This window comes from Flagellimonas ochracea (assembly GCF_009903685.1).
Taxonomy (GTDB): domain Bacteria; phylum Bacteroidota; class Bacteroidia; order Flavobacteriales; family Flavobacteriaceae; genus Flagellimonas; species Flagellimonas ochracea.
The window spans coordinates 57,672-115,342 of sequence record NZ_JAAABI010000003.1 but is presented as its reverse complement, the minus strand read 5'-3'; the positions used below and the strand labels follow the sequence as shown (position 1 = coordinate 115,342).

The 57,671-nt window shown below is 41.3% G+C and carries 46 protein-coding genes and 2 riboswitches (2 of these 48 cut by a window edge); of the genes, 12 read left to right on the top strand and 34 right to left on the bottom strand.

All coding sequences use genetic code 11. The annotated features are described in order from the left end of the window. The 7 genes from queA to rsgA all read right to left on the bottom strand — a co-directional run. Positions 1-678: the 5' portion of a tRNA preQ1(34) S-adenosylmethionine ribosyltransferase-isomerase QueA gene (gene queA, locus GTQ34_RS10555; protein ID WP_166523777.1), read on the bottom strand. The gene continues 372 nt to the left of window position 1, outside the view; 678 of the gene's 1,050 nt are visible here — the first part of the coding sequence; it begins with the start codon at positions 676-678; its stop codon lies beyond the left edge, outside the window. 86 nt (positions 679-764) lie between these two features. Beyond that, entirely contained in the window at positions 765-1,994 is a 1,230-nt protein-coding gene (locus GTQ34_RS10550) for a 3-phosphoshikimate 1-carboxyvinyltransferase (protein ID WP_166523776.1), read from the bottom strand. Positions 1,995-2,063: 69 nt separating this feature from the next. Beyond that, positions 2,064-2,390, bottom strand: coding sequence for a nucleotide pyrophosphohydrolase (locus GTQ34_RS10545; RefSeq protein ID WP_166523775.1), 327 nt, complete (start codon positions 2,388-2,390; stop codon positions 2,064-2,066). 5 nt (positions 2,391-2,395) lie between these two features. After that, a complete protein-coding gene (locus GTQ34_RS10540) occupies positions 2,396-4,345 on the bottom strand; it encodes a DUF3857 domain-containing protein (protein WP_166523774.1) in 1,950 nt (649 codons plus the stop codon). A 3-nt stretch (positions 4,346-4,348) separates the two neighbouring features. Next, positions 4,349-6,250, bottom strand: coding sequence for a DUF3857 domain-containing protein (locus GTQ34_RS10535; protein ID WP_166523773.1), 1,902 nt, complete (start codon positions 6,248-6,250; stop codon positions 4,349-4,351). A gap of 80 nt (positions 6,251-6,330) precedes the next feature. After that, positions 6,331-6,783 carry a D-aminoacyl-tRNA deacylase gene (dtd, locus tag GTQ34_RS10530; protein WP_166523772.1) on the bottom strand — a complete coding sequence of 151 codons (453 nt, stop codon included), beginning with the start codon at positions 6,781-6,783 and terminating at the stop codon, positions 6,331-6,333. Beyond that, a complete protein-coding gene (gene rsgA, locus GTQ34_RS10525; protein ID WP_166523771.1) occupies positions 6,780-7,721 on the bottom strand; it encodes a ribosome small subunit-dependent GTPase A in 942 nt (313 codons plus the stop codon). The genes dtd and rsgA overlap by 4 nt, the downstream gene beginning before the upstream one ends. Positions 7,722-7,815: 94 nt before the next feature. Here rsgA and GTQ34_RS10520 point away from each other — a divergent pair, with 94 nt between their 5' ends. Further along, positions 7,816-8,256, top strand: a complete 441-nt coding sequence (locus GTQ34_RS10520) for a hypothetical protein (protein WP_166523770.1) — start codon at positions 7,816-7,818, stop codon at positions 8,254-8,256. A 67-nt stretch (positions 8,257-8,323) separates the two neighbouring features. Here the strand turns inward: GTQ34_RS10520 and GTQ34_RS10515 are convergent, their stop codons facing one another. The 5 genes from GTQ34_RS10515 to GTQ34_RS10495 form a co-directional block, all read right to left on the bottom strand. Then, on the bottom strand, positions 8,324-8,998 hold the full coding sequence (locus GTQ34_RS10515) for a head GIN domain-containing protein (protein WP_166523769.1): 675 nt from the start codon (positions 8,996-8,998) through the stop codon (positions 8,324-8,326). A gap of 123 nt (positions 8,999-9,121) precedes the next feature. Next, complete coding sequence (locus tag GTQ34_RS10510; protein ID WP_166523768.1) at positions 9,122-10,204, bottom strand: bifunctional 3-deoxy-7-phosphoheptulonate synthase/chorismate mutase type II; 1,083 nt, start codon at positions 10,202-10,204, stop codon at positions 9,122-9,124. An 8-nt stretch (positions 10,205-10,212) separates the two neighbouring features. Beyond that, positions 10,213-11,073: a prephenate dehydrogenase gene (locus GTQ34_RS10505; protein WP_166523767.1), complete on the bottom strand. Its 861-nt coding sequence runs from the start codon at positions 11,071-11,073 to the stop codon at positions 10,213-10,215. A gap of 2 nt (positions 11,074-11,075) precedes the next feature. Then, positions 11,076-12,218, bottom strand: a complete 1,143-nt coding sequence (locus tag GTQ34_RS10500; RefSeq protein ID WP_166523766.1) for a pyridoxal phosphate-dependent aminotransferase — start codon at positions 12,216-12,218, stop codon at positions 11,076-11,078. Continuing rightward, positions 12,215-13,045, bottom strand: a complete 831-nt coding sequence (locus GTQ34_RS10495; RefSeq protein WP_166523765.1) for a prephenate dehydratase — start codon at positions 13,043-13,045, stop codon at positions 12,215-12,217. Before GTQ34_RS10495 ends, GTQ34_RS10500 begins: the two co-directional genes overlap by 4 nt. A gap of 447 nt (positions 13,046-13,492) precedes the next feature. On the opposite strand from GTQ34_RS10495, the gene gldA reads away from it, so the two are divergent. Together gldA and GTQ34_RS10485 are read left to right on the top strand one after the other, a co-directional pair. Continuing rightward, positions 13,493-14,386, top strand: a complete 894-nt coding sequence (gene gldA, locus GTQ34_RS10490) for a gliding motility-associated ABC transporter ATP-binding subunit GldA (protein ID WP_166523764.1) — start codon at positions 13,493-13,495, stop codon at positions 14,384-14,386. A gap of 67 nt (positions 14,387-14,453) precedes the next feature. Next, positions 14,454-15,905: a pyridoxal phosphate-dependent decarboxylase family protein gene (locus GTQ34_RS10485; RefSeq protein ID WP_166523763.1), complete on the top strand. Its 1,452-nt coding sequence runs from the start codon at positions 14,454-14,456 to the stop codon at positions 15,903-15,905. Here GTQ34_RS10485 and GTQ34_RS10480 read toward each other — a convergent pair. The 18 genes from GTQ34_RS10480 to metK all read right to left on the bottom strand — a co-directional run bounded on the left by GTQ34_RS10480 (position 15,879) and on the right by metK (position 43,065). Then, positions 15,879-19,199: a glycosyltransferase family 117 protein gene (locus GTQ34_RS10480; RefSeq protein WP_166523762.1), complete on the bottom strand. Its 3,321-nt coding sequence runs from the start codon at positions 19,197-19,199 to the stop codon at positions 15,879-15,881. The two genes, GTQ34_RS10485 and GTQ34_RS10480, sit on opposite strands and share 27 nt — an antisense overlap. A 67-nt stretch (positions 19,200-19,266) precedes the next feature. Further along, entirely contained in the window at positions 19,267-19,944 is a 678-nt protein-coding gene (locus GTQ34_RS16945; protein ID WP_166523761.1) for a helix-turn-helix transcriptional regulator, read from the bottom strand. A 76-nt stretch (positions 19,945-20,020) separates the two neighbouring features. Further along, complete coding sequence (locus tag GTQ34_RS10470) at positions 20,021-21,109, bottom strand: serine hydrolase domain-containing protein (protein ID WP_313790440.1); 1,089 nt, start codon at positions 21,107-21,109, stop codon at positions 20,021-20,023. A 78-nt stretch (positions 21,110-21,187) separates the two neighbouring features. Continuing rightward, positions 21,188-21,958: a head GIN domain-containing protein gene (locus GTQ34_RS10465; RefSeq protein WP_235915021.1), complete on the bottom strand. Its 771-nt coding sequence runs from the start codon at positions 21,956-21,958 to the stop codon at positions 21,188-21,190. Between the two features lie 29 nt (positions 21,959-21,987). After that, positions 21,988-23,088 (bottom strand): acyloxyacyl hydrolase, encoded by a 1,101-nt coding sequence (locus tag GTQ34_RS10460; RefSeq protein ID WP_166523758.1) that lies wholly within the window; start codon positions 23,086-23,088, stop codon positions 21,988-21,990. Between the two features lie 19 nt (positions 23,089-23,107). Further along, positions 23,108-24,061 carry a methylenetetrahydrofolate reductase [NAD(P)H] gene (gene metF / locus GTQ34_RS10455; RefSeq protein WP_166523757.1) on the bottom strand — a complete coding sequence of 318 codons (954 nt, stop codon included), beginning with the start codon at positions 24,059-24,061 and terminating at the stop codon, positions 23,108-23,110. A 139-nt stretch (positions 24,062-24,200) separates the two neighbouring features. Continuing rightward, a complete protein-coding gene (metH, locus tag GTQ34_RS10450) occupies positions 24,201-26,957 on the bottom strand; it encodes a methionine synthase (RefSeq protein WP_166523756.1) in 2,757 nt (918 codons plus the stop codon). Between the two features lie 4 nt (positions 26,958-26,961). After that, a complete protein-coding gene (locus GTQ34_RS10445; RefSeq protein ID WP_166523755.1) occupies positions 26,962-27,966 on the bottom strand; it encodes a homocysteine S-methyltransferase family protein in 1,005 nt (334 codons plus the stop codon). A gap of 101 nt (positions 27,967-28,067) precedes the next feature. Next, a riboswitch (SAM riboswitch) is annotated at positions 28,068-28,209 on the bottom strand. 115 nt (positions 28,210-28,324) lie between these two features. Then, complete coding sequence (locus GTQ34_RS10440) at positions 28,325-29,650, bottom strand: DUF6242 domain-containing protein (RefSeq protein WP_166523754.1); 1,326 nt, start codon at positions 29,648-29,650, stop codon at positions 28,325-28,327. Positions 29,651-29,768: 118 nt separating this feature from the next. Further along, positions 29,769-30,830: an NAD(P)/FAD-dependent oxidoreductase gene (locus GTQ34_RS10435; protein ID WP_166523753.1), complete on the bottom strand. Its 1,062-nt coding sequence runs from the start codon at positions 30,828-30,830 to the stop codon at positions 29,769-29,771. 67 nt (positions 30,831-30,897) lie between these two features. Then, on the bottom strand, positions 30,898-31,674 hold the full coding sequence (cobA, locus tag GTQ34_RS10430) for a uroporphyrinogen-III C-methyltransferase (protein WP_166523752.1): 777 nt from the start codon (positions 31,672-31,674) through the stop codon (positions 30,898-30,900). Next, on the bottom strand, positions 31,667-33,757 hold the full coding sequence (locus GTQ34_RS10425; RefSeq protein ID WP_166523751.1) for a HEPN domain-containing protein: 2,091 nt from the start codon (positions 33,755-33,757) through the stop codon (positions 31,667-31,669). Before GTQ34_RS10425 ends, cobA begins: the two co-directional genes overlap by 8 nt. 103 nt (positions 33,758-33,860) lie before the next feature. Beyond that, positions 33,861-34,484, bottom strand: coding sequence for a phosphoadenosine phosphosulfate reductase domain-containing protein (locus tag GTQ34_RS10420; RefSeq protein WP_166523750.1), 624 nt, complete (start codon positions 34,482-34,484; stop codon positions 33,861-33,863). A gap of 168 nt (positions 34,485-34,652) precedes the next feature. Next, the gene (locus GTQ34_RS10415; protein ID WP_166523749.1) at positions 34,653-35,063 is read right to left on the bottom strand and encodes an RrF2 family transcriptional regulator; all 411 of its coding nucleotides are present in this window, start codon (positions 35,061-35,063) and stop codon (positions 34,653-34,655) included. Positions 35,064-35,121: 58 nt separating this feature from the next. Further along, positions 35,122-36,288 carry a trans-sulfuration enzyme family protein gene (locus GTQ34_RS10410; RefSeq protein ID WP_166523748.1) on the bottom strand — a complete coding sequence of 389 codons (1,167 nt, stop codon included), beginning with the start codon at positions 36,286-36,288 and terminating at the stop codon, positions 35,122-35,124. A 512-nt stretch (positions 36,289-36,800) separates the two neighbouring features. After that, complete coding sequence (thrA, locus tag GTQ34_RS10405) at positions 36,801-40,187, bottom strand: bifunctional aspartate kinase/homoserine dehydrogenase I (RefSeq protein WP_166523747.1); 3,387 nt, start codon at positions 40,185-40,187, stop codon at positions 36,801-36,803. A 24-nt stretch (positions 40,188-40,211) separates the two neighbouring features. Continuing rightward, positions 40,212-41,510, bottom strand: a complete 1,299-nt coding sequence (locus tag GTQ34_RS10400; RefSeq protein ID WP_166523746.1) for an O-acetylhomoserine aminocarboxypropyltransferase/cysteine synthase family protein — start codon at positions 41,508-41,510, stop codon at positions 40,212-40,214. Between the two features lie 116 nt (positions 41,511-41,626). Beyond that, a riboswitch (SAM riboswitch) is annotated at positions 41,627-41,737 on the bottom strand. 74 nt (positions 41,738-41,811) lie between these two features. Further along, positions 41,812-43,065 (bottom strand): methionine adenosyltransferase, encoded by a 1,254-nt coding sequence (metK, locus tag GTQ34_RS10395; RefSeq protein WP_166523745.1) that lies wholly within the window; start codon positions 43,063-43,065, stop codon positions 41,812-41,814. 288 nt (positions 43,066-43,353) lie between these two features. Between metK and GTQ34_RS10390 the strand changes: the two genes are divergently transcribed. From GTQ34_RS10390 to GTQ34_RS10380, 3 genes are all read left to right on the top strand, one after another. Continuing rightward, a complete protein-coding gene (locus tag GTQ34_RS10390; protein WP_166523744.1) occupies positions 43,354-43,968 on the top strand; it encodes a deoxynucleoside kinase in 615 nt (204 codons plus the stop codon). A 99-nt stretch (positions 43,969-44,067) separates the two neighbouring features. Then, complete coding sequence (locus GTQ34_RS10385; RefSeq protein ID WP_166523743.1) at positions 44,068-44,457, top strand: hypothetical protein; 390 nt, start codon at positions 44,068-44,070, stop codon at positions 44,455-44,457. A 168-nt stretch (positions 44,458-44,625) separates the two neighbouring features. Next, positions 44,626-45,330 (top strand): energy transducer TonB, encoded by a 705-nt coding sequence (locus GTQ34_RS10380; protein WP_166523742.1) that lies wholly within the window; start codon positions 44,626-44,628, stop codon positions 45,328-45,330. A gap of 134 nt (positions 45,331-45,464) precedes the next feature. Here the strand turns inward: GTQ34_RS10380 and GTQ34_RS10375 are convergent, their stop codons facing one another. The 4 genes from GTQ34_RS10375 to GTQ34_RS10360 all read right to left on the bottom strand — a co-directional run bounded on the left by GTQ34_RS10375 (position 45,465) and on the right by GTQ34_RS10360 (position 52,211). Continuing rightward, positions 45,465-47,867 carry a sodium-translocating pyrophosphatase gene (locus GTQ34_RS10375; protein WP_166523741.1) on the bottom strand — a complete coding sequence of 801 codons (2,403 nt, stop codon included), beginning with the start codon at positions 47,865-47,867 and terminating at the stop codon, positions 45,465-45,467. 111 nt (positions 47,868-47,978) lie between these two features. Further along, positions 47,979-48,506: an inorganic diphosphatase gene (locus GTQ34_RS10370; RefSeq protein ID WP_166523740.1), complete on the bottom strand. Its 528-nt coding sequence runs from the start codon at positions 48,504-48,506 to the stop codon at positions 47,979-47,981. Between the two features lie 75 nt (positions 48,507-48,581). Next, positions 48,582-51,077, bottom strand: coding sequence for a DUF5686 and carboxypeptidase-like regulatory domain-containing protein (locus GTQ34_RS10365; RefSeq protein ID WP_166523739.1), 2,496 nt, complete (start codon positions 51,075-51,077; stop codon positions 48,582-48,584). 156 nt (positions 51,078-51,233) lie between these two features. After that, a complete protein-coding gene (locus tag GTQ34_RS10360) occupies positions 51,234-52,211 on the bottom strand; it encodes a pyruvate dehydrogenase complex E1 component subunit beta (protein ID WP_166523738.1) in 978 nt (325 codons plus the stop codon). 169 nt (positions 52,212-52,380) lie between these two features. On the opposite strand from GTQ34_RS10360, the gene GTQ34_RS10355 reads away from it, so the two are divergent. The 6 genes from GTQ34_RS10355 to GTQ34_RS10330 all read left to right on the top strand — a co-directional run. After that, positions 52,381-53,127 carry an electron transfer flavoprotein subunit beta/FixA family protein gene (locus tag GTQ34_RS10355; RefSeq protein ID WP_166523737.1) on the top strand — a complete coding sequence of 249 codons (747 nt, stop codon included), beginning with the start codon at positions 52,381-52,383 and terminating at the stop codon, positions 53,125-53,127. A 77-nt stretch (positions 53,128-53,204) separates the two neighbouring features. Beyond that, positions 53,205-54,173, top strand: coding sequence for an electron transfer flavoprotein subunit alpha/FixB family protein (locus tag GTQ34_RS10350; protein WP_166523736.1), 969 nt, complete (start codon positions 53,205-53,207; stop codon positions 54,171-54,173). A gap of 90 nt (positions 54,174-54,263) precedes the next feature. Next, positions 54,264-54,896 carry a bifunctional nuclease family protein gene (locus GTQ34_RS10345; protein ID WP_166523735.1) on the top strand — a complete coding sequence of 211 codons (633 nt, stop codon included), beginning with the start codon at positions 54,264-54,266 and terminating at the stop codon, positions 54,894-54,896. Between the two features lie 10 nt (positions 54,897-54,906). Then, positions 54,907-56,373, top strand: a complete 1,467-nt coding sequence (locus GTQ34_RS10340; RefSeq protein ID WP_166523734.1) for a NupC/NupG family nucleoside CNT transporter — start codon at positions 54,907-54,909, stop codon at positions 56,371-56,373. A gap of 96 nt (positions 56,374-56,469) precedes the next feature. Beyond that, positions 56,470-56,691, top strand: a complete 222-nt coding sequence (locus GTQ34_RS10335) for a four helix bundle protein (protein ID WP_166523733.1) — start codon at positions 56,470-56,472, stop codon at positions 56,689-56,691. A gap of 238 nt (positions 56,692-56,929) precedes the next feature. Next, positions 56,930-57,671 carry the 5' portion of a thymidylate synthase gene (locus GTQ34_RS10330; protein WP_166523732.1) on the top strand. The gene runs 83 nt beyond the window's last position, so the window shows 742 of its 825 coding nt (coding positions 1-742); it begins with the start codon at positions 56,930-56,932; its stop codon lies beyond the right edge, outside the window.

Genomic DNA, 57,671 nt, shown 5'->3' with positions numbered 1-57,671 from the left:
ATCTTCCACTTCCACAGGATTGAAGGTTCCCAAACCAACGTGCAAAGTGAGTTCAGCAAAATTAATTCCTTTTATTTCCAAACGTTTCAGCAAGTGTTTGGAGAAATGCAAACCAGCTGTGGGCGCTGCAACGGCACCTTCATATTTTGCGTAAATGGTCTGGTACCTTACCTCATCTTCAGGTTCTACTTCACGCTTGATATATTTGGGCAGCGGCGTTTGCCCAAGCTCACGAAGTTTTCTTCTGAAATCGGTATAAGAACCGTCATATAAAAATCGAAGTGTCCTCCCTCTTGAGGTAGTATTGTCAATGACCTCGGCCACCAAATTTTCATCTTCCCCAAAGTAGAGTTTGTTCCCTATCCTGATTTTTCGGGCCGGGTCTACCAAAACATCCCAAAGACGCTGTTCTTGATTCAGTTCACGTAACAAAAAAACTTCAATCCGTGCTCCTGTTTTTTCCTTATTCCCATATAGCCTTGCTGGAAATACCTTTGTATTGTTCAAGACAAGAACATCGCCCTCATCGAAATAATCGATAAGGTCCTTGAACATTTTATGTTCAATTTTTCCGGTATCGCGGTGTACTACCATGAGTTTGGACTCATCCCGGTTTTCCGAAGGGTATTCGGCCAACAATTCTTTAGGTAATTCAAAACTGAAGTTCGATAATTTCATTAAGGCGTATTTTGGTTTTTTTCAAAGACCGCAAATATACAACCTCGGCAAGGGGGATGTCAAGTAATTTGATGATTAAATGTCTGTTAGACTTCCTTAATTTCAAAACCAAGGGTTTTAAGATCCTTCCAAAAATCGGGATACGACTTGGATACTACCTCGGCTTCATTGATGAGCAGATTTACTTTGATGGCCAATGGAGCAAAGGCCATGGCCATCCTGTGATCATTATAGGTATCTATCGACACATTGGGCTTAGGTTTGGAAGCAGGTTCCAGCGTCAAACTTTCATCATCAATGGAGACGTTTGCTCCCAGTTTGCTCAGCTCAGTTTGCAATGCTGCCAAGCGATCGGTTTCTTTTATGGGAAGGGTATGTAATCCCGTGAGATGGCAGCCCATACCCAAGCCTAAACAGGTAATAGCGAGAGTTTGGGCTATATCCGGTGCATTGGAAAGATTATAGTTGACCTCAGACAATGGACTGTCTTTTGTTTTTTTAAGCGTCATGCTGGTCCCGGAGAATATAGTCTCCACTCCAAAGTCTTCATAGATTTCTTTTAAAACACTGTCTCCCTGCAGCGAGTCTTTCTTGTAAGACGACAATTGAATTTGAGTCCCAACTTCACAAAGCGCTGCAATACTGTAAAAATAGCTGGCAGAACTCCAATCCGATTCCACAACCAAAGTAGTTTCCTTAACTTTTTGGATTGGGTTCACCTTTATCTGATTTTCTTCAAACCTAGTCTCCACACCAATCTGATTTAGCAGGGCCAAAGTCATCTTTAGGTAAGGAACGGATGTTATTTTTCCGATAAGTTCCAATTCTAGGCCACGTTCTAGACTGGGTGCAACCAACAACAATGCAGAAATGTATTGACTGCTAATATTCGCAGGCAGGGACACCTTGCTTTTGATCAGTTTTTTTCCTGAGATTTTTAAGGGGGGATAGCCTTCATTTTTTTCATATGCTATATCCGCCCCTAATGTTCTCAATGCCTCTACCAAAACAGCGATTGGCCTTTCCTGCATTCGATGCGAGCCGGTCAATGTCACATTTTTACCTTCTTGAGAAGCAAAATAAGCAGTCAAAAATCGCATGGCCGTACCAGCATGGTGAATATCGACCACCCCAGAACCGGTTTGAAGGCCCTTTTGCATCACTCGGGCGTCGTCTGAATTGGACGGATTCTCAATTTGAATGTTGGGAAAAAGAGCTTGAATCAATAACAAGCGATTGGTCTCACTTTTTGAGCCTGTGATCTGTATTGTTTTTTTTAATGATTTTTCGGTAGGTGCGGAAAGCTTGATTTTCAAGAATGAATTCGTTTAATTGAACTTCAAAACTAGAAAAAACGTGCTGAAAGTCACTTCTAGGACCTAACTTTATTTGAGCTTTTTGTTATTTTGATGCCGGTCGTGGTCCCGTTTTGCCTTAAGCTCCAATTTTTTGTCAAACGCTGTTTGAAGATCCACACCTGTTTGATTGGCCAAACAGAGTACTACGAACAGCACATCGGCCAGTTCCTCGCCCAAATCTTTGTTTTTATCGGATTCCTTTTCACTTTGTTCCCCATACCGACGGGCAATGATTCGTGCCACTTCGCCCACTTCTTCGGTTAGCTGGGCCATATTGGTCAATTCGTTAAAATAGCGGACCCCATGGTTGTTGATCCATTCATCAACGGCTTTTTGAGCGTTTTCTATGTTCATTTTGCCTAGATTTTGGACAAAACTACTTTTTCTGTTTCTTTCTCAACAATTTGCCTGTAAAATTCTTTAAGAGATATATAATGATGAGAGGGAATGACCGCCGAATTCATACTTATAGAAGCTCTTAAATTAATAGTCTTTGGGTTGGAAGAAATGTTATACCTAAAGGTCCCCAAGTTTTCAGGAAGTGCCATCGCCACTGGTTCTGGCAATGATTCGACCTTATATCCATCGGGAAGATTTATGGTAATTAAATATTTGTCCTCCCACGGATAACCGTAATCCACCGGAAACTCTCTTTTATCAGATTTAAATGGGCTTTCAGTGCTACATAAATGAAACATTGGGGAGAAATATAATTTTCCCCCTATTGATTCAAAGGCGTCTTCTTTGAAAAACTGAAAACTTTGAACAATCGGTTTGTCCAAATCATAATTGTTTTTGAGCTGGTATTCAGAGATTTCTATCTGTCCTTGTTCTTTCTCTAGCTCTTCTAAAAAAGATTCCTGACTTCCCTTATTAAAAATATTTCTAAACAAATAAGCATTGTTTTTATTGTATTGTTGTCTATACTTTGCTATTATCGATCCATCCTCGTTCAAATCCACACTCATCATAACAATATCAGTAGATTTTTTCTTTGGCATCAAATCAACAATTTCTGAATTTCCACCTTCGGAAACCATACGTCCATACCAATTCAAAGCTCTTGTTGGCAAGACGTCTATAGTACTGAAAGTATTGGTAGCATCTAGAAGACAATACTCATTGCCTACTTTGGCGGCGGCTAAAACATAATTATAGCCTTCTAAAGTAGGAAACATTGGAACCCCGTGATCTCTTGTACTTACCAAAACAGGATGTGCAGTTACTTTAGCATATTTTAACATGGAAACCAGCATAAGATTAATGTCAGCTGAGTTTCCTGTTCCTTCTTTAAAGGCTTTTTTTGTTCCCTCATAGGTTCCAAAACCCCGGTAAGAGTTCCATTTCACCTTTTTCTTTACAAATTCAAGTATTTTCTCAATTTTTTCTTCTGGATTTATTAGTCCTTCGATTTCTAAGTCCAATTCATCCTTGAAATATCCATTTCTAGTTATAGCATCACCAAATGAACTGCTCTGATAAATTGTCTTTACAACATCATCCCAAGTTTTGGAGTATACCTTATGAGTGCTTCCTGGAATTTCCAAAGAAACGATTTCAAACTTAACGCCAGCCCGAAAATTTTTAATGTTGGAAACAAATTTCTCTTCTTTTAATGCTGGAATGTCATTAAGATTATATAGCATTTCTGAAACCATTAACCCCAGACTGGTGTCCATATATTTTTTTGTTTCGGGATTCAAGGCTAAAAAGCCCTTTTGTCTTTGATTAAACTTGAAGTATTCCAAAATTTTCATTTTTGCTTCAAGTCTCTTGATTGGAATGGAATGTTGAAATACGAATTCATCTATACTCTGAACAAATGGAGAAATGATGCTGTATTCATATTCTACCACCGAACCAGCCTTAACGTTGGGCATCGTGAATTTTATCTGATTTCTGTTTTTTGAGTACTTGGATTTAAAAATATCCTCTTTCTCTAATTTGGTTTTCACTATTTCATCACCTTCCAAAGTATATGCGTAACCTTTAATTTTAGTTGCACTTTCATCTGAACCTCCGCTATTTTCATATAAATTGATAGTCTCAGATGCATAATCAAACCCCTCAGTATTGTAGATTTTTATCCTTTTATGAATTTCAGTGATTAGTTGGAGCCCACTTCCTTTTGCATATCTATAGTATGAGTTTCTTTTTTTGAGCAAGTAAGCCGCTGGAGCTGATGAATCTTTTGTATAGAATTGTTCTTTGAGTTCTTCCTTGGTGATCTTGCCAAATTTGAAATTTTGGGCTTGTAGCGGAAACATTGTAAACATAGCAATCACAATGATTGTAATATTCTTAGTCATTTTCTATTGGTTTAATAATATAATTTTTTGATTGTCATATTTTGCAATAGTCCTTCTAAAGGTCCTGTAGTCGCCATAATCTTCTTTATTGTAATTTCCTTGCCTAATAAGAAGTTTTCTTTTGTAAACTATTCGATTGGCATCTTTTCTGTTCACTTCTACCTCGTAGATTCCAAACTTTGTTTCTTTTAAAATTTTGTCTGGCAAATCGCTAACCTGAAAGCTGTCTGGTATCTTAATAACGCACTCATCCTCATCTAAATACCCTCTCTGAATCCTGAAAGGCAACTTTCTGTTTCTATACCTTGGAGGAACATAGTTATTACTGTTAAATGCATTGAGAGTCAACAAAAGAGTATTCCCATTTTTAGAAATATAATCAATGGCTGATACTTTCACATTTTCAGTAAAAACAACATCTTCCTTATCATTGTTAAAGCTGTATTCTTTTATTTCAAGTCCATTAATATTGTCCCAAAAATTTCGGTAATACTTTACAATATTGTCATGGGAATCGCTTGCCAAATTGAACCGATTATCATATTGAACTCCTCTTGTTTCTATTGTGACCTCACCATCTATGGAAAAATCTTCCATAACGGTAAGCGATGATTTCGTTTTTTGACGATTCTCTTCGTCAAGATATGCGGTTGTTGTAACAATTTCACCACCGTCAGGCTTAACTAGCAATACTTTTCTGTCGTCCGTGAAATCCCCTATAAATCCAAAAGGGTGAACTTGGGAAGTACAGTCAATCCAATGATATTCGTCGTTGTAGGGGATAGCAACAATAGCGTGGTTTCCTTGTGACAAATCAGCAAAATCTTCTTCAAAATCAATTTTATTGTTTCCAGCTTGGACCACTGCATAATATGATTCAACACCAACTGCCTTTAATAATGCCATAGTATAATTGGAAAGCCCTTTACAATCTCCGTATTTCACTCTATCAACTTCAATCGCCGCAATAGGTTGAAGGCCACCAATTCCAATCTGTACACTAATGTATCTTGTATTATCTTGCACATATTTGTATATTATTTTGGCTTTTTCAAGGTCATCGTCGACACCCTCCACTAGAGTTTTAGCCATAGTAACTGTTTCTTGGTCCAGTTCAGTTCTACCTGTCAAAAGCTTATCGTCTATCCAACTCCCCATATCTTTCCAAGTATTCACTTCCGCTTCAAATCCTTTATAGTTAAATTTTCGTAATCTAGAAGCAAGTCTTGGTGATATTGATTGGAAGGGGGGACTTAAGCTCTCCTCCTCAAGAGCAGGTAAACTTTTGGCCGTGTAAACTATTTTACTTTCTTCTTCCTTTTTTTGAACTGAAATATTGGAGAGGTTTTTTTCCAACACAATAGGCTTAAGCTCCAACGATGGATAAGTTATGGAAAACTGACTATCTTCCACACTTATGCCGTAGCCGGACAAAAAATACCAAGGCGGAATAGCTCCGGTGTCAGAGGTTTGCACTTCATAGGTAAACTCCAAGGTATAAGGATACTGTACCGGCACATATCTGTAATAAAGTAATCTATCATCCAAATAGAGTGAAAAGCCGTCAACAGCAGCGATATCGTTAAAATCCTTTTTTTTGATACGCTCCAATTCGTTTCCAAAGGCATCATATGCCACAACCTCTAATCTCTTTATCTTCTTTTCCTTATCATAAAATGCTCTTGTTCTAGCAAAGCGATTACCTGAGTTGTTCAAAACGGTGATAACAGACTTTACCGCATAGGTCATTTTGTCAATAGCATCGATTTGAATGTTCATCTCATCGATTCTAGCAACTGCATCTGCATTTTTTAATAGTTCCGCCGGTATTGTCTGATAACTGTAGTTTTGTGAAAAAGATAGTTGTAAACTGAGTAAGAAAAATAGTAGGTTTGGAAATCGCATTAAATGGTATTGGTTGGTTTTTTCGGTACTAATATGACCAAATTCTTACAAAAAAGAAAAACTATTTAGGCAAACAACATTTATTCTCGGTTTTTTGTATCCATAAAAATAGTTACGGGCCCATCATTCAACAATTCCACTTTCATGTCGGCGCCAAAGATTCCTGTTCCCACTTTTCTGCCAAGATTTTTTTCCAGCTCGCCAACAAATTCTTCATAGATGGATATGGCAGTTTCCGGTTTGGATGCTTTTATGTATGAGGGTCTGTTCCCTTTTTTGGTCAAGGCATGTAAGGTAAATTGGCTTACTACGATAATGTCCCCGCCAACATCCAAAATGGAAAGGTTCATCACGCCTTGGTCATCGTTAAATATACGCAGGTTCACCAGTTTTTTGGACAGCCATTCAATATCCTCCTTTACATCGGCATCCTCAATTCCCAATAATACCAATAGTCCCTGCCCAATGGACGATATCGATTTTCCATCTACTACAACGCTTGCTTTTGAGACTCTTTGCACCACTGCCCTCATGATCTATCCCTAAAGTTGTCATCTTCCTCACCAGTTACCATTTGGATATAGCTGCGATAACGACTCCAAGCTAGCTCACCATCTTCCAAGGCTTGTTTCACGGCACACTTGGGCTCGTCCAAATGCAGGCAGTTGTTGAATTTACATTCGGATTTAAGCTTGAAAAACTCAGGAAAATAATCCCCTATTTCCTCTGGTTCCATATCCACAATGCCAAAACCCTTGATGCCAGGGGTATCGATGATTCTTGCTCCAAAAGAGAGATCGTACATTTCGGCAAAGGTGGTCGTATGTTGTCCCTGCTGATGCTGTTCTGATATTTCGGCGGTTCGAAGCTCCATATTCGGTTCTACAGCATTAATTAAGGTAGACTTACCTACACCAGAATGACCGGTGAACATACTTATCTTATCTTTCATCAGCTCTTTTACCTGATTCACATTATGCTTGGTTTTGGCACTTATCTTGAGACAATGATACCCGATTTCACTGTATAGTTGAAACAGATGGTCCACCTCAACCATTTCATCGGGGTCGTAGGCATCTATTTTGTTGAATAAAATCACTACTGGAATATCATAAGCCTCTGCGGTTGCCAAAAAACGGTCAATAAATATGGTGTAGGTGGTTGGGTTGTTCAAGGTGACCAACAGAAAAACCTGATCTAAATTAGCAGCTATGATATGCGTTTGTTTGGAGAGTTTGACAGATTTTCGAATGATGTAATTCTTCCTATCTTTAATTTCCGCAATTACACCGATTGATTCATCTCCGGTCTGTTCCAATTGAAATTCCACCTGGTCGCCTACCGCTACGGGGTTGGTGCTTTTAATATCCTGGATCCGAAATTTTCCTTTTATTCGGCAATTGTAAAATTTACCGTCCTCAGATTTTATGGTATACCAGCTTCCTGTGGATTTATAAACAGTTCCCCGCACTATTTGTTCATATTTTCACTACAAAGAAACAATAATCTTACTTGTTGTACGTATATCTTTGTTAACAGAGTTAATAATCAATTATAATTAAATTATGAAAAAAATCTTATTCCTAGCAGTGATAGCCCTAGCTGCAACGTTCAGCGCCAATGCGCAAGAGTACAAGGTAATTACTAGTGTGGAATCCATAGTGCCCAATGGTTTGGGAAGGTCCCGAATCGTCCATGCACTTGAAGATAAAGACTATCGGGAGTACACCAGCGTACAGACCGAAGAGGACAATACTCGTAACAAATCCAAGAGGGGAGAAATCAGAGTGAAGAACTTTGAGGAGACCAAATTGCTCAACTTCTACAATTTGGGAGGTATCCGTTTCCAGAATATTGCTGCCAACGACGCTTTGATCACTTCCATGATCAATGATATGATTGCCAACGGATGGGAACTGGCCTTTGTGGTCAGCGGCGTTGAAAGCGAAGGAGGTAAAGGCGATGGACAGGGGATCTTTATCACGCGATATATTTTCAGGAAATAAAAAACCTGTTTTAAAAAAAAGCCCTTTGTGATCACAAAGGGCTTTTTTTGTTGCTGTTTCTTTTAGTTTAGTCCTTTATATAGACCCTGCCTCCTACAAAAGTTTTTTTATGCACTTTTCGAGGCTTACCATATACGGTTACATCTCCCCCTGCCCTAACATTTATGTCCACTTGCTCAGAGGCGAAAACATCCGCCTCTCCTCCGGCTGAAATTTTAATGTCGGTATTGATCGTCTTCAGGTTTCGTCCCTCAAAAATACCACCAGTATTCAACACAATGGTTTGGTTTTTAGCCAATCCCGAGGCTTGTACAATACCGCCTGTAACAGCTCTTACATCCACATAATCCACATCCATGCCAATATGTATCCTTGCCCCCTCTTGTGCGCGGAGTTCAATTTTGCTCTTTTTAACCAATTCGTTACATGTTATTTGGGCTCCCTCATTGCCATCAATAACATCCAAATTGGTATAATAGACCTCAATCATGGTGTCCTCGCCTTGAAATTTTTTGTCAAACTGCATTCGCAATTTCAGTACACCTCCCTTGTTCGTCCACTTAATATTGTCCACGTTCCAACCTTTTATCATAATCCTATTCTCATCAGATTGTATCAGATTGACTTCTATGAGGTCAAAAACCTTGATGGCATCAAATTCACCAACTTCCGTATCGATTGTCCTTTGGGAAAAAACAGAAAATGGCGCCCACAGTAAACAAAATAGATATAGTTTTTTCATTTCAGTAGTGTTTAATTTTCATAAAGATGTACTTTATAAAAAATTGTTACAGTAGAACGCAAAAAAAGCCATTCAAAACCAATTTTAGCTGTCTGAATGGCTCTGTGATCAAATTTGATTTTATTACGTATTGATGATTTTTTCTTGATGGTTTATAGATTCTTGGTGTATTGCCTTGAACATTTTCAAGACAAATTCTTCACTCAGTCCTCGTTGTTCTCCTTCCAAGATCATATTGCCTAAAATGGCATTCCATCTGTTACTTTGCAGCACCGCCACGTTTCGTTTCTTTTTGAGGGCTCCGATTTCGTCCGAGACTTTCATCCGCTTTCCCATAATCTCAATCAACTGATTGTCGATTACATCTATCTGTGCCCTTAGATTGCTCAACTTACTATTGTACTCGGCTTGTTCGTCGGTTTCTTTTCTAATTCGAAGGTTTTTCATAATCTGAACCAATCTATCCGGGGTTACTTGTTGTGCGGCATCACTCCAGGCATTGTCTGGATCGCAGTGGGTCTCAATCATCAACCCATCAAAATTTAAATCCAATGCGGTCTGGGATACATCAAAAATCATATTCCGTTTTCCTGTAATATGGCTTGGATCGTTGATAATGGGCAAATCTGGGTAACGTGTCTGCAACTCGATGACCAACTGCCATTCTGGAATGTTGCGATACTTTGTTTTTTCGTACGTGGAAAAACCTCGATGAATGACCCCTAATTTTTCAATATTGGCAGAGTTTAGTCTTTCAACGGCTCCAAGCCAAAGGGACAAATCTGGATTTACGGGATTTTTGACCAAAACGACTTTATCCGTTCCTTTCAGCGCATCTGCAATTTCTTGCACAATAAAAGGGCTAACTGTGGATCTTGCGCCTATCCATAATAAGTCAACATCGTGTTCCAGAGCCAGATCTACATGGGTTCTATTGGCTACTTCAGTAGCTGTTTTCAATCCGGTTTCCTCCTTTACCTTTTGAAGCCATTTCAATCCAATGGCCCCAACTCCCTCAAAATTACCTGGACGTGTTCTGGGTTTCCAGATTCCTGCTCGATAATAGTTCACATCAGTGTCCTTCAGATCATGGGCCACCTTCAAAACCTGCTCCTCGGTTTCAGCACTACACGGTCCGGCTATTACCAACGGATGTGGCAGGTTCATATCATCCAACCATTTTCGCATTTGCTTATTGTTTTCCATACTATGTTCTATTTTTTTGTAAGTGGAATTCCTTTTAATATTTGTTTTATTCTATTCGTGTCACTCATTTCGCGATAGACGTTATCAAAATCCTTATCCTTCAATAATTGTTTGAAAGTTTCCAGATTTTGGATGTATTCCTCCAAAGTTTCGACCACATTTTCACGATTCTGCTCAAAAATGGGTGTCCACATTTCCGGTGAGCTTTTCGCCAACCTGACCGTACTTTCAAAACCACTCCCCGCCATATCGAAAATGTCCCGTTCGTTTTTCTCCTTTTCGATAACCGTTTTTCCCAGCATAAACGAGCTGATATGAGATAAATGGCTTACATATGCAATGTGTTTATCGTGGGCCACTGGATTCATGTACCGAATGCGCATTTTCATATCCTGAAAAATAGCTAAAGCGCGTTCCTGCAATTTAAAAGCCGTCTTTTCCACCTCACAGATGATGTTGGTCTTTCCCTCATACAAGCCTTCCATAGCCGCTGATGGTCCTGAAAATTCAGTCCCCGCAATGGGGTGGCATGCCATAAAATTTCTTCTCTTTGGGTGTTCCGCCACCGACTGGCATATCAACTCTTTGGTAGAACCTGCATCGATCACAACGGTTTCCTCTCCTACGGCATCCAAGATCTTTGGCAATTCCCTGACCATAGCGTTGACCGGAATACTCACGAAGATTACATCGGCCTGTGACAAGGCGTCGTAACTCCCCTTTTCGTCTATGATTTGCAGCTCCAAAGCTTCCTCCAGATGATTGTCACTATTGTCAATCCCAATTATATGAACGTTTGGATATAGTGCCTTTACATCTTTGGCAAAAGACCCACCTATCAATCCTATTCCGACAACGACTACGTTCATACCTAAAATCTTTCCAGAGCTTCTTTAATTTTTTCTTCCTTTACGCAAAGCGAAAATCGGATGTATCCTTCTCCATTGCTGCCAAATATGGTTCCCGGTGCAATGAAGATGTCCTTCTCATACAGTATCTCATCAATGAACGCTTCGGAAGGAGGTGAGTTCTTAGGTAACTTGCTCCATACGAACATTCCAACTGCATCTTTATCGTATTCGCAATCTAACTTTTCGACTAATTGGAACATAAGTTCTCTTCTCTTATTGTAAACTTGATCCAATGTGTCAAACCACTCAGTGCCACTTTGCAAAGCAACCACAGCACCTTTCTGAATGCCGTAGAACATACCGGAATCCATATTACTTTTTACCTTTAGTATGGCCGTAATATGGTCAGCATTACCCAAAACCATACCTACACGCCAACCTGCCATGTTAAATGTCTTGCTCAAACTATTTAGTTCCATGGTGCAATCTTTGGCCCCGTCAATGGATAAGATGCTCGTAGGGTTTTTGGAAAGTACGAAGCTGTATGGGTTATCATTGACCAAAAGAATATCATGTTTTTTTACAAAATCTACCAATGCTTTCAGCTGTGATTTTGTAGCTGTTGCCCCAGTGGGCATATGGGGGTAGCTTGCCCACATCAGTTTTACTTTTGACAAATCCATTTTGGAGAGCTGTTCCAAATCTGGAAACCAACCGTTTTCAGCTTTAAGGTCGTAATAAATAGGTTCTCCTCCCACAAGTTTGGTCACAGCCCCATAGGTAGGGTATCCAGGATTGGGCAAAAGCACTTGGTCGCCCTCATTCAAAAAAGCCATGCTGATATGCATTATGCCTTCTTTGGAGCCCATAAGGGGCAAAATCTCTTGTGCAGCATCAACCGAAACGTCAAATTTTCTTTGATAAAAGTCTGCAATGGCCTTTCTAAGTTCTGGAAGACCCTGATAGCTCTGGTATTGGTGGGCTCCCGAATCAGCAATAGCTGTTGTCAGCGTTTTTAAAACATCAGGAGATGGTGCCAAATCGGGACTACCTATCCCCATGTTGATTATGGGACGGCCTTGTTCCATGAGTCCCCTTACTTCCCTCAACTTCTTGGAGAAGTAGTATTCTTGCACACTATCTAATCTATCTGCGGTAGTCATAGCAACAAAGCATTTTTGTATTCTCCCAATACCCTAAAATCTTCAGACATTATCTTCAACAACGATTTGGCCTTGGAAAAATGTTCGTATTCATCAAATGTTACATCCACAAAAAAGGCATATTTCCAAGGAGTCTCTATTACCGGGAGGGATTGTATTTTCGTAAGGTTCATATTACAGTCGCTCATCACATTCAATACCGTTGCCAAGCTCCCTCTTTTGTGATCGGTTATAAACCGCAAGGATGCTTTGTTTATTTCCTCCTTGGGCAGCACCTTGTTTTGTTTTTTTAGAATGATAAAACGAGTGGCGTTGTTCTTAATGGTCTGTATTTCAGGAGCAATAATATCCAAATCATAGAGATCTGCAGCCATTTTTGGAGCAATGGCAGCAATATTGGTCAACCTACCCTCTTTGATGCGCTTTGCGGTCTCGGCAGTATCCACACTTTCTACCAATTTTATATGCGGATAGGACTTTAAAAACTCTTTACACTGCAATAGGGCCATAGGATGTGAATGAACTTCTTTTATTTTTTCAATGGAAGTTCCTTTCAATACCATTAGATTGTGGTGTATGTTTAAATAGTGCTCACCAATAATGTGAATACAGTTGTGGTATACCAAGTTGTAGTTGGGTATGATAGATCCGACGATGGAGTTTTCTAGTGCCATGATTCCCTTATCGGCACTCCCATCCAACAAATGGTCAATCACAGCATCGAAGGAAAGACACTCCAATAATTGGATTTCCTCTCCGAAAAATTCCTTCGCCACCTGATGGTGGTTAGACCCTTTGATTCCTTGTATGGCTACTTTTAAAGACATTATAATAATTCATTATATCCCGAAACAAGTTTCGGATGAATTCAATCATCAAATTCACATAGGCAAATTTGGATTTCATTCAAAAAAAAAGCCCCGTTTTTACCGGGACTTTATATTGTGATATACTTTAATCGTATTCAGAACAGTCCCTCATCTCTCTTAAAAAAGAAGTAAAAGTAGAACCCGTTCCAGAAATACGTTCTTGTCATTGTTACACTAATCTTGGGCTAAGATAGCCATTCAAATGAAAAACCCTTGTCTTGACTCTCTTTTTTTGAATTTTACTCAAAAAACCCAAATTTGTTGCAAATTATTTTGAATAAACGCCTGTTTTTTGTGAATTTCAATTGCCCAGACCATACCAAAAGTAGTTCACTTCCAGTTCAATCCATCTGATAGGGTCCTCATATATATCAAAAGTGTATTTTTGAAATCAAACTTCGCCGTATGTCAATCAAGGTCCAAAACATCACTAAAACGTTCGGTCAACAGAAAGCACTGAATGATGTTTCCTTTTCGATAAAAAAAGGAGAGATTGTTGGCTTTTTGGGGCCAAACGGAGCTGGTAAATCCACTATGATGCGTATTTTGACCACCTACTATAAAGCCGACACCGGAACCGCCGAGGTCAATGGGTTTGATGTGCTTACTGCTGAACGGGATGTACAAAAAAGTCTTGGTTATCTTCCGGAGCATAACCCACTTTATTTGGATATGTATGTAAGGGAATATTTGGCTTTCCATGCTGAAGTGCACGGGATATCAAAAACCATGATCAATGATATCATTGAACAAACCGGACTCACTCCAGAGTCCTACAAAAAAATTGGGCAGTTGTCCAAAGGATATCGACAGCGTGTGGGATTGGCGGCAGCGCTATTGCACGACCCAGAGGTACTCATATTGGATGAACCCACCACAGGTCTCGATCCCAATCAGTTGATGGAAATCCGGAAATTGATTCGAGAAATTGGGAAACATAAAACCATCTTGCTTTCCACACACATCATGAAGGAAGTGGAGGAAATCTGTGATCGGGTCATCATCATCAACAAAGGAAAATTGGTGGCCGACAAGAAACTGGATGAGCTTCGTGAAACTAAGGAACAAATAATCGTAGTAGAGTTTGATTATCGTGTCGAAGAAATGTTGTTAAAGCAGATGTCACATGTTGCCCAAGTAAAGAATGTTGGTGGTTTTGTTTATGAGATTAGCTTCAGAACGGATAAGGATATGCGTCCTGCTGTTTTTGATTTTGCGCATGACAACAAACTAAAAACGTTACAGCTAAACCGCAAAAACAAGAATTTGGAAAGTCTTTTTACTGAATTGACCTCTTAGTAAGCTGATTGTACATTTCAACTATCCGATTTGTGGTATTTTTGAGGTTCAGATTCAAACCCATTTTATGAAGAAGAACCGCGCCAGGCTGGAATTATCAAAAAACACCATGAAAACCTATGGTTACCGTGTTGTGGATGCCATAGTGGACCACTTGACCACCCAACACCAAAAGCTACCCGTCGCTATAGGTTCTAGAGAAGAAATGGACTCGCTTTTTCTGGAAGAAGCTCCAGAAAAAGGCATGGAGCCCAATCAAGTCTTGGATTTTGTTCTGGAAAAGGTAATGACCAACAGTACTAATTTGTCCCATCCAAAAGCCTACTCCTTTGTGCCGGGTCCCAGCAACTATGTAAGCGTAATGGCAGATGCTTTGGCTACAGGCTACAACATTTTTTCAGGGGGATGGGTAGCTTCTCCGGCTGCTGCAGAGCTGGAAATCATCACCATCCAATGGCTGTTGAAATTATTTGGATTTCCCAAGAAAAAAGGGGGTGGCATTTTTACAAGTGGGGGTTCCATGGCCAATTTGACCGCTTTGGCAACAGCTCGAAGAATAAAGTGTGGGGATGATTTTTCCAAGGCTGTAATCTATCTTTCGGATCAAGCCCATTCTTCCAACATAAAGGCCATCCGGGTTTTGGGATTCAAAAAAGAACAGATCCGAATCATTCCTACGGATATCGAACTCAAGTTTGCTGTTAATAAACTAAAAAACTGCATTGCCAAGGACCGATTGGATGGGCTCCATCCCTTTTGTCTGATAGCCACATCGGGCACTACAAACACCGGTACAGTTGACCCATTAAACGAATTGGCCGCTATTTGCAAACAAGAAAATATTTGGTTTCATATTGACGGTGCCTATGGTGCCGTTGCATATCTGTCTGAAAAAGGAAGACCGTTGATGAAAGGTATGACAAAGGCCGATTCGTTGACCGTAGATCCGCATAAATGGTTTTTTCAGCCGTATGAGATGGGCTGTCTTTTGGTACGCAACCACAAACACCTCAGTCATACTTTCACTGAAAAACCGGAATATCTCAGGGATATTGAAGGGAACCCTTCCGAAATCAATTTTTATGACCATGGTATACAGTTGACCCGAAGGTTCAGGGCGTTGAAGTTTTATATGTCTTTGAAAACTTTTGGTTTAAAAGAGTTTAGGGATGCCATAACGTATAACATTGAGCTTGCAGAAGAAGTGGAATCCATTTTGCGGACCAGTAAGAACTGGGAAGTGGTCTTTCCTGCTACGCTAGCGGTCATCAACTTTAGGTATCATCCTATTAAGGACAAATACAGCGAAAACGAATTGGATGCCATCAATCAATATATCTCAGAAAGCGTGGTATCATCCAGAAAAGCACTTTTGGTTACAACCCTGCTTCACGGTCAAGTGGTATTGCGCATGTGCTTGATTAATCCGAGGACAACGTTGGATGACGTGAAAGAAACACTGGCGCAATGCAACCAATTTGCCAATGAATTTTTAGAACAGAATAAAGTCGCTCATTGATTGAGTAGTATTTTCATCTATATTCTTGTTTTGAAAACTCCTTTTCTCCCATTCTGAAATTTGTAGCATATTCGGAGTATATTCTTGGAGCAGATATTGAAATTTTAAGAAATAGGAATTGAATATGTTTTCTTCTTTTTCTGCCAATTCGGCATTATCCTGTTCTTGAAAGATTTCCAAACTTCGTTGGTAGCCCTGCAGGTTGGAAAATATGTCTTCCATCTTCAAATATTGTTCTTGCAAGTCCATTGCGGCCAAATAGTCCAGATGTTCTTGGTAGACTTTTTTTAATTTTTCGAATAGTTTCTGTGCTTTTTTATATTCTCCAACCTTATAATATCCCTCCAAAAAAGGTTCCACAAACATATAATAACCATACCGTTCAAATGGTATATTTTGCATGGCAATTTCAATAATTTCCAGGGCCTTATGCATTTTTTTCTCTTCAATGAGCCCTTCCACCAATTTAGCCAAACTCAATCTAAAGGTCACTCCAAATTGTTTTCTGGTCTGTGGGTCATGATAAATATCCAGATTGCCTGAATTTCCCCAGTCCCATTTCTTCACGATATCATAAGATAGCTCCGTATCCACTCTTCCCATTTTAAAGCCACCATCGTAAGCTGTCTTTATGGGAACCAACTTATAAGCCAGTCCATCTGACTGCAAATAGTCCTTCATCCAAATATATTCAGCATCATCAAAACTTCCCCCAGAAAAGTAAATGGGTCGTTCCCAATCGTTATTGGCAATAATATCGAGCATCATCATTCTATTCTTGGTCAGATAATCGGGTAAGTCAATATCGATATAATCGACAATCAATGCGGAATCCTTTTGCTTTACCAAACTACTTTCCAATACATTTTTCTTGTTTACAAGGATGCGAATCTTATTCGTAGGATAATAGACCATATTTTGGGTACTTTTGGGATACTCCATAAGATCTGCTCCCCGCATTTTTAATAAGTGGCCAAACTTGGTCTGTGGATGATCGCTCGAAATCCAATCCATAAAGTCTTTAATGTCCCAACGATTGTCCGTAATTCCTTGATAATAAATGACATCTCGGCTGCCATAATTATATTTGTCATGGGTAAGCTGTGAAGGAATGGGATCGCTTTTATAGGCTTTTCGTTTCATCTGGTCAATGTACCAATCGGTTGCGAAATAACTGGTGACAATGACCCTTACATCCGTTCGATATCCTTCGATTTCCTGAAGGTACCACAATGGAAAATTATCGTTATCTCCTATCGTGAACAATATGGCCCCAGCATCGCGTTGTGTAGAATCGAGATATGCCTTTGCAGAAGCTCTGGCCGTGTATCTATTCGACCGGTCATGGTCATCCCAGTTTTGGGAAACCATTACCAAAGGCACCGCACATAGACTTAGTGCCACTGCTGTTAAAGCACCTGCTTTTGCTTTAATATATTTTTGAAATACATCGAATAAACAATAGGTCCCAATACCGATCCAAACAGTAAATGCGTAAAAAGAACCTACTAAAGAATAATCACGCTCACGGGGTTGAAATATAGGTGGATTGGTATAAAACTGAATCGCCAGCCCAGTAAATATAAAGAATACAAAAAGTACCCAGAATTGTTTTGGATTGGATGAAGCTTGGAACATAAGCCCAATAATACCCAACAATAATGGTAAGAAAAAATAGGTGTTACGCGCCTTGTTGCCAAGAAAATCGCTGGGAAGGCTTTCTTGGCTACCCAATCGAACACTGTCCAGTGCTTTGATGCCACTCAGCCATTGTCCATTGCCATCATACCTTCCCTGAACATCGTTCTGCCGGCCAACAAAGTTCCACATAAAATAACGAACGTACATATAACCGAACTGATATTGGAACATGTATTTGAGGTTGTCCAAAATGGAAGGGGGCTGAACATCGATATATTTGCTAAAATCATTTAAAAATTTAACATAGCCCTCGTCATCAATATCCGCATTTGCATAACCTCTTTTGAATTCTTCCATGGTCTCTGTTAACGCAGCATTAGATCGGTATTGTGGTTGTATTTGAAATTTTAATGGACCAAAAAACTTGATGTAATTTTCCGCATGTTCCCTGCTCCACATTCTAGGAAAAAGGCCAATGTGTCTTTTATTAGGCCCTTGAACCGCATCTTCATAATCATTAACAATTATATATTTTCCCAGCTTTTCGTCCCTTTCATATTTTGGATTGTCATCTTCATCACCCCCAGATGGAGCAAATCTATCCGTATAGTATACGCCATAAAAAGGACTATCGGTACTTGGATATTGTTCCCGGTTGTAATAAGCCAGTAATTTTCTTGCATCCGATGGGTCGTTTTCATTGATGCCAACATGGACGCTTGCACGAATGGGCAAAAGCAACCAAGAAGAAAAACCCAAGAACAAAAAAAGCATACAGAGTGTCAACGTGTTGGCAAAGACAAGGTTTTTTTTTCTTGTGAATCGTAAGCCAAAATAAAATGTCGCCAAAAAGCCCAACGCAATAATCAGCGAGCCCGAATTGAAGGGCAGTCCAAATTGGTTTACAAAGAAGATTTCTCCCCAAGCAAACAGTCTTAGTGTATAGGTCAGTGAAAATTTAAATACAAAAAACAAAATTGCTATTGCAATTACATTGGCCAAAACAAAATTTTTGGTCGTGATTTTTTTGAAATTTTTGAAATAAAATAGCAACACCAATGACGGAATCGTCAAAAAACCCATGAACTGTATACCAAATGTGAGTCCAATTATAAAACAAATCAATAGCAACCATTTGTTTGCCCTGGGTTTTTTCAAATTATCCATCCATTTAAGACCCAACCACATTAAAAGTGCCATGATGAAACTCGCCATGGCGTACACCTCAGTTTCCGTGGCATTGAACCAAAAACTGTCGGAATAGGTGAAGGATAATGCACCCACCAATCCACTGCCCAAAACAATGATGGCCTTATCAGCTGTGATTTTTCCCTTTTGTAAGGCCAACTTTTGTGTTAGATTGGTAATGGTCCAAAAAAGAAAAAGAATGGTAAACGCACTTGATATGCAGGATACATAATTCATCATAACGGCAACTTGCCCAGCTTCTCTGGCAAAAATTGCAAAAAAGGCCCCTATCATTTGAAAAAGAGGAGCTCCTGGTGGGTGTGCCACCTCCAACTTGGCAGAAGTAGCAATATATTCTCCGGTATCCCAAAAACTGACTGTGGGCTCTATGGTCAACGTGTAGGTGACCAATGCATTTAAAAACACTGTCCAGCCCAATAAAACATCCCATTTTTTGTACTCCATATCACACCAATTTCTCCTACAAAGAAATTACCATGGGAAATCAAAAATAGAAATCAACAGGTCTGAATTAAGTGCTAGTACCGGTCCCGTTTTGCAATAGCTCCCGCCTGCCTGACACCTGAAGCTTTGCATAGATATTGGTGATGTGGCTCTTGACAGTGCTCAAACTAATAAAAAGTTCGTTGGCTATTTCCTTGTTGCTTTTTCCCTGTAAAATAAGATTACGGACCAAGGTTTCTTGTTTACTCAGTTCAACAAGGTGTGGTTTGCGTTGTCCTCGCCAAAAACGAAAAGCCAATACTGTCAACAAAAGGACCAGAAAAATAAGACCGATGTTCAACCCAGTGCTCCAGTTTAATTTTCTTTTCAAAGCTCCTTGGTCCAAATAGGCAATCTTCTCCTCCAAAAACAAATATTCTGCCAGAGGGATATCACTTTCTTTGAACTTTTTTAGCAGTTCCAGGTAATAGTTTTTGTTCTCAACAATGTCGCGATGCAATAAATTCCGTTCGTTCAGAACTTTGATTGCCACAAGCTTCACTTTCAAGATTTGAATAGAATCCTTGGCATAGCCCGTCAATCTACTTTCTTTCTCTTCTTTGGACAACGGGGATGACTCTAACTGATCCTCAAAATACTTAAACTTTTTCCACTCTTGGGAGGTAAGTTCGTCATCAACATAATTTTCTTGTGCCAAGAAGTCTTCGAACGAAAAACTCCTTTCCCCGGCATGTAAGCTTGCCATGAAAAACAATAAAAATAGCGGTATCGTTAATTGAAAAAATCTCAAAGCCATCTGTGTGAATAAATTTCCACAAATTTTATGAGCTTGGCAAATCCAATAAGGCATCAATGGCCCTATCCAATTCCTCTTGCACCTTTGGGTCCGTCGAATTGATTAAGACCACAACCACCAACTGTTCCTTTGGATATATAAAAAAGTTGGTATATGCGCCAACGCTGTTGCCCACGTGACCCATAAATTTTCTCCCTTTGGCATCTTCACTCACTTGAAAACCCAATCCATAATATGTAGGTTTTCCATTTACCGTCTGTGAGGTCAACAGCAAATTATAAGTTTCCTTTTTGAGCAGCTTGCCTTGCAAAATGGCTTGACCCATTCTCGCAATATTTTCACTAGATGACAAAAAGCCGCCTCCTGCCACCTTATAAAAATTGTTTACTGGGATAGCCTTTTTGAATCCCGTGGTGATTTTTGTGTAGCATTGGGCTAGATTTTTAACTCCATTCGAATTGTTATCCATGGGTGGAACAAAGGTGTTTTTCATGCCCAAGGGTTTTAGCACCTTTTCTTTCACATAATTTTCAAAAGGTATCCCAGCAGCTTCCTGCATCCCCAAAGAGAGCAGGACAAAATCGAAACTGTTGTACAAATAACCCTTTCCTGGTTCAAAAACCAAGGGGTCACCTTGGAATACTTCAATGCTATCTTTAATGGAATATGGTTTGTTCAGTGCGTATTCCTTTCCCCTATAACTGCGAACACCTGCGGTATGACCTGCCAATTGACGTAGGGTAAAGCTGTACTTTTTCTTGGGATAATAGGGGACGTAATTATAAAATGAAGCATCCAAATCCACTATTTGTTCCTCAATCATTTTACCCAAAGCCAACCCGGTAATGCATTTAGAGATGCTGGCAATACGGAAAACAGTCTTTGTTGGATGCACAGGAATACCTTGTTCCAAATCAGCATACCCATATCCTTTTTGGAGTAGCATTTCGTTGTTTCTCATGATGGTAACCGACATCCCAGGCACTTTTCCTTCCGCGACGAGATTATGAAATATAGCATCGGTCAACACAATTCCTTGAAGACCATCCAATAGCTTTGGCGTTTCCTTTTCTGTCGAAAATAGCCTCTTAAAAAAAGTCAGGAATGCGCTCACCATATAAATTTATCCTTCCGAATGTAGTGAGAAAATCATTGGTTTCCATGGATTTTAGAAGAAGGTGAAACGACCATTTCAATCATTAAAAATCAATCGGCCATTAAAAAGTTCTTCCACTTCAATTTCAGGAGGACGATTGATACTGATCACATTTCCTGTACCGCGAATGACCCCCTCGATTCGTTGCTGTGGATTCACAAATACATCATTGGAGCCTCTATGGTTCAAACTCACAATTTGAGCTGCTAAATCTTCAGCTTCTATTCTACTATCACCAGCGGCCACAGTAACAGTAAAATTATCCGTAGTGCCTCCAAGCTTGAAATAGGCAATACCATTCACCACTATACGGACTGTTGTAGCATTCAATTGCAAATCAAAGGAACCATCGGTGGTTTCCGTTTCTGGATTTGTGAAACTTTCTGCTATCAAATTGATTTCAGGATAATCCAATACCCCGTCACTGGAGATCAATAGTCCTGTACTGCTTCGAATTTGGGAAATGTTGGGCGCAGTCACATAAACCGTGGTCAATCCATAGTCTCTTACAAAATTGCAACCATTATCATTCCGAAGAATGAGCCTATCATCAACCACCTCGGCAGATACTTCGTTGAGAAGAAATTCCCCGGTCTCTATTTCCACTTCTTGTTCTGTACCTTGCTTCAACACCAAATTGAGGTTTTCAAAAACGGTAATGGTACTAAAATCAGGTACCTCAACAGTCTTGCGGGTTAAATCCCCAGCGTTTTGAAAACAATCGGGAACATTGTCGCCGTTGCAGGAAATCAACAGCAAAGCAAAAAGCATCAAATAAGCCCTTAAAGTCCTTTCAAGGTGACACATTGTCCTTTGTATTTTGTACTTCACAATTTTCATAGTCTAATTCCAACTCCAAATTCCACAGCTTCTGCTTTGGCCCCATGAGATTTTAGGGTAATGGCACCGTACATTTTGTCCCCAAAATATCGCTTCAGGCCAATGCGATTGTACACTCTCCCCTCGAAGTCAAACGGGTAATAGACGTAGTACCCCAGTTGAGCAATGGCACTAATTTTGTTGATAAACAGTTCATGGCCTAAAAACAGTCCCACTCTTTTAAAATCTGTATCAGGTGCTACCTCATTTTCAGGAAATGCGATGGACTGAAAACGAATCAACTCCTTTAGGAAGTTCGAAAAAAACACATCTGTTCCCAGTTGAATTGCACTCTTTCTACCCAAACGCTTATCTGCATAGGCCGAAACCAACCAAAATCCATACTGCCCTGAATTGACCACATCACTTTCATTAATCCCTCCGCGTAGCGCAAAGTTGTAACGTATGGGTTCACTTACTTTCTCCATCGGTTTGGGCTCAACGTATCCATAGGTTTTCCCTTCATCCAAATCGTAGGTAAAACCGAAGTTAAAGGCTATGGTATTGGTAGAAGTGTTGGGAGCCTTAAAATTGGCATTGGAATAATGAATCAATGAGATTCCTGCTTTCATACCCAGACCATCAATCAAATTTTCTTTGTGATAGTTCAAGAGAAGTATGGTGGAGGCCAACAAATTTGAACCATATGCATTGTTTCGAAAGTTTTTATCCTTGTCATACGGATTTGTATTGTACGATATTCCCTGGGCTATTCGAAACTGAAGGTTTCGCTTGAAGAAATAAAAATTGTAATGCCCATAAAGTCCAAAATGCTTCCCCAGGGTAGCATTGTTCATGTCCTGATACACAAATGAAAATCCTGTATCGGGATAGCCATATTCTGCTTCCCACGGCTCGTTGCCATAGCGCTTGCGGCTCAATCCCAAGATAACGCCTCCAGGATGATTGGTTATCAGGTGGGAAATATCAGGGTTGTGTAAAAAAATGGAACCGTAGTATATATTGGCATCCAAAACATACTTCTTTGGTGTTTCTGGGTTTTGTGAAAAACCATAACAAAAACTCAAGAATGTGAGAATGGTTAGTAGGTGCTTCATGGGCCACTAAAGTAGGAAATTAAAAAACCTCCTTGGCAATGGCCTTGATATTATCCGATTTTCCCATGGAATAATAGTGCAGAACAGGAACCCCGGCCTCTTTGAGTTCCTTCGACTGTTGAATACACCATTCCACTCCAACCTGACGTACTTCCTTATTGTTTTTGCACAATTCCACGGCTTCTACCAAATCTTCCGGAATATCCACGCGGAATACCTGCGGTAGTAATTGCAAGTGTCTCTTTACCGCAATCGGTTTTATTCCTGGTATAATGGGAACCGTAATCCCCATTTCCCTTGCGGCTTCCACAAATTCAAAGAATTTTTTGTTGTCGAAGAACATTTGGGTGACCACATAATCGGCGCCAAGCTCCACTTTTTCTTTCAATCTTTTTAGATCTGATTTTAGCGAAGGGGCCTCCATGTGTTTTTCAGGATATCCTGCGACCCCTACACAAAAATTGGCGCAATTATCGGTTTCTATTACCTCATGAAGGTAGTTGCCGCGGTTCATGCTCTGAATTTGCTTGACCAAATCAGAGGCATATTGATGCCCTCCCCGGGTTGGCTCAAAATATTTCTCTTCTTTCATGGCATCACCACGAAGTGCCATTACATTGTCAATCCCCAAATAGTGACAGTCCACCAGCAAATATTCAGTTTCTTCCTTGGTAAATCCTCCGCAGAGCACATGAGGCACCGTGTCCACATCATATTTATGTTTGATGGAAGCACAGATTCCGAGGGTGCCAGGGCGCATACGGGTCAGTTTTTTGTCGAGCAACCCATCCCGGTCAATGTATATATATTCCTCACGCGAAGTGGTCACATCCACAAATGGAGGTTCAAACTCCATTAAGGGATCAATGTTATTGTATAATTCTTGAATGCTCCTTCCTTTTACGGGTGGGATTATTTCAAAACTGAACAAAGTTTCCCCGTCTGAATTTTTAATATGGTCCGTTACCTTCATAATTCTATGTTGATTCTCATTTTAAGAACCCCTTTTGCATTACCCTTTGGGTCGGGCTTTCGGTTGTCGCTCTTTTCCTTTTCTCGACTCCGCTCGAAATGACAGAAAAGGAGCTTCGACAAAACCTCAATCCCTAATGCTATTCTTCCAAAATATTGGGAGCTAGCCACTTTTGCGCTTTCTCTACCGTTATTTTTTTCCTCTTTGCAAAATCGGCCACTTGATCTTGTTTTATTTTTCCCAATCCAAAATACTTTGATTTAGGATGGCCAAAGTAATATCCGCTCACACTTGCTGCTGGCCACATGGCCAGACTTTCGGTCAATTCCACACCAATTTTTTCCTGTACACCCAACAATTCCCAGATGGTTTCCTTTTCCAAATGGTCTGGACATGCGGGGTATCCTGGGGCCGGTCGAATTCCCCGGTACTTTTCATCAATAAGCGCTTCATTATCCAAATTTTCATCTCCCGCATAGCCCCAGAATTTGGTGCGAATCTCTTTATGGAGATATTCTGCAAAAGCTTCTGCCAACCGGTCCGCTAGGGCCTTTATCATTATGGAACTGTAATCGTCGTGGTTCCTTTCGAACTCAGCGGCCAATTCTTGTGTGCCAAAACCAGCGGTAACACAGAAACAACCCATATAATCATGAATTCCCGAAGCTTTCGGGGCAATAAAGTCAGCCAATGCAATGTTGGGAACTCCATCCCGCTTTTTTAGTTGCTGACGGAGGGTTCTAAATATGAAAGTTTCTGCTTCATCCGTCATTTCGAGTGCAGTCGAGAAATCTGATGAAGTTTTCTCCTCCCCAACACCTCTCGACTCCGCTTGAGGTGACAAGTACACCTCAATATCATCTTCATTAATTTGGTTGGCAGAAAACAATCCAAAAATCGCTTTTCCCTTGAGTAGTTTTTTGTCCAGTACTTTTTTGAGCATGTCCTGTGCATCCTCGAAAAGCTCCTTGGCTTGCTTGCCAACAACATCCTCCGAAAGAATGTTAGGGTACTTGCCGTGTAAATCCCAACTTCGGAAAAAGGGAGTCCAATCGATAAATTCTTTTAATCGGCTCAAATCAAAATCCTCCCAAACCTGAATCCCCAACCTATTTGGTTTCTTTATGTCGGCAGGATTGCATTCAATTTGAAGTTTATTTTTTCGAGCTGCATCCAAGCTCAAATACTCTTTCTGTTTGGTTCGATTTAAAAACTTTTCCCTAAAGCTTTCATAATCGAACTTAACGGATTTCTTATAGCCGCCCGAAGTTTCTTTTTGCAGTAAATCGCCCACTACGGTAACTGCTCGGGATGCATCATTCACATGCACTACAGCCTGACTGTACACCGGGTCAATTTTTACAGCTGTATGCGCCTTACTGGTGGTTGCGCCTCCAATCAATAGGGGAACCTTAAAATCTTGGCGCTCCATTTCCTTGGCCAAAAAGACCATTTCATCCAACGATGGGGTAATCAGACCACTTAAACCAATGATATCAACTTGTTCTTGCTTGGCCGTACTTATGATTTTCTCTGGAGGGACCATTACCCCCAAATCGATAATTTCATAGTTATTGCAGGCAAGAACGACGCTTACAATATTTTTACCAATGTCATGTACATCCCCTTTTACGGTTGCCATCAATATTTTCCCGGCTGCCCTAGTGTTCTTATCCTTGGATGCTTCAATGAAAGGAGTAAGGTGAGCTACAGCCTTTTTCATTACTCTTGCCGATTTTACCACTTGGGGCAAAAACATTTTTCCACTTCCGAACAAATCGCCCACCACGTTCATCCCCTTCATTAAGTGTCCTTCAATCACATCCAAAGGCCTTTTGGATTGCAACCGGGCCTCCTCGACATCTTCGACAATGTATTGATCAATTCCTTTGACCAGGGCCCGGGTAATCCGGTCTTGAAGTGGCTCTTCTCGCCAGGACAAATCCACTTTGCTTTCCCTGGTCTTGCTGACCACACTCTCGGCAAATTCCAAAAGTCGTTCTGTGGCATCATCCCTCCTATTGAGTAAAACGTCTTCCACATGTTCCAATAAATCTTTTGGAATATCATCATATACCTCCAGCATAGCCGGGTTCACAATACCCATGTTCATCCCTGCCTTAATGGCATGGTACAAAAAAGCAGAGTGCATCGCTTCACGGACCGTATTATTTCCGCGAAAGGAGAAAGAAACGTTACTGACCCCTCCACTTACGCTACAATACGGCAGATTTTCCTTTACCCACCGGGTGCCTTCGATAAAATCAAGCGCATTGCATTTATGCTCTTCCATCCCCGTTGCCACAGGGAAAATATTGAGATCAAAAATGATGTCCTCCGGGGGCAACTTGACCCTGTTGACCAAAATATCATATGATCGTCTAGCTATTTCGATGCGTCGCTGGAGATTGTCCGCCTGTCCCACCTCATCAAAGGCCATTATGATAACTGCTGAACCATAACGTTTGATCAATTGAGCCTGTCGAACAAATTCTTCCTCACCCTCCTTCAAGCTAATTGAATTCACTACGCATTTCCCCTGTACAACCTGAAGTCCTGCTTCTATAATCTCCCATTTGGAACTATCAATCATAACAGGAACTCGGGCAATGTCCGGTTCTGAAGCAATCAAATTGAGGAACTTGACCATGGCCTCCTTGCCATCAATAAGGCCATCATCCATGTTTACATCGATAATTTGGGCGCCCCCTTCTACTTGGTGGCGAGCTACTTCCAAAGCTTCGTCATATTTTTCCTCCTTTATCAATCGAAGAAATTTTTTGGAACCGGCCACATTGGTCCTTTCCCCAACATTGATGAAATTACTTTCCGGGGTAATGACCAGTGGTTCCAGACCACTTAATTTTAAATACCGTTGTTTACTTTCTCCAGCCATATTTTTATTCCAAAATGGGTACTGAAAGTTTTCTGGGTTGATACTTTTTTACCAAATCCGCAATGGCCTTGATATGTTTCGGCGTGGTTCCGCAACATCCACCTACAATATTCACCAGACCCTTATCCAAATATTCTTTGATCTGTGCTGCCATCTGTTCCGGAGTCTCATCATATGCTCCAAAGGCATTGGGCAGTCCAGCATTGGGATGGGCCGATACGGCAAAGTCTGATTTTGCGGACAACACTTCAAGATGTGGGGTCAGTTGTTTTGCTCCCAGGGCGCAATTAAATCCCACGGACAAAATGGGAATATGGGAAATGGAAATTAAAAACGCTTCCGCTGTTTGGCCAGATAAGGTACGTCCCGATGCATCGGTAATGGTACCACTCACCATTACCGGGACCTCTATATTCCGTTCATCCCTCACTTCTTCAATGGCAAACAAGGCCGCCTTGGCATTCAAGGTGTCGAAAATGGTCTCCACCAATAAAATATCCGCTCCTCCATCCAATAAAGCGGCTGCCTGTTCTTTATAAGCTTTCCTGAGGTCATCGAATGAAACTGCACGAAAACCTGGATCATTGACATCGGGTGACATGCTCGCCGTCTTGTTCGTGGGACCGATACTTCCGGCCACAAATCTAGGTTTGTGCGGTTCCCTTTCAGTAAATTCCTGTGCAACTTTTTTAGCAATCTTGGCCGATTCAAAATTCAGCTCATATACCAACTCTTCCATACCATAATCCGTCATGGCTATAGAGGTGCCTGAAAAGGTATTGGTTTCCGCAATATCAGCCCCGGCCTCAAAATATTTTCGATGAATTTCTGCGATGGCCTGAGGCTGGGTCAAGGACAATAGGTCGTTGTTTCCTTTAAGGGGAAGTGGCCAATCCTTAAAGCGATCTCCCCTGAAGTCCCCTTCCTCAAACTTATAGTGTTGCAGCATGGTGCCCATGGCGCCATCCAGCACCAAAATTCTCTCCTGTAAAATTTTCTCAATTTTCATAACACTACTAAAGCCCCCTCTTCGCCGCACTCAGCGGAAGCTCATGAGGAAACAGTTTTTAATTATCAAGAAAAGCGTAGAAAATACGATGGAATGTATTTACGTTATCCTTCCCACTAAATTTTCCAAAACCGGAAACAAGGGTAGAATGTAGCACCTTCTCAGATCCTGATGTGCATCAGGATAAACCGAGGGTTGCTAAGGTTTCACAGGGTCCAATCCCTCCACCTTTCTTGATAACAAATCAATTTTAAAATGAACTAGGTCACAAATAAACAATGCTCTTCAATTAAATCCAAAAAAAGAAAGGGTTTCTTGTAGTCAGAACAGATAAATTTTGCCTTATCTCCATTTGCAATCAGTCAAGCGTCCAAATATCGCCCAAAAAGCCTTGGTCGTTAAATCCTAGCATTATGTAAATCTTTCCTCCAAAGGAAATAAAAGAATTGTCTTCACGGTTAGGAAAAGCGGTTTGTGTATGTTCTAAAATCCAGTCTTTTCCGTTGGAGCTGCTCCATATATCTGCCGACTCCGAAGTGTCTTGCCGGCTAACCATCAGAACCATCTTTCCATTGTGTACAACAAGAGAATATTCTTTTAAGGAGAAGCCGGATGTTCCTAAATCCGCAAATGGTGCATCTTCCAGTTCTAAGGTCCAATCAATTCCATTATCACTACTATGGATCTCATCATTTACAATCACCCACATGCGGTTGTTGAAGACCACTGCCTCTAAATCGAGATTTAAGGAAAAACCTATATCTTCAACAACACGAGTCCAATTCACTCCATTTTCACTATTCCAAACACTTCTATTAGACTCATTGTTAGACCCCCCTGTAATCAACCAAAGTTTGTCATTGAAATGCAACATTTTATGGCCCCAATCCTCTGGGAATTCAGCATTGGCAGTTTCCATTACCCAATTCTTGCCATCCGTTGAACTCCAAATATCATTCGATGGCCCATTAGCTCTAAAGCCTCCTATTAAAAACATTTTGTCGTTAAAAGCCACTAAAGGGTGAAGGGCACGAGCAATAAAACCAGGGTTATCCGCTTCAAGAGTCCATACTTCCCCATCATCACTGCTCCAAACATCATCTAAATAGTGCTGTGGTGCTCCGTTGACCGTGCCAAAACCTCCCAGCATATACAATCTGCCATTCAGCTCTGTTACCGCAGCATGATGACGAAAGCCAAAATCTGGTTGGGCAACAAAAGAACCTATTGGTTTAGTAGTAAAACTAAAAATTGCACTTATCGTCGTATTTCCGGAAGCATCACTTGCCTCAACCTGCCAATAGTAGGTAGTCCCCAACTCCAATTCGGCTTCTAGATTATAACTGGTATCACTTAAATTAGTTGCCAGTTGAGTGGTTGGATTCTCGGATGTATCTAGAAAAAAGGAATAGGTTATTGCTTCGTTTTCTGGATCTGTGGCAAACTCCCATTCAAAATTGGGACTTAGCTCCACTGATTCTGAGTCATTGGCCACTTCAATCAAATTAAAGGCATTCGGAGGCATATTTTGTTCCTCTTCAGGGGTTGTCGGGGATTCGGTATCTCCTCCAGAATTATCGGGAAGAGACTCTTCATTTTCGCTGCTGCTGCATGCGTAGACAACAATGATGACTGGAATTAGAAAGGACTTGATCAAAAATGAGGGAATACGGAATTTCGACATGAGGTTATGAATTATTTAGGAAATATACTACAAAATTAAAAATTTGAAGCTTTTCGCAAAAAAACCTTCCAAAGTAAAACAATGGAAGGTTTGACTAACTCAACATAACCTAAAAACTTTAGACTATACTTTGCACCACCTCTTTCTTGGCTTCTTTTTTGGTTCCGTCGAATCCTTGTACACCGCCAACAGTGGTATATTTCATTACGTATCGTTTATTTGGATTAATAATTTGATATGCAAACTGGCACATTACTGCTGCTTCATGGAATCCAGAAAGAATCAACTTTAGCTTACCTTCATAGGTATTTACATCGCCGATGGCAAATACACCCGGAATATTGGTCTGATAATCTCTAGCGTTATTTACCTTGATGGCATTCTTCTCAATTTCCAATCCCCAGTCACCTATTGGCCCCAGTTTGGGTGATAAGCCAAAAAGTGGGATAAAAAAATCCGTTTCCACATAGGATTTATCTCTTTGCTTATCGTTGTATTTAATCACAACGGCTTGTACCTCTTCCTTTCCATGTATTTCTGACACTTCAGCTTCTGTATACAACTGGATTTTACCCAATTTCGCCAATTCTCTTGCCTTTTCCACAGAATCCAAAGCTCCTCGGAACTCATTTCTGCGATGTACCAATGCGACCTCTGAAGCGACATCTGTTAGAAATATGGCCCAGTCCAAGGCGGAGTCCCCACCTCCAGCGATGACCACTTTTTTGTTTCGAAAAACTTCGGGATTCTTAATGATGTACGAGACACCTTTATCCTCAAAATTGCCAATATTGGAAATCAACGGTTTTCTGGGTTCAAAAGAGCCCAATCCCCCAGCGATGACGACCACGGAGGCATGATGTTCGGTTCCCTTGTTTGTCGTTACAATAAAAGAACCGTCTTCTTGCTTTTCCAAAGTCTCTGCCCGTTCCCCCAAAGTGAAACCGGGTTCAAACGGCTTGATTTGCTCCATTAATTTATCCACCAAGTCTCCTGCGAGTATCTCGGGATAGGCAGGGATATCGTATATGGGTTTTTTAGGATAGATTTCGGAGCATTGTCCGCCTGGTTGCGGCAATGCATCAATCAAGTGGCATTTTAGTTTTAGCAAGCCTGCTTCGAAAACCGTGAACAATCCTGTGGGTCCTGCTCCAATTATAAGTATGTCCGTTTTTATCATAATTTGTCTTTTATTGAGGTCTCGACTGCTTGTCCTTCATGAAGTTGGGCGTTCGACCTGACAATTTTTATACTTTTTCAAACAATTCTTCTCCCTTTTTTTGATATGCTCTCTGGATATCCAGTAAGCGCTGACGATTATCAACAACCTCGCCTATAATGATGATGGCAGGATTGGATAACTGCTGCTCCTTTGCCTTGTCCTCAATGGAAGCAACAGTCCCAATGCCTACCTTTTCGTTATCCATGGTTCCGTTTTGGATAATGGCCACAGGGGTATCCTGCTTACCCTCTTCGGCAAAACATTGCATAATCTGCCCCAATTTAGACATGCCCATGAGTATGACCACTGTGGCATTTGATTTCGCAGCCAATGCCACGTCTCCTGATAATTTATGCTCTTTTGTGGTACCTGTGATGACCCAAAAGCTCTCGGCCGCACCTCTTTTAGTAACAGGAATGTTTTGAGAAGCTGGCACTGAAACTGATGAAGAAATACCAGGTACTACAGAAACTTCAATACCAAATTGGGCAGCGTATTCCATTTCTTCAGCCCCTCTTCCAAATACAAAAGGGTCTCCTCCTTTTAAGCGCAATACATGTAATCCCAAACTGGCTCTTTGTACAATCAATTCATTGATTTGTTCTTGTTGATAAGCGTAACAGCCTTTGCGCTTGCCCACAAAGATTTTTTCTGCCCTCTGTGCATACTCCAAAAGCTCTTGGTTTACCAGAGCGTCATACAAAATCACATCCGCATTTTGCAAGGCTTTAATGCCTTTCAACGTAATGAGGTCTACATCTCCAGGGCCTGCACCCACAACTGTAAGTTTTCCGTTATGCATGTTCCAATTCTAATTTTCTATAGGCTTCCAAACGCTCCAATACACTTTTGGCATCCTCCATGTATTTCTTTGCAAATTCTTCGGATGGTTGATTTTTGTTGAGTTGAAGCGCCAATGCCTCAAAACCATAGGCAAATGCTATTTTTCCAGTCTTCACATAAAGTCTGTCAAAATCCCTGATGATGCTTGCATGGGTATTGGTTTTCAACTTTTCCGCCGTCAACAAAGCCTTGGCGGAATTGACAATGGATTGATATGAGTAATAGATACTCGCAGCCCATTTTTGTTCCTCAATGGCTTCCTGTGCATTTTCAATCTTTTCCTGGCTCTCCAAAAAAAGTGTAGCTACCAAATCAACTATCACACCTGCACATTCACCAATGCCAATCTCTTTTTTATATTTTTCGTCATTTCCCCAGTCAATGAAGTCGTCTTGGGTAAGGTTATCGGTATCCGTCAATGGTTTTAAAAAGTCGTAGAAATAATGTTCTCCTTTTTCCACATAGTATTCCGTGAAAGAGGCTCCATTTCCATGGGCTTCGTAATCGTCCAATATTAAACGTAAAGCTTGCGGTCCACGCTTACTGGGAATCTTGGCCACTTTATCTGCAAACCTCCCTTTACCGTTGCCATAGTTTCCTCCACCCAACAATACCTGCAGCGCAGGGGCTACTAGTTTATCTTTGGTCCTAATGGACATCCCTTGAAATCCAATATGGGCCATGGTATGCTGTCCACAAGCATTCATACAGCCACTAATTTTGATAACCACGTCAGGGTTGTTGATGTAACTTGGATATTCCGCCTTTATGACCCGCTCCAGTTCATCCGCTATACCGGTACTACTGGCAATCCCCAAATTACAGGTATCCGTTCCCGGACACGCAGTGATATCCAAGGCTTTGTTGTAGCCCGCCTCGGCAAAGCCCAACTTTTTAAGTTCCCTATAAAAGAAAGGAACCAATTCTTCCTTTACGTAAGGAATCAGTATATTTTGTCTCAGGGACAAACGAATTTCACCAGCTGCATAATCCTGTACAAGCTTGGCCAATTTCCTGGCCTTGTCCGTGTAGAAATCGCCCAAAAGCACTTTAATTCCAATGGCTACATATCCCTCTTGTTTTTGGGGAACCAAGTTGGTCGATTTCCATTGTTGAAATGCCTGATTTTCTTCAATTTTTACTTCAGGAATTTTGACATTGGCAACCTTTGTTTTTGGATATTTCTCGTAATCAATAGGATAGGTTTGATGTGGAATTGCCAATTGCTCTTCTTCCAACAGCATTTTGAAACCCTCGAGACCAATATCTTTCAATAAAAATTTCATCCGGGCCTTGGCACGACTTTTTCGCTCACCGTACCGGTCAAAAACTCGGATAACCCCTTCCATCATTGGAATTATCTTATCCGTGGGCAAAAAGCTGTAAAGTTCGTCGGCCTGCCTTGGCTGGGAACCCAAACCACCCCCTATCATCACCTTGAAACCTCTAATCCCATCTTTACTTTTAGCGATGAATCCCAAATCGTGCATGTAAGAAAGGCCAGTATCGGCATCACTTGCCGAAAAGGAGACCTTGAATTTTCTACCCATTTCCTGACCTATTGGATTTCGGAGGAAGTATTCAAAAACTGCTTGGGCGTAGGGTGAAACATCAAATGGCTCATCTACGTCAATCCCGGCCGTTTCGCTGGCAGTAACATTTCGGACCGTATTTCCGCAGGCCTCACGAAGTGTTACTTCATCCTTTTCCAATTGTGCCCACAACTCTGGGGTCCTTTCCAAATCCACATAATGAATTTGAATGTCTTGGCGTGTGGTAATATGCAAACGACCTCTAGAATATTCATCAGAAACATCGGTTATCCGCAATAATTGATGAGAGGTTACTTTACCATAGGGCAATTTAATCCGTACCATCTGCACCCCGGGCTGACGCTGTCCGTAGACCCCTCTTGCCAAACGAAGACTACGGAATTTTTCCTCATCTATCGTACCCTCCTTGAACTGGCGAATCTTACGTTCCAAGTCAATAATGTCTTTCTCGACAACCGGACTCTCTATTTCTGTTCTAAAACTTTTCATTTATATACTATTCCTATCTATTTAATAGGTTTTAATGTTGCACCATTTCAAATAATCCCTAGAAGTAGCATGGACTTCTCCTACTTCAACACATCAGGTAATTCTATTGAAAATGAATTCCGCACTCCCTGGTTTCCAGCGCTTTGACCGGATCAAAATAGGTGCTATTCTTGGGTAAATCATGCGCCTCCAAATATTCATCCAAATCCTCATCGGACCAATAGTAAAAGGGGCTTACTTTAAGAATGCCTTCCTTGCTGAAACTCAAAATGTCTTTTGAGCTCCTCAATGCTGTTTGACGTATTCGAATATTTGTAAACCAAACATCGGGCTGATGTTTAGCCAATGCCCGTCGAAAGGGTTCCAACTTTACAATTTCGGAAAACTCCTTGTGCTCGGGTTGGTCAGCTGTGGGAAAACCAAGTCTATGCTCTGTAAATGCCTTGGTCTCCCTTGGAACATAGGTGTTCAGGTTTAAATCTAGCTTACGCGTCAAGTACGAGGCATGCTCATACGTCTCCGGCAAGTTGTAGCCCGTATCACACCAAACAACATTAATATTGGGATCTATATTATGAAACGTATTCAGCAGCACTGCCGAATACTTCCCAAAACTAGTGGTAACAATTCTTCTGCTGGACAGCTGAAGAGCCCAAGTAATTATTTCTTCCGGAGGTATCCCCCGAAATTGTCTGTTGTAATACTCTAAATCAATATCAACTTTCATTAGATAAAGTCTATGGTTTTAATAGGATAAAGATAAAACTATCCACTTATCAAATCGTTAAAAGGATAATAAAATTACTTTTATCCTATAGTTTTAATGGATTTTAAGAAAAAACCGCTGAATTTTATCAAATTCTTAAACATTCTGAGAAAAGTCTTTGGGATTTTATTAGGAAATAAGGTCGGCCAAGGTGTTATTTCGATATACATTCAAGGCACTATCACGTACCTGAAGCATCAGTTTGTGTACGGAACACTTATTTTCATCTGGGCAGTCATCACATTTCTCGTAGAAGTTCAGGCTAACACAAGGTACCATGGCAATAGGGCCTTCCAAAACCCGCATTACGGACGTCATCTTAATATCCTCTGGCTGTTTTATCAGGTAATAACCTCCTCCCTTGCCTTTTTTGGATCCCAAAAAACCATTGCGTCTGAGCGTGAGTAATATGCTTTCCAAAAATTTCTGTGAAATATTCTCATGTTTGGCTATCTCAGCAATTTGAACCGGTTCCTTTCCGTCAACAGAAGCCAAATAGGTCAAGGCCTTTAGCCCATATTTTGTTTTCTTGGAGAGCATCATACGAAGATAGCCAAAAATTAATTCTCCTTAGCATGTTATCATTTGATTGCGCTGCCTATCCCAAAGCTTGCCCTATGTCCGCTATAATGTCGTCAATATGTTCCAATCCGACGGATATTCGGACCATGCCATCCGTAATGCCAACCGAAGCCCGCTCCTCCTTGGTCAACTTGCTATGGGTAGTAGATGCGGGATGTGTAACTATGCTTCTGGAGTCGCCCAAATTGGCTGATAGGGAAAGTAATTTGATACTATCGAAGAATTTTCTTCCTGCATCAAGACCTCCTTTCAATTCGAAAGCAACAACACACCCGCCAGCTTTCATTTGTCTTTTGGCTATTTCGTACTGTGGGTGTGATTTTAAAAAGGGATATTTTACCCATGCAACTCTTTCATGATTTTCCAAATACGTGGCGAGCTTTAGTGCATTTTCGCAGTGTCTATCCACACGAATGGCCAAAGTTTCCAAACTTTTGGACAATATCCAGGCATTGAAAGGTGAGAGTGCCGGACCGGTTATCCGGGAAAATCTATAAATCTTATCTACCAATTCATTGCTTCCCACCGTAATTCCAGCCAGTACCCTTCCTTGGCCATCCATAAGCTTGGTGCCCGAATGAATGACCAAATCGGCTCCAAATTTTATGGGTTGTTGTAGATAGGGGGATGCAAAACAGTTGTCCACAATAAAAATCAGTCCATGCTTTTTTGCAATCTTACCCAAAGCCTCCAGATCCAATAGATCTACCCCAGGATTTGTAGGTGACTCTGCATACAATATTTTGGTCTTTGGAGTGATTATCTCCTCCACTGATTCCAATTTATGGACATCAAAGTAGCTGGTTGAAATGTTCCATTTTGGAAAATACTGTGAAAACAATGAATGGGTCGAGCCAAAAATGCTTCTGGATGAGACTATGTGATCTCCACTTTCCAACAAGGCTGCAAAGGTGGAATACACGGCTGCCATTCCAGAGGCAAAGGCGAATCCATTCTCAGCGCTTTCCATTTTACAGACCTTTTCTATAAATTCCGAGGAGTTGGGATTGGCATAGCGCGAATATATATTTCTGTCTTTTTCTTCGGCAAAAGAAGCACGCATGTCCTCAGCATCCTCAAAAACAAAACTGGAAGTCAAATACAAAGGTACCGAGTGCTCCAAAAATTGGGACCGTTCCATTTGTGTGCGAATCGCTTCCGTTTCAAATTTTTTGCTTTCCATTATAGCTTTTTGTTGGGTGGCTGAGCTTTGTCGAAGCCACTTTACCTTCTCTCCTTAAAATATTCATAGTGTGTCTGATTCTTGCATTCTGCCAAATTGGGTAGAATTACAAATTCTCCATTTACAAGTGCTTCTTTTTTAGCCCTGGACCAACCCTGAATTTGTTTTTCACGCTCAAAGGCTCTTTTAATACTCAAATATTCTTCAATCTAAACCAATTTAACAGGCAATCTTTTTTTGGTGTGGTTTGCTCCTTTACCATCTTGATGCTCCATGATTCTTTTGTTCAAATCTAGTACTGCCCGTGTAATAACTTCCATCTGAACATTCCAATATGTTAACGTATCCTCTCATATAGAAATCATTGTGGCTTCGACTACGCTCAGCCACCGAAATTGAATCAATCTTGATCAAAGTAAATCATTTTATATCCATATAAAGATTCATTCTTATTATAAAAAACAATTTGCTACAGTCAAAAACCGTGAACAGGTAGCTGAGCGAAGTCGAAGCTATAATTTCTCAGCTATCCGCAAAATATCTCCAAAAACACCCCGAGCTGTTACATCTGCCCCTGCTCCTGCACCCTGTATTACCAATGGGTGCTCCCCATAAGATTCGGTGTAGATTTCTATTATGGAATCGGACCCTTTTACCTGCCCTAAGGCGCTTTCCTTGGGTACGGAGACCAATTTGACCTCCAAAATGCCTTTGTCTCTCTGCAAATCTCCATGCAAATCTCCAACATAACGGAGTACATGATCCTTATCTTGTTTTTGTTTTCTTTTTTCAAAAATTGGGTTCAACGAGTCAATATTGTCTAAAAAGCCTTGAAAATCTGCTGTTTGTAATCTTTCTGGAATCAAGTTTTCAATGGAAATATCCGAAAATTCATTTTGTAAATCCAACTCCCGGGCCAAAATCAGCAACTTCCTGCCCACATCGTTTCCCGAAAGGTCTTCCCTAGGATCCGGTTCTGTATAACCTTTGGCCACAGCCTCCTTAACAATCTTGGAGAAAGGAAAATCTTTTTCGGAAAACGTATTAAAAATATAGCTTAGGGAACCCGAAAAAACCCCTTTGATCCGTGCAATGTTCTCGCCCGAAAGATGAAGCAACTTGATTGTATCAATTAAAGGAAGTCCGGCACCTACATTAGTCTCATACAAATACTGTTTCTGATTCTCTGAGAGTGATGTTCTTATCGATTTATAACTATCAAAGCCCAATGTATTTGCAATCTTGTTGGACGAAACCAAATCAAACCCATGTGCTATCAAATCTTCATAATGATGGACAAATGTGTTACTCGCTGTATTATCAATCGCGACCAAATTTTCCAAGTGGTTGGCCCTGGCGAATGCCACAATATCTTCCAAGTTATACCCTAACCCATGATGCTGCATTCTTTCCCTCCAATCAGTACCAATTCCTGTTACATCTAAAAGCACTTTTTTGGAATTGGCAACTGCAAAAATATTCAGTTCTATTGCCTTTCGTTCTTTTATGCTCATTTGGGAATCCAATATTTGGTCGATTAAGGTTCCTCCAACATTGCCGTGACCAAATAATGCCAGGTTCACTTTTTTGGCTATGCCAAAAATCTGACCGTGTAATACGTTCACGGCCTTATGCAGATCAGCACTCTTTACAACTAAACTCACATTACTTCCCGTAATTGTATTGTTAAAGAGCAATGGGACAACCTGATTCTTGACCAACGCACTGTATGGTTTGTGAAAGCCACTCAGGTCCATTCCCACAATGGAAATAACCGACACCTCTTTTTCAACCGTAATTCGATTGATGTCTTGCAGAGAATAATCCGTTTCAAACTCCAAATCCAATACTTTTTTTGCCTTCTGGGCCTTATTTGCATCCACCACCAAGCCTATTCCCCGTTCAGAAGAACCTTGGGAAATAATCCCCACACTAATCCCATTTTGTCCTAAAGTCCTGAAAATTCTGGCATCAACACCGACCTTGCCCAAGAGCCCTCTTCCTTCCAAATTCACCAAGGCCATGTTTTCCAAAACGGAGAGCGATTTGATTCCCCCGTTATCCGTTTTGGGACCTATCAAAGTTCCTTTGCTTTCCGCATTGAATGTATTGCAAATCCGCAGGGGTATATTTTTTTCTATGAGGGGGATAATGGTTTTGGCATGCAAAATGTTTGCTCCAAAATTGGCCAATTCGTTGGCTTCTTCATATGAAATAATATCGATTAGTCGGGCTTCCGGGACCAAATCAGGATTTGCGGTAAAGATTCCATCAACATGGGTATAGTTAATAAGCTCCGAAGCATCCAAAAAGTTGGCCAACAATGCGGCCGAATAATTGGTGCCATTTCTTCCCAGAGTTGTTGTGGCTCCATCCATATTTGAGGCTATAAATCCTGTTATTACTGGAATGGTCCCCTCTTCTAAATCATGAAAGGAACGAATAGCATTTTCTTTGGAAATACCCTGATCAACCTCTGCATTTCCATAATTATCATCTGTTTTGAATAGCTTCCTTGAATCAATCAATTCGGCCTTCAGTCCTAAAGAATTCAAAAGGGAAATGATTGTTTTTCCAGATATCAGCTCGCCATAAGAAAGTAGTTCATCTTTGGTCTTTGGACTATAGTCTCCCGAAAGCGAAACTCCCTGAAGTATCCTTTTGATGGCACCGAGCTCTTTTTCAATTTTGTCTTCGGAAAGGCCTTCCAATTGATACGAAGTGAACTTTTTAAAGTCTTCCTCAAAGGGTTGACCCATCGAAGCATTGACCAGCATATTTTCCAATTCGTCCGTAGCTTTTCCCCTCGCCGAGACCACCAGGGCAAAATGTTCATTGGCCTTTACTTTGCCAGAAATGATATTCAATACATTTTGGATACCAGCTCCATTGGCCAAGGACTTTCCTCCAAACTTCAGAACCTTTATATGCTTTTGTGCCTGATTAGGTTGGAAAACGGGCTGCAAAAGTTTCTCCAACTGCTCAAATTCCATCAAAAAAGCATCATGACCATGGAGTGACTGTACTTCACCATAGGTGACATTGGCGTTGGCCTGCGCCAATCTTTTAAACGTTTCCTTATTTTCCTCAGCGGTAAAGAACAAATCGGAATTGACACCGATAATATGAATCTGTGTCTCACTTTCTTGAAGCGCTTTAAAAGTATCCTCGCCATTTCGAGTAATATCGATGGTCTTCAGCAACTGATTCATCAATTTATAGGCCGATAACTGAAATCGCTCTTGCAATTTCTTACCGTGATGCATTAACCAACTTTCCACATTGAATACCTGCAACTCTTCATTGGTGCTCCTTTTAAAACGTTCCTTAAATGATTCTGGGGTCCGATAACAGAGCATGGCATGCATTCTTGCATCATGCACAGGTTGTTTGGAATTGACCAAAAATTGTTCCTGAATCTGACAGTTCGCAATCAACCAATCCGTGGATTTCCAATCAGACGCTACAGGAATCAGGTTTTGGGTTATGTTTGGGTTCTGGGCCGCCATCTCCCAAGCTATTCCGCCACCCAGGGAGCCCCCAATAATGGCAAATAGACGGTCGATTTTCAACTGTTCCAATCCGGAGAGAAAAATCCGAGCTATATCTCCAGCAACAAAATCCTTATAGTTCTCCACCACAAAACCATCATATCCATTTCCAGGGATATTGAAGGCCAAAATTGTATACACTTCCGTATCAATACACTTGCCCTCTCCAATCAAATCAGACCACCAGCCGGTTTCCCCGGTTACATTGGAGTTGCCGGTAAGGGCATGGTTGACCAAAACCACTGGGGCCGAATGCAAAGGTTGACCAAATAACTGATAGGACAGTTTTAAGTCTTGGTCAACCCCACTTTCGGCATGAAACCGATTTATTTTCAGATGTTGCAGCATATGTATTAGAGGAACTAAATATTTCTAGGATTTGGACAATACTTTTGCATCAATTGTGGCGAAAGCTTTTTCCAGATCCGCTTTTAGGTCCGACAAATCTTCCAATCCAACGGAAAGTCGTATCAAGTCTTTCGTGACCCCTGTAGATTTCTGATCCGCTTCACTCAACTGTTGGTGCGTAGTGCTTGCAGGATGAATAATCAAAGATTTTGTGTCCCCAATATTGGCCAACAGAGAGAAAATGTTGGTTTCGTCCGCAATCTTTTTGGCAGATTCAAAACCACCCTTTACCCCGAAAGTGACAATACCGCTCTGCCCTTTTGGCAAATAAACATCCGATAACGCCTTATACGCACTGGACCGCAATCCAGGATAATTTACCCATGTGACCTCATCCCTTTGTTCCAACCATTGGGCCAAAGCCAAGGCATTTTCGCTGTGCTTTTTCATACGGACCTCCAAGGTTTCAAGGCCTTGTATGATCTGAAAGGCGTTAAAAGGACTCAAACAGGCACCATGGTCACGTAATCCCTCAATCCGAACCTTTGCAATAAATGCTGCTGGTCCTAACGCATCATGATACACCAGACCATGATAACCGGGTGATGGTTCGGTAAATTCAGGGAATTTTCCATTGGCCCAATCAAAGGTTCCTGCATCAATAATGGCCCCTCCAAGTGCTGTTCCATTTCCATTGATGTATTTGGTCAATGAATGGATAACGATATTGGCACCATGTTCAATGGGATTCAAAAGCGCTGGAGAGGCCACCGTGTTATCCACTATAAAGGGAACTTTGGCCGCCTTGGCCTCGCTGGAAATGGCCTTCAGATCCAAAACATCCAATTTTGGATTTCCTAGCGATTCCACAAAGAATGCTCTTGTATTTTCTTGGACCGCTTTTCCAAAATTGGCAGGGTCGGATGGATCTACAAATGTGGTGGTAATGCCAAAACGGGGAAGCGTCACGCTAAAAAGATTATACGTTCCTCCATACAGACTATTGGACGCCACAATGTGGTCACCAGCTTTTAGCAGTACCAACAAAGCAGTATTGATGGCTCCCGTTCCGGAAGAAGTCACCACGGAGGCTAGTCCACCTTCCAAAGCTGCCAGCCGTTGTTCAAGAATATCGTTTGTTGGATTATTTATTCGAGTATAAATGTTTCCAAACTCTGCTAGGGAAAAAAGATTAGCCGCATGGTCCGAATCGTTGAACACGTAAGCCGTGCTTTGATAAATCGGAACCGCACGGGTTCCTCCGTTTGCTTTTACATCATGCCCTGCATGCAGGGCATTGGTTGAAAACTTTTGATCACTCATGATTTTTGTCTTTTTAAATTATTAAATCGATAAAATAAAAAGTCAAACCCTTGGGACTTAAAAGCCCACAGGAAATCAAAAAGTTATAAGAAAGTGAAATCGAAATATGTCGATTGTCGTTATCTATTCCCTTTTTCTGGGATAGAATTTAGCACCTTCTTGGAACTGGGGTCCAAGGGTTGCTAAGGCTTCATAGGGTCTATTCCCTCCACCTTTCTTGATAACTATTCAATACGTGTTTGAACTTTGAACCACAAATATAGGGACGGAAGTTTTGAATTTCCTAATGTTTCACAAACTTTTACAATTGAAATGCATTTTTAACATCATCCACCATATCCAATTTTTCCCAAGTGAACAGTTCCACTTCTTTCTCAATTCTACCGTTGTAGGGCGATTCAAAGACTTTGGTGAGGGACCTAGGTTCTTTGCCCATGTGCCCATAGGCCGCAGTCTCAAGGTAAATTGGGTTTCTAAGTTTTAATCGTTCCTCGATGGCAAATGGACGCATATCGAACAATTTTGAGGCTTTCTGGGCAATTTCCCCATCACTTAAATCCACATTGGCGGTTCCATAGGTGTCCACGAAAATGGAAGTGGGTTCAACAACCCCAATGGCATAACTCACTTGTACCAATATCTCATCGGCCACGCCTGCAGCAACCAAGTTTTTGGCAATGTGGCGAGCTGCGTAGGCAGCACTGCGGTCCACTTTGCTGGGGTCTTTTCCGCTAAAGGCGCCACCTCCATGGGCTCCTTTTCCGCCATAAGTATCCACTATGATTTTTCGTCCCGTAAGCCCTGTATCCCCATGTGGGCCACCGATAACAAACTTGCCCGTGGGGTTGATGTGATATTTTATTTTATCGTTAAAGAGTTTTTGAATGTTCTCCGGCAACAGTTTTTTTACCTCTGGGATAAGGATATTGAGGATATCATCCTTGATTTTGGACAGCATTTCTGCATCTGTTCCGAATTCATCGTGCTGTGTGGAAATAACAATAGTGTCGATGCGCTGAGGCACATTGTCATCAGAATATTCAATGGTGACCTGCGCCTTGGCATCAGGGCGTAGGTAGTTGATGCGTGTTCCCTCTCTTCTCAAATCCGCCAATACTTGCAGCATTTTATGGGAAATATCCAAAGCCAAGGGCATGAAATTTTGTGTTTCCTTGGTCGCATAACCAAACATCATTCCCTGATCTCCCGCTCCTTGTTCCTCTTTACTTCCGCGATCAACTCCTTGGTTGATTTCTTGGGATTGTTCGTGGATCAAAGAAATTACCCCACAGGAATCGCCACTAAATTGATATTCTCCCTTGGTATACCCTATTTTGTTAATGACTTCTCTAGCAATATTCTGCACATCCAAATACGTGTCACTCTTCACTTCTCCCGCCAACACCACCTGCCCAGTAGTGACCAAGGTTTCACAGGCCACCTTACTTTCAGGGTCAAAAGCCAGAAAATGGTCCAACAATGCATCGCTTATTTGATCTGCGACCTTATCTGGATGTCCTTCACTTACAGATTCTGAGGTAAATAAATACGCCATTCTACTTTTTTATGGATAATATTTGACGGAATTGTCTAAAGAGTTTACAAATCTCGATGCAGAAACCAAAAATCGAGTTTGAAATAAACTGCTTTAGCATTTTTAGAGGTTGCAATCAGTCAAATCTATCCTCATTTTGATGGCAAAAGTACATATTTGAATGGTATTTTAAAACTTTGTTTTTTAAAGGTAAAACCAACTTCATTTTACCTAGTTTTTTTTCCCTGTCTGGATATACTTTGTATATTGCAAGTCCCGTTTTCCTAATCAACAAAACACTAACACCCTATGCACATTGCGGTAGCAGGAAACATTGGCGCCGGAAAAACCACTTTGACCAATTTGTTGGCAAAACACTATAAATGGGATGCCCATTTTGAAGATGTGGTGGACAATCCGTATTTGGACGATTTTTACACACAAATGGAGCGCTGGAGTTTCAATTTGCAGATTTACTTCCTTAACAGTCGATACCGCCAAATTTTACGAATCAGGGAAAGTGGAAAAAATGTGATCCAAGACCGTACCATTTACGAGGATGCCCATATTTTTGCACCCAACCTACACGCCATGGGCTTAATGACCAACCGGGACTTTGAAAATTATAAAAGTCTTTTTGAATTGATGGAAAGTCTGGTGCAGCCACCAGATCTATTGATTTATTTAAGAAGTTCCATTCCCAACTTGGTGAACCAGATCCATAAAAGGGGCCGGGAATATGAAAATTCTATTTCTATCGATTATCTAAGTCGATTGAATGAGCGCTACGAAGCTTGGGCCAACACCTATGAAAAAGGGAAATTGCTTGTTTTTAATGTGGACCGTCTTAATTTTGTGGATGATCCTGAACATTTAGGGGAGGTAATCAACCGTATTGATGGCGAAATCCACGGATTGTTCTAGCGGTTTTTGAAATCTGAAAACTCTCTTCTCCAATTTAGTTTTTGGTATTTTTAATTCTAATCCCATTACGGGAATTGGACAAAAATTTAAATAGATGCCATGAAAAAAATCGTAATCACCTTCAGTGTTGTTCTTTTTGGTTTTGCCGTTCCTTTTTTGGAAATCAATGACACCCATGTTTTCAATCCCGATTGGACCCCGCATGTACGTATCCACGAGGTATGGCAGTTACTCACCAACTCGGGCATTGGACTATTGTGCCTTTGGCTTGTTTGGGCCAAGAAGGAAACCAAATTAAGCTTGATTCTCAGTATGCTGGTAACAGGTGGTTTTTTGTTGGCATTCGGCCTAAAAGAATTCTATGGAGGCTCCATGAAATATTTGGATGGAAGTGAAAAAACACTTTTAGGAATCAATATTGGTCTTTTAGGTTTCGGAGTGGCGTTTGTATTGTTAGTGGCCAGCTCTCTTGTGGATAGGAAAAAGTAAACACCATCAACATCTTATCCTGTAAGATTGATTTAAAACCCCAAATTTTATTAGGTTAATACGTGACCCTTGGACTGTTCCCTCAACGAAAACACTTGGTCGCTCATTCCCACTTTCTATCCTTTGGTTTTCAAGGTAGTTTAGACTGTAAACTAAAATTTGAAAATTATGGAAACAAAAAAACATCCACATTTGGACTTAAAAAGGAACAGCACCATTTACTTTTTGATGGGTCTTTCCCTCATACTCCTTCTGGCCTATGTGGCCTTGGAATGGAAAACGTACTACCCTGCCAGTGACTGGGACCATACGAGTTTGTCCATTCAGGATGAGTTGATTGAAGAGGTGCCCATCACCAAAATTGAATTGCTCAAACCAAAGCCCATTATCCAGGCACCACCAGTGATAGAAATAATCGAAGATGATGATAAAAAGATTGAGACCATCATAGAAGCATCGAACCCCAACCAGGATACAGAGGTCATTGCCGTTGACAATATTGAAGTGGCTGAATCTGACGAACCCGAAAGCATCCCCTGGATACTCATTGAAGATGCTCCCGTTTTTCCCGGGTGTGAAAATGAAACTGATAAAAAGGAATGCTTTCAGGAAATGATGCAAAAGCACATTCGAAAGCACTTTAAATATCCGGAAATTGCACAGGAAATGGGATTGCAAGGTAGGGTGAACATCATGTTTACCATTCAAAAGGATGGTAGTATTTCAGAAGTTCGGATGAGAGGCCCCCATGAAACTTTGGAAAAAGAGGCTGCCCGTATTATCTCCAATCTACCTTCGATGACTCCGGGAAAGCAGCGAGGAAATCCTGTAAAAGTCCCGTTCTCCATTCCGATAACATTTAAGTTGCAATAAACCGTCACATCGAGCGCAGTTGAGAACGTTAATGATCATGATTACATCTCAACTGCGCTGGAACTGACACTGGAACCCAAAAAAAAACCACGCTAAGGGCGTGGTTTTTATTTTTTCGAAAGAACTAAATCTATCTATTCTTTGGCCATTGCGTTTTTGTACGTCTCAACCAATTTTTCAACTTCTTCTTTTGTGGCTCCAGTGAACTCTTTAACTTGTTCCACAACTTCTCCTCCAACCTCAGCAGTAGAAGTAACAACAGCTTTGTAAGCACCCTCTGCGGTATTGCTCATTTCCACCTTGAACTCCTTTATCATTTCCTTGGTTTCTTTCATTCCGTCAGTAGTGATGGAAATCTTAGTTCCATCTTCTTTCATCAAACTAACCTCATCCGCGGCAGCAAGGCTTACCAAACTTGGTGCAATTACCAAAGCCACAACGGACATCAACTTCAACAAGATGTTCAAAGAAGGGCCTGAAGTATCTTTAAAGGGATCACCAACGGTATCACCAACTACAGCGGCTTTGTGGGCATCAGAACCTTTTCTACCATCACTTTCAATGGTTTTCTTGGCGTTATCCCAAGCACCACCTGCATTTGATTGGAAAATAGCCATCAAAACACCACAGGTGGTAACACCTGCAAGAAGACCACCCAACATTTCAGCTCCACCAATAAATCCTACTGCTACTGGAACAGCGATTGCCAAAAGACCTGGCAATACCATCTCTTTAATGGAAGCTTGTGTAGAAATAGCAACACATTTATCATATTCCGCTACCCCATCAGCAGCATCAAAAATAGCTCTATCCTCAGGTGTTGCTTTGGAAATATCAGAATCATATTTACGCATTACTTCCAGCGCAGCTTTTAATTGTGGAATATCTCTAAACTGACGACGAACTTCTTCGATCATTGCCATTGCAGCCCTACCAACAGCATTCATTGAAAGTGCGGAGAATACAAATGGAAGCATTCCCCCAATCAATAGACCGGCCATAATATCTGGTTGCGAAACGTCAATAGAGGTTACGTTGGCCGTTTTCATAAAGGCTGCGAACAAGGCCAAAGCTGTTAAGGCGGCAGAAGCAATCGCAAAACCTTTACCAATTGCAGCAGTAGTGTTACCAACCGCGTCCAATTTATCGGTACGCTCACGAACTTCTGGATCTAGTTCAGCCATCTCGGCAATACCACCAGCGTTATCAGAAATAGGTCCATAAGCATCAACAGCCAACTGGATTCCTGTATTTGCCAACATTCCCACCGCAGCAATTGCAATTCCATAAAGACCGGCAAAGTGATGCGAAACCAAAATTGCGGTAGCAATCAAAAGAATAGGAATCATTGTGGACATCATACCCACTCCAAGACCGGCAATAATGTTTGTAGCCGCACCTGTTTCGGACTGGCGTACAATGGAGTTAACAGGTTTAGTTCCTGTTCCGGTATAATATTCTGTAACCTTACCAACGGCAAGACCAGCTACGAGACCAGCTATAGTTGCCCAAAAGACACCCATGGCAGAATATGTTGTTCCGGCTTCCACCCAAGATTCGGGTAACATGGAATTAATTATGAAATAGGAAGCGACCAACATTAGTGCGGCCGAACCGAATTCGCCAATATTCAATGCTGTTTGTGGGTTGCCACCATCTTTAACCCGAACGAAGAATGTTCCGATAATCGACATCACAATCCCCACCGCTGCCAATGCCAAAGGTAAATAAACAGCTCCCAATCCATCATAAGCCCCTGCAAATTCTGGAAGGGTGGTAAATACGGCTCCCAATACCATGGTACCGATAATGGAACCTACATAGGATTCAAAAAGGTCAGCTCCCATTCCGGCAACATCACCGACATTGTCACCAACATTATCCGCAATTGTTGCAGGATTCAACGGGTGATCTTCAGGAATACCAGCTTCAACCTTTCCTACCAAGTCCGCACCAACATCGGCAGCTTTGGTATAGATACCTCCACCTACACGGGCAAAAAGCGCAATGGAAGAAGCCCCTAGAGAGAAACCGGAAAGTACGTTCAACACTTCACCAATTTCCCATCCTTGACCACTATATATCATGAAAAGACCGCTCAATCCAAGAACACCAAGTCCCACAACTCCAAGACCCATTACCGCTCCACCAGCAAAGGCTACTTCCAAAGCCTTGCCCAAAGAAGTTCTGGCAGCATTTGTAGTCCTGACATTGGCCTTGGTGGCCACTCTCATTCCAATAAATCCTGCCAATGCAGAACAAATGGCCCCTACAATAAAGGAAACAGCGACCATACCATTAGAGCCTGATTCGTTGCTGCCTTTAAAGTAAAGCAGGATAGCAACGGCCACAACGAATATGCTCAATATTTTATATTCTGCCTTTAGGAAAGACATTGCACCATCGGCAATATTTTTGGCAATTCTTGCCATTTTATCATCCCCGACTTCCTGTTTAGAAATCCATACATTCTTTAAGAATACGTACAACAAGCCCAGGACACCAAATACGGGCAAAAACTTTACGATCAAATCCATAGTTTGTAGTTATTTAAGATTTTTTTAATGGCTGCAAAAGTAGTAAAATACACACTAATAAAAAAAATGCGCTTTTGGTAAAAAGAGCGCATGAAATCTTGTGAAAAAAAACTAGATGGTGAAGGTCCGTTTCTTCTTGTGGTCACTTTCCTCATACCTTTTCACACATTGATGATAAATTGCAATGGCTTCCTCAGCATTGCCCCATCCCCCGGTATCTACTTTCTTCTTCTCCAAATCTTTGTAGACCTGAAAAAAGTGTTCAATTTCCTTCAATCTATGAGGGTTTAGGTCGCTAATATCGTTCCGTTTGCTCCAAATGGGGTCGGAAACGGGTACACAAATCAATTTTTCATCCGGTCCCTTTTCATCGGTCATATGGAAAACGCCAACGGGTTTCACTTCCATAACTACCATGGGATACGTGGGTTCTGTACCCAATACCAATACATCCAATGGGTCTTGGTCCAAAGCCAGGGTCTCCGGAACAAAGCCATAGTCCCCAGGATACATCATAGAGGAGAAAAGGGTGCGGTCGAACCGAATTTTATTGAGTACGAAATCATATTCATATTTATTTCTACTTCCTTTGGGAATCTCTATCAACACGTCGAAGGTAACAAGTTGTTTTTGGGTCATGCTTAAGGTTTTGCTTTTTGCAAAAATAGGTAGATACAATGGATTAGGTTGTGGAAATCGTTTCTTAGGAATTCATTAAAAATTGAATCCAAAAGTGCCCGTAATTCCAAATGGTCTGGCGTTGGGGTTGTCCAGATAGTTGCCCCTAAAGTTGAAATCGATTCGCAGTATTTTAAAAATATTCCCTACCCCGAAGGAATATTCCCAATAAATTTGGTCCTCGGGTGCAACCAAAGGTATGTTGGTCGGAGCGCTCAAAGCAATGTTTTCATCAGACAGTTGCCCCCATGCCCCTCTTAATCCCACAATCTCCCGTAGATTCAGTTTTCGCAAAAGCGGGATCCGAGAGAACAATCTACCATTAAAATTATGTTCCAAATGTAGTGTTGCATAGGTGTCGGTCACAAACTCATAAAAATCCAAATTGGGAAAAGTGTTGTACAACGAGAATAGGGTTTGGTTTCCTGGAATTACACTTAACAGGCTTAGAGGAACCTCCCCAAAGGTCTTTCCCAGTTCCAAGCTAGTCGTTAATCTTCCAAAGCCTCCTACTTGCCAAGGTTGTTGGTATGAAAATTGAAGCCGTTCATAATCAAAATCACTTTCCAAAAAACCTTGTATACCTTTGGTATAATTAAGAACCAAAGTGCTGTGATCATCATTAATGTTAGATCTTTCGACACCATAACCAATGGTCCTCTTGCCAGGTGTGTAGATCAATGTGGTATTTAAATCAAGTTGTTTAACCTCTGAAGATGTCCCAGTTGGACTTTCAGGATCAATATAATCCAAACTAAAGGCCGTCGGCAGTGCTGAACTCAACGTGCGGAAAGAGCTCCCCAAACGAATCCTAAAGTTTTTTAAGGGCTCCATCTCTAGATTCAGTGTAGATAGGTTTATGTTCGTAAGTCTGTCGTTAGCACCTACCGTAACCAATGAAGATGATGCAATGCTTCTCCCCAAAACATCCGAGGTGCTGGTCAAGCTCAGACCCAACTGTTCAATATCCCTTCGGTTACCTCCAGATAAAATAAGGCGTGTTTTTCGGTCCAACAAAAACTTGCCAGATAAGCCATGTTTGAACTTTTTATCTGAAAATCCATAAGCCATATAGCCTTCCAGTCTCCATGTGTCATTTTGGCCAAAATAAGTCCTGGCTCCGCCTCGAATACGTGCCCCTTCAGCGTCGTTGAAACCAAAAGTGCTGTAGATGTCGCCAATGTCAATGTTCCATTTGTCTATTTCTATGTAGCCCGAACCCAAGATGCTCACTATATCGTAGTACGTGCGAAACTTCGGGACCGTTTTTAAGGTGTCCAACAACTTAAAGATGCCCGATTCATCATCGCTCAAACTTTCCAATCGGGCATTGTTCCAAAAAACACTGTCCCTGGAAAACACCCTGGGGTCATAGGGGTCAGATTCCGCCTTATAAAACTCTTCTGGTCGCTTAAGGTCAAATGCATAGTTGTCGTAGACCGTTGTTCTTTTTCCATAAACTCCTCTGGACTTTTCCTTTTTTGAAAAACTAAAATCGCTCAACATATAGTCCCTTTTCAGCAAAAAGACCGAATCGTTGACCACCTCAAAATCCTGCTCAATATAGATTTCTTTCACCCAGTTTATATTGGCACTTCTGGTAACCTGCATATTGATGTTCTTGATGGCGTAGGTGGTATCGTTCACCCAAAAGTCACCCTTGAACGTGAGCTCGTTTTTCCTTCTGGGATAGTAAATTATGTTATAGCACCATTTATTATCAATATAGGCACTATCTGAAAGCACATAGTTATAGGTATCCACCCCAGTTTTTGACAAGGGACTTGTAAAGCTTTTATCGAAAAACTTCAGATAGTTGTCATAAATATCATAGTCAGAATATAAGTCCTCTACAAAAGCTGTAATAGATTGGTTACCTTCAAATCCGGAATTCTTATTGCCTTGAACGTCCTCTTTCTCCTCTTCCAATTGATTGTCCCCGTAGACCCTTGAAAAACTTTCGTTCAAGAAAAAGGGCAGATATGTTTTCCCTGTTACCCGTGAGGTGTCCAGATTATCGAACATAAATTCCAGGCCTTTAAATAGCTTACTTTTGATCAATGCACTGTCAATAGTATTTAAGTCAAACTCGATTTTTTCATATTTATCGTACTGATACTGTTTGAACTTACGAACGCCATTTTCTCTCTTTTTTGCCCATATTTTTTTGAGAATGTCGATGGCCGGATTATTTTTTTTGGATTGTTTTCCCGTATAAATGACCACTTCCTTCAGTTGCTCTGTAGATTCCTTTAGCACTATTTCGAGTCCATAATTTACTTTTTGCGGAAGTTCCAGTTCCATGGTCTCAAATCCAATAAAGGATACTAAAAGTGTACTGTAGGTATTCTCCGATTCCAGATAAAAACGACCATTGTCATTTGTAATGGTGCCATCGGTGGAATTTTTGAAGAAGATATTGGCAAATGCGATGGGACTTCCCGATTCATCCAAAACAATACCTCCCACCTTAGTTTGTGAAAAAAGGGAAAAAAAAGTGAGGAAAAAGAAAACAGTTAGAAATCTTTTCATGATTTGTGCGTGGGCAAGAAGAAAACCAATTTCCAGTTTTCTCGAGCGTCAGGTCCTAATTTGGTTTAAAAAGTAATTTCTATCAAAAACTGTTCCTTAAAAAAGCCTCGTCAACATAAGTCGGCGAGGCGAATATAGCTTACATAATTATTGCACTTATCGATATAACACTTTCTTAACAGCCTTTATGACATCTTCATGATTTGGCAACCATTCTGCCAAAAGTACTGGAGAATAAGGGGCCGGAGTATCCGCTGTATTCAATTTTACAATAGGTGCATCCAAATAATCGAATGCCTTATCTTGAACGTGATATATGATTTCCGTGGCCACATTGCCAAAGGGCCATGCTTCTTCCAAAATCACCATTCGATTGGTTTTCTTCACAGAATTGAGAATGGCATCATGGTCCATGGGACGTACCGTTCGCAAATCAATGATTTCACAGCTTATACCCTCTCTCTCCAACTCATCGGCTGCTTTGTAGGCTTCCTTGATAATTTTCCCAAAGGAAATAATGGTCACATCGGTACCCTCTCTTTTGATGTCGGCAACACCTATTGGAATGGTATACTCCCCTTCGGGCACTTCACCTTTATCTCCATACATCTGTTCCGATTCCATAAAAATGACAGGGTCGTCATCACGAATGGCCGTTTTCAACAATCCTTTGGCGTCCGCAGGGTTTGATGGAACCACCACTTTTAAACCAGGACAGTTGGCATACCAACTTTCAAAAGCCTGGGAATGCGTAGCAGCCAATTGTCCTGCAGAAGCTGTAGGCCCCCTAAAAACGATTGGACAGTTGAACTGCCCTCCGGACATTTGTCTTATTTTCGCCGCATTGTTGATTATCTGGTCGATTCCTACCAACGAAAAGTTGAAGGTCATAAATTCAATGATGGGACGGTTTCCTATCATTGCAGAGCCAACCCCAACGCCGGCAAATCCCAGTTCAGAGATAGGTGTATCGATTACGCGTTCAGGGCCGAATTCGTCCAACATCCCCTTGGAAGCCTTGTACGCTCCATTGTATTCCGCCACTTCCTCGCCCATTAAATAAATGGTATCATCCCTGCGCATTTCCTCGGACATTGCCTCTGCAATGGCTTCCCTAAACTGTAGTGTTTTCATCTAATCCTATAAGGTTTGGTTCTATTTGCTTTAAAATGCAAGCAAAAATAGAAAAAACTAAGACAACATATGTGCGTAGAAAACCAAAAAAAGGCACAATATTTATTATGCATGCATAATAAATTTCGGATTTTATAGCTATCTTTGATGCGAAAAATTAATAAATACCATGAAGATATTAGTTTGCATCAGCAACGTACCGGATACCACTTCCAAAATCAACTTTACGGAAGGGGATACCAAATTTGATACAAACGGTGTACAATTTGTAATCAACCCCAACGATGAATTTGGCTTAACGCGTGCCATGTGGTTCAAAGAAAAGCAGGGTGCTACAGTCCATGTGGCCACTGTTGGCGGACCACAGACCGAACCCACCATTCGTAAAGCACTTGCCATTGGTGCCGATGAAGCCATTAGGGTGAATGCCGAGCCCACGGATGGTTTCTTCGTAGCGAGACAATTGGCCGAAGTTGTAAAAAATGGAGGGTACGACCTTATTATTGGTGGACGTGAGTCCATAGATTATAATGGCGGAATGGTACCAGGAATAATGGCCACTCTTTTGGATATGAATTTTGTGAATACCTGCATCGGACTGGAAATTGATGGCAATAATGCCACGGCGATGCGTGAGATTGACGGCGGTAAAGAAAAACTAAGCACAACATTGCCTTTGGTTATCGGAGGACAAAAAGGTTTGGTAGAAGAAAGTGACTTGCGCATTCCAAACATGCGTGGTATCATGATGGCCAGAAAAAAAGCACTTAATGTTGTGGAACCTGTGGACGCACCTATGCCAACCCAAGATCAAAAGTTTGAAAAACCTGCAGCAAAAGGTCCCGTCAAATTGGTAGAAGCCGACAACGTAGGTGGATTGGTTGACCTTTTGCACAACGAAGCCAAAGTAATTTGATTTGAAAATCAAATTCAAAGCACCAAGTACCAAACACTTGGAATTTGGGATTTAAAAAATTGAAATTGTAGAAAATTATGCCAGTATTAGTATATACCGAATCAGACAAGGGAAAATTCAAGAAAAATGCTTTTGAAGTGGCCTCCTATGCCCATAAAGTGGCCCAGGAACTTGGAGACATTGTTACCGCCGTTGCCGTAAACAATGATGAGCACGAAACATTGGGCAAGTATGGCGTTTCCAAAGTATTGAATGTCTCCAACGACCAATTGGACACTTTCAATGCCAAAGCCTATGCCAATATATTGGCCCAAGCGGCTGAAGCAGAAGGTGCCAAAGTCATCATATTGAGCTCCAGTGCTGACACCAAGTTTTTGGCTCCCATACTCGCCACAAAACTTAACGGTGGTTATGTGCCTAACGTAGTTGAAGCACCGATGAGCACCTCACCCTTCGTCGTTAAAAGAACGGCTTTCAGCAACAAAGGATTCGCCCACACGGAAATTACAGCCAAAACTAAGCTTATAGGGGTGTCCAACAATGCTTTTGGTGTAGCGGAAAACGAAACAGCAGTTAATGTTGAAGATTTTTCTCCTGCTTTGGGCGATGGCGATTTTACCACGAGGTCTGTGGAAGTGGATAAAGTTATGGGGAAAGTTACCATTGCCGATGCCGACATCGTAGTTTCCGGAGGAAGAGGCCTCAAGGGTCCTGAAAACTGGGGAATGGTTGAGGATTTGGCAGAGGTTTTGGGAGCCGCTACCGCATGCTCAAAACCAGTTTCCGATTTAGGGTGGAGACCGCACAGCGAGCACGTTGGTCAAACCGGGAAACCTGTTGCCAGTAATTTGTACATCGCCATCGGCATCTCTGGCGCCATTCAGCATTTGGCCGGAGTCAGCGCCTCCAAAACCAAGGTGGTTATCAACAATGATCCTGAAGCTCCTTTCTTTAAGGCAGCCGATTACGGTATTGTTGGCGATGCCTTTGAAGTGGTGCCAGAACTCATTGAAAAATTAAAAGAATTTAAGGCACAAAACGGGTAAATTTTGTTAATTTGCCCACCACAAGGGGCTGTTCAGATAACTGGCAAAGCCACTTATTTGAACGGCCTTTGTTGGTTTTAGGAGGAGAATATGAGCTTAGTACGATTAAAAATAAAGGGAATATCATATAGTCAGACGCAAAATGGCGCATATGCCCTTATTTTGAATGAAGTGGAGGGTGACAGAAAACTTCCCATTGTCATAGGTGCTTTTGAAGCACAATCCATTGCCATTGCCTTGGAAAAAGAAATTAAACCTCCTAGGCCGCTCACCCATGATCTATTCAAAAACTTTGCGGACCGATTTCAAATAGTCATTAAGCAAGTTATCATCCATAAATTGGTGGATGGTGTTTTTTATTCCAGTATCATTTGTGAACGGGATAAAGTGGAAGAAATCATTGATGCACGTACTAGTGATGCCATAGCATTGGCCTTGCGGTTCGAAGCTCCAATTTTTACTTACAAGACCATTCTGGACAAAGCAGGAATCTTTCTCAAATTCTCTTCCAAAGAAAATGAGGAAAATGAGGATGATGACAGCATCGTGGTCGATGAAATTCTTCAAGAGGGAGAGGCTGTTGAGATTGAATCTGGTTCCGAAACCCATGGATTTAGAGAAATGTCCCTTGAAGAACTCCACAATGAATTGAAAAAAGCCGTGGCCAATGAAGATTATGAAAAGGCCGCCAAACTCCGGGACGAAATTTCCAAGCGCAAATAGACCAAAATATATGGGTAAAAAAACCATAAGTTTGCTGATACTCCTATTTGTAGGCTCCATTGCCCTAGGTCAAAATAACATTCCCATAGACACCCTTGCTTTGCAAGAAGCAACCGCCGAAATCTATGAAAACATTGCCTCCGAACCCGGAAAAATGATTCCCAACCAAGGATTCTCTTTTGGTAGTCTGTCACGGGGAGCATTGGGCATGTTGGTCTTGGTCTTTATTGCCTTTCTATTCAGTTCCAATCGCAGGGCCATTAATTGGAGAACCGTCGGTATTGGACTGGGCATACAATTGCTATTGGCCATCGGTATTTTGAAAGTGCCTTTCATACGAGAATTTTTTACCATTTTAGGGAAGGTGTTCAACGAAATCTTGAATTTCACCATTGCCGGCAGCGAGTTTCTTTTGGGGGAAAATCTGTTGGACATCAACAATCCCAGCGTGGGCTACGTTTTTGCCTTTCAGATTTTGCCTACCATTATATTCTTTTCCGCACTTACCTCAGTGCTTTTTTATTTGGGAATCATCCAAAAAGTGGTTCGGGCTCTAGCTTGGTTGTTGACCAAATCCTTGGGAATCTCAGGGCCTGAAAGTCTTAGCGTTGCTGGAAATATTTTTTTGGGACAAACGGAATCACCGCTTATGATCAAAGCCTATTTGGAGAAAATGACCAAATCCGAGATTTTATTGGTCATGATTGGTGGCATGGCAACTGTGGCCGGTGGGGTTTTGGCCGCTTACATTGGATTCTTGGGAGGTAATGATGAGCAATTAAGGCTCGAATTTGCACGGCATTTGATTGCTGCTTCGGTAATGGCTGCTCCCGGAGCGATAGTTATCTCCAAGATTTTGCATCCACAAACAGAGCCCGTGGACACCAACGTAAAAGTATCCACCGAAAAAATCGGCTCCAATCTATTGGATGCCATTGCCAACGGTACCACTGAAGGATTAAAATTGGCCGTGAACGTGGGTGCCATGCTTTTGGTCTTTGTGGCCTTTATCGCCATGATCAATGGTATTTTGGGCTGGGTGGGCGACCTTACCCCGTTCAACGACTGGATTGCCGCCAATTCACCTTACGAAAATTTATCGCTGGAATCAATTTTGGGAACCGTTTTTGCACCTTTGATGTGGTTGATTGGGGTCTCCAATGAAGACATCATGTTGATGGGGCAACTCTTGGGCATCAAACTAGCAGCCAGTGAGTTTATAGGGTACATCCAACTGGCAGAGTTAAAAGATGTTGCCAGTGAGCTTCGATTCACCTATGACAAATCCGTGATCATGGCGACCTATATGCTCTGTGGCTTCGCCAACTTTGCCTCCATCGGAATACAGATTGGTGGTATTGGTTCCTTGGCTCCTGGACAACGCAAAACCCTTTCCGAATTTGGTATGAAAGCCGTTTTGGGTGGTTCCTTGGCCTCCTTGCTTTCAGCAACCATCGCTGGAATGATTTTGGGATAACTAGCTCTGGCAAAGGGTTCAGGACAAAAGGTGAAGGAACTAAGATAACGGTAGAAATATTCGTAACAACCTCGAATTTTAAATTGATTCATCAAGATGAGAAATTTTCGAGAGTTGGAAGTCTGGAAGGATTCCAGAGCGTTAGCTAAAGAGGTATATCAGATTTCTTCAAACCTGCCTGATTCAGAAAAATACGGTCTTATTTCCCAAATCAATAGATGCGCTATTTCCATACCAGCAAACATTGCTGAGGGCTGTAGTAAATTTTCACAAAAAGATTTTGTACGTTTTTTGCAGATCAGTTTGGGTTCGGCCTAGGAATTGCTAACCTTCTTGATTCTATGTGGTGATTTAGAACTTCTCAAAGCAAAAGAAGTGGAGTTAATTGTTAAAAAAGTCCAATTGCTTCAAAAGAGAATCTCCTCATTAATAAAGTACAACACCCAAACCCTTTAACCCTTAACCCTTTCACCACGAACCATCGTTGATAAAATATAATAACATGTTGTTATAAGGTATTGCCCTTTATCTTTTTACATTATACTTTTACCTCACTATGAAACAATACCACGACCTCCTTAAGTACGTTTTGGAACAGGGAAACAAAAAAGCCGACCGCACTGGTACTGGAACCTTAAGCGTTTTTGGCTACCAAATGCGGTTTGACCTCTCCAAAGGATTTCCCATGGTGACCACCAAAAAATTACACTTGAAGTCCATTATCCACGAATTGTTGTGGTTTTTAAAAGGGGATACAAACATCAAATACCTGCAAGAAAATGGGGTGCGCATCTGGAACGAATGGGCCGATGAAAACGGAGACCTGGGACCAGTTTACGGACACCAATGGCGCAATTGGGACAGCGAGGAGATTGACCAGATAAAGCAAATCGTTCACAGTTTAAAACACAACCCCGATAGCCGTAGAATGTTGGTCTCTGCATGGAACCCCAGTGTACTTCCCGACACTTCCAAGTCTTTTTCGGAAAACGTGGCTAATGGAAAAGCGGCCCTCCCCCCCTGCCATGCCTTTTTTCAGTTTTATGTGGCCGATGGCAAACTCTCTTGCCAGCTATACCAGCGCAGTGCCGATATCTTTTTGGGCGTACCTTTCAACATTGCATCCTATGCCCTATTAACGATGATGATGGCCCAAGTATGTGGCTACCAACCCGGAGAGTTTATCCACACCTTTGGGGATGCACATATCTACACCAACCATTTTGAGCAGGTGGAACTGCAATTGAGTCGTAATCCGCGACCACTTCCTACCATGCGCATAAATCCAGAGGTTAAGG

Bases quoted from the DNA above. Each gene is read 5' to 3' on its own strand.
- GTQ34_RS10375 (WP_166523741.1), bottom strand. From the start codon at position 47,867: ATGGATTTGATCGTAAAGTTTTTGCCCGTATTTGGTGTCCTGGGCTTG.
- GTQ34_RS10420 (WP_166523750.1), bottom strand. From the start codon at position 34,484: ATGAAAGTTGATATTGATTTAGAGTATTACAACAGACAATTTCGGGGG.
- GTQ34_RS10500 (WP_166523766.1), bottom strand. From the start codon at position 12,218: ATGACTACCGCAGATAGATTAGATAGTGTGCAAGAATACTACTTCTCC.
- GTQ34_RS10540 (WP_166523774.1), bottom strand. From the start codon at position 4,345: ATGACTAAGAATATTACAATCATTGTGATTGCTATGTTTACAATGTTT.
- GTQ34_RS10365 (WP_166523739.1), bottom strand. From the start codon at position 51,077: ATGAAAAGATTTCTAACTGTTTTCTTTTTCCTCACTTTTTTTTCCCTT.
- GTQ34_RS10385 (WP_166523743.1), top strand. From the start codon at position 44,068: ATGAAAAAAATCGTAATCACCTTCAGTGTTGTTCTTTTTGGTTTTGCC.
- dtd (WP_166523772.1), bottom strand. From the start codon at position 6,783: ATGAGGGCAGTGGTGCAAAGAGTCTCAAAAGCAAGCGTTGTAGTAGAT.
- GTQ34_RS10400 (WP_166523746.1), bottom strand. From the start codon at position 41,510: ATGAGTGATCAAAAGTTTTCAACCAATGCCCTGCATGCAGGGCATGAT.
- GTQ34_RS10445 (WP_166523755.1), bottom strand. From the start codon at position 27,966: ATGAAAATTGAGAAAATTTTACAGGAGAGAATTTTGGTGCTGGATGGC.
- gldA (WP_166523764.1), top strand. From the start codon at position 13,493: ATGTCAATCAAGGTCCAAAACATCACTAAAACGTTCGGTCAACAGAAA.
- GTQ34_RS10545 (WP_166523775.1), bottom strand. From the start codon at position 2,390: ATGAACATAGAAAACGCTCAAAAAGCCGTTGATGAATGGATCAACAAC.
- GTQ34_RS10335 (WP_166523733.1), top strand. From the start codon at position 56,470: ATGAGAAATTTTCGAGAGTTGGAAGTCTGGAAGGATTCCAGAGCGTTA.
- metH (WP_166523756.1), bottom strand. From the start codon at position 26,957: ATGGCTGGAGAAAGTAAACAACGGTATTTAAAATTAAGTGGTCTGGAA.
- cobA (WP_166523752.1), bottom strand. From the start codon at position 31,674: ATGCATAACGGAAAACTTACAGTTGTGGGTGCAGGCCCTGGAGATGTA.
- GTQ34_RS10515 (WP_166523769.1), bottom strand. From the start codon at position 8,998: ATGAAAAAACTATATCTATTTTGTTTACTGTGGGCGCCATTTTCTGTT.
- GTQ34_RS10425 (WP_166523751.1), bottom strand. From the start codon at position 33,757: ATGAAAAGTTTTAGAACAGAAATAGAGAGTCCGGTTGTCGAGAAAGAC.
- GTQ34_RS10485 (WP_166523763.1), top strand. From the start codon at position 14,454: ATGAAGAAGAACCGCGCCAGGCTGGAATTATCAAAAAACACCATGAAA.
- GTQ34_RS10505 (WP_166523767.1), bottom strand. From the start codon at position 11,073: ATGAACGTAGTCGTTGTCGGAATAGGATTGATAGGTGGGTCTTTTGCC.
- GTQ34_RS10535 (WP_166523773.1), bottom strand. From the start codon at position 6,250: ATGCGATTTCCAAACCTACTATTTTTCTTACTCAGTTTACAACTATCT.
- GTQ34_RS16945 (WP_166523761.1), bottom strand. From the start codon at position 19,944: ATGGCAAGCTTACATGCCGGGGAAAGGAGTTTTTCGTTCGAAGACTTC.
- thrA (WP_166523747.1), bottom strand. From the start codon at position 40,187: ATGCTGCAACATCTGAAAATAAATCGGTTTCATGCCGAAAGTGGGGTT.
- GTQ34_RS10480 (WP_166523762.1), bottom strand. From the start codon at position 19,199: ATGGAGTACAAAAAATGGGATGTTTTATTGGGCTGGACAGTGTTTTTA.
- GTQ34_RS10410 (WP_166523748.1), bottom strand. From the start codon at position 36,288: ATGGAAAGCAAAAAATTTGAAACGGAAGCGATTCGCACACAAATGGAA.
- GTQ34_RS10380 (WP_166523742.1), top strand. From the start codon at position 44,626: ATGGAAACAAAAAAACATCCACATTTGGACTTAAAAAGGAACAGCACC.
- GTQ34_RS10390 (WP_166523744.1), top strand. From the start codon at position 43,354: ATGCACATTGCGGTAGCAGGAAACATTGGCGCCGGAAAAACCACTTTG.
- GTQ34_RS10370 (WP_166523740.1), bottom strand. From the start codon at position 48,506: ATGACCCAAAAACAACTTGTTACCTTCGACGTGTTGATAGAGATTCCC.
- GTQ34_RS10465 (WP_235915021.1), bottom strand. From the start codon at position 21,958: ATGTGTCACCTTGAAAGGACTTTAAGGGCTTATTTGATGCTTTTTGCT.
- GTQ34_RS10435 (WP_166523753.1), bottom strand. From the start codon at position 30,830: ATGATAAAAACGGACATACTTATAATTGGAGCAGGACCCACAGGATTG.
- GTQ34_RS10520 (WP_166523770.1), top strand. From the start codon at position 7,816: ATGAAAAAAATCTTATTCCTAGCAGTGATAGCCCTAGCTGCAACGTTC.
- GTQ34_RS10345 (WP_166523735.1), top strand. From the start codon at position 54,264: ATGAGCTTAGTACGATTAAAAATAAAGGGAATATCATATAGTCAGACG.
- GTQ34_RS10415 (WP_166523749.1), bottom strand. From the start codon at position 35,063: ATGCTCTCCAAGAAAACAAAATATGGGCTAAAGGCCTTGACCTATTTG.
- GTQ34_RS10495 (WP_166523765.1), bottom strand. From the start codon at position 13,045: ATGTCTTTAAAAGTAGCCATACAAGGAATCAAAGGGTCTAACCACCAT.
- metF (WP_166523757.1), bottom strand. From the start codon at position 24,061: ATGAAGGTAACGGACCATATTAAAAATTCAGACGGGGAAACTTTGTTC.
- GTQ34_RS10440 (WP_166523754.1), bottom strand. From the start codon at position 29,650: ATGTCGAAATTCCGTATTCCCTCATTTTTGATCAAGTCCTTTCTAATT.
- GTQ34_RS10460 (WP_166523758.1), bottom strand. From the start codon at position 23,088: ATGAAGCACCTACTAACCATTCTCACATTCTTGAGTTTTTGTTATGGT.
- GTQ34_RS10350 (WP_166523736.1), top strand. From the start codon at position 53,205: ATGCCAGTATTAGTATATACCGAATCAGACAAGGGAAAATTCAAGAAA.
- GTQ34_RS10355 (WP_166523737.1), top strand. From the start codon at position 52,381: ATGAAGATATTAGTTTGCATCAGCAACGTACCGGATACCACTTCCAAA.
- GTQ34_RS10340 (WP_166523734.1), top strand. From the start codon at position 54,907: ATGGGTAAAAAAACCATAAGTTTGCTGATACTCCTATTTGTAGGCTCC.
- metK (WP_166523745.1), bottom strand. From the start codon at position 43,065: ATGGCGTATTTATTTACCTCAGAATCTGTAAGTGAAGGACATCCAGAT.
- GTQ34_RS10510 (WP_166523768.1), bottom strand. From the start codon at position 10,204: ATGGAAAACAATAAGCAAATGCGAAAATGGTTGGATGATATGAACCTG.
- GTQ34_RS10360 (WP_166523738.1), bottom strand. From the start codon at position 52,211: ATGAAAACACTACAGTTTAGGGAAGCCATTGCAGAGGCAATGTCCGAG.